Annotated in this window: 49 protein-coding genes and 2 tRNA genes (1 of these 51 running past the window's edge); 16 read left to right on the top strand and 35 right to left on the bottom strand. The window is 60.0% G+C overall.

Annotated features, from left to right (window positions below; all coding sequences use genetic code 11):
• Window positions 1-1,177, bottom strand: the 5' portion of a protein-coding gene (locus tag HY067_06375; protein MBI3527579.1) for a molybdopterin-dependent oxidoreductase. It extends 941 nt beyond the left edge of the window; 1,177 of the gene's 2,118 nt are visible here — the first part of the coding sequence; its start codon is at window positions 1,175-1,177; its stop codon lies beyond the left edge, outside the window.
• Window positions 1,178-1,272: 95 nt separating this feature from the next.
• Here HY067_06375 and HY067_06370 point away from each other — a divergent pair, with 95 nt between their 5' ends.
• Both HY067_06370 and HY067_06365 read left to right on the top strand, forming a co-directional pair.
• On the top strand, window positions 1,273-3,363 hold the full coding sequence (locus tag HY067_06370) for a hypothetical protein (protein ID MBI3527578.1): 2,091 nt from the start codon (window positions 1,273-1,275) through the stop codon (window positions 3,361-3,363).
• A 133-nt stretch (window positions 3,364-3,496) separates the two neighbouring features.
• Window positions 3,497-7,471, top strand: coding sequence for an AsmA family protein (locus HY067_06365; protein ID MBI3527577.1), 3,975 nt, complete (start codon window positions 3,497-3,499; stop codon window positions 7,469-7,471).
• Window positions 7,472-7,574: 103 nt separating this feature from the next.
• On the opposite strand, the gene HY067_06360 is transcribed toward HY067_06365, so the two are convergent.
• From HY067_06360 to HY067_06305, 12 genes are all read right to left on the bottom strand, one after another.
• A complete protein-coding gene (locus tag HY067_06360) occupies window positions 7,575-8,804 on the bottom strand; it encodes a S41 family peptidase (protein MBI3527576.1) in 1,230 nt (409 codons plus the stop codon).
• A 594-nt stretch (window positions 8,805-9,398) separates the two neighbouring features.
• Window positions 9,399-10,286: a M48 family metallopeptidase gene (locus HY067_06355; protein MBI3527575.1), complete on the bottom strand. Its 888-nt coding sequence runs from the start codon at window positions 10,284-10,286 to the stop codon at window positions 9,399-9,401.
• 161 nt (window positions 10,287-10,447) lie between these two features.
• Window positions 10,448-10,987 carry an HNH endonuclease gene (locus HY067_06350; GenBank protein MBI3527574.1) on the bottom strand — a complete coding sequence of 180 codons (540 nt, stop codon included), beginning with the start codon at window positions 10,985-10,987 and terminating at the stop codon, window positions 10,448-10,450.
• A gap of 208 nt (window positions 10,988-11,195) precedes the next feature.
• Window positions 11,196-12,983, bottom strand: coding sequence for an FAD-dependent oxidoreductase (locus HY067_06345; GenBank protein MBI3527573.1), 1,788 nt, complete (start codon window positions 12,981-12,983; stop codon window positions 11,196-11,198).
• A 160-nt stretch (window positions 12,984-13,143) separates the two neighbouring features.
• On the bottom strand, window positions 13,144-13,461 hold the full coding sequence (locus HY067_06340) for a putative addiction module antidote protein (protein MBI3527572.1): 318 nt from the start codon (window positions 13,459-13,461) through the stop codon (window positions 13,144-13,146).
• Between the two features lie 12 nt (window positions 13,462-13,473).
• Entirely contained in the window at window positions 13,474-13,761 is a 288-nt protein-coding gene (locus tag HY067_06335; protein ID MBI3527571.1) for a type II toxin-antitoxin system RelE/ParE family toxin, read from the bottom strand.
• A gap of 261 nt (window positions 13,762-14,022) precedes the next feature.
• A complete protein-coding gene (locus HY067_06330; protein ID MBI3527570.1) occupies window positions 14,023-14,745 on the bottom strand; it encodes a hypothetical protein in 723 nt (240 codons plus the stop codon).
• An 85-nt stretch (window positions 14,746-14,830) separates the two neighbouring features.
• Window positions 14,831-15,463, bottom strand: coding sequence for a hypothetical protein (locus HY067_06325; GenBank protein MBI3527569.1), 633 nt, complete (start codon window positions 15,461-15,463; stop codon window positions 14,831-14,833).
• 197 nt (window positions 15,464-15,660) lie between these two features.
• On the bottom strand, window positions 15,661-17,337 hold the full coding sequence (locus HY067_06320) for a formate--tetrahydrofolate ligase (protein ID MBI3527568.1): 1,677 nt from the start codon (window positions 17,335-17,337) through the stop codon (window positions 15,661-15,663).
• An 81-nt stretch (window positions 17,338-17,418) separates the two neighbouring features.
• Window positions 17,419-17,907, bottom strand: a complete 489-nt coding sequence (locus HY067_06315; GenBank protein MBI3527567.1) for a cupin domain-containing protein — start codon at window positions 17,905-17,907, stop codon at window positions 17,419-17,421.
• Between the two features lie 39 nt (window positions 17,908-17,946).
• Window positions 17,947-19,221, bottom strand: coding sequence for an amidohydrolase (locus tag HY067_06310; GenBank protein ID MBI3527566.1), 1,275 nt, complete (start codon window positions 19,219-19,221; stop codon window positions 17,947-17,949).
• 2 nt (window positions 19,222-19,223) lie between these two features.
• Window positions 19,224-20,042, bottom strand: a complete 819-nt coding sequence (locus tag HY067_06305) for a class I SAM-dependent methyltransferase (protein MBI3527565.1) — start codon at window positions 20,040-20,042, stop codon at window positions 19,224-19,226.
• A gap of 727 nt (window positions 20,043-20,769) precedes the next feature.
• Here HY067_06305 and HY067_06300 point away from each other — a divergent pair.
• Window positions 20,770-21,756 carry a patatin-like phospholipase family protein gene (locus HY067_06300; protein MBI3527564.1) on the top strand — a complete coding sequence of 329 codons (987 nt, stop codon included), beginning with the start codon at window positions 20,770-20,772 and terminating at the stop codon, window positions 21,754-21,756.
• Between the two features lies 1 nt (window position 21,757).
• On the opposite strand, the gene ureG is transcribed toward HY067_06300, so the two are convergent.
• The 12 genes from ureG to urtA form a co-directional block, all read right to left on the bottom strand.
• A complete protein-coding gene (ureG, locus tag HY067_06295; protein ID MBI3527563.1) occupies window positions 21,758-22,390 on the bottom strand; it encodes an urease accessory protein UreG in 633 nt (210 codons plus the stop codon).
• Window positions 22,391-22,631: 241 nt separating this feature from the next.
• Window positions 22,632-23,318 (bottom strand): urease accessory protein UreF, encoded by a 687-nt coding sequence (locus tag HY067_06290; GenBank protein ID MBI3527562.1) that lies wholly within the window; start codon window positions 23,316-23,318, stop codon window positions 22,632-22,634.
• Window positions 23,315-23,806, bottom strand: a complete 492-nt coding sequence (gene ureE / locus HY067_06285; GenBank protein ID MBI3527561.1) for an urease accessory protein UreE — start codon at window positions 23,804-23,806, stop codon at window positions 23,315-23,317. The genes HY067_06290 and ureE overlap by 4 nt, the downstream gene beginning before the upstream one ends.
• A gap of 2 nt (window positions 23,807-23,808) precedes the next feature.
• Window positions 23,809-25,515, bottom strand: a complete 1,707-nt coding sequence (ureC, locus tag HY067_06280) for an urease subunit alpha (GenBank protein ID MBI3527560.1) — start codon at window positions 25,513-25,515, stop codon at window positions 23,809-23,811.
• Complete coding sequence (locus tag HY067_06275; GenBank protein ID MBI3527559.1) at window positions 25,515-25,820, bottom strand: urease subunit beta; 306 nt, start codon at window positions 25,818-25,820, stop codon at window positions 25,515-25,517. The genes ureC and HY067_06275 overlap by 1 nt, the downstream gene beginning before the upstream one ends.
• A gap of 171 nt (window positions 25,821-25,991) precedes the next feature.
• Window positions 25,992-26,294, bottom strand: coding sequence for an urease subunit gamma (locus tag HY067_06270; protein MBI3527558.1), 303 nt, complete (start codon window positions 26,292-26,294; stop codon window positions 25,992-25,994).
• A 98-nt stretch (window positions 26,295-26,392) separates the two neighbouring features.
• Window positions 26,393-27,238, bottom strand: coding sequence for an urease accessory protein UreD (locus HY067_06265; GenBank protein MBI3527557.1), 846 nt, complete (start codon window positions 27,236-27,238; stop codon window positions 26,393-26,395).
• Entirely contained in the window at window positions 27,235-27,933 is a 699-nt protein-coding gene (gene urtE, locus HY067_06260) for an urea ABC transporter ATP-binding subunit UrtE (GenBank protein MBI3527556.1), read from the bottom strand. The genes HY067_06265 and urtE overlap by 4 nt, the downstream gene beginning before the upstream one ends.
• A 1-nt stretch (window position 27,934) precedes the next feature.
• Window positions 27,935-28,756 carry an urea ABC transporter ATP-binding protein UrtD gene (gene urtD, locus HY067_06255; protein ID MBI3527555.1) on the bottom strand — a complete coding sequence of 274 codons (822 nt, stop codon included), beginning with the start codon at window positions 28,754-28,756 and terminating at the stop codon, window positions 27,935-27,937.
• Entirely contained in the window at window positions 28,753-29,850 is a 1,098-nt protein-coding gene (gene urtC, locus HY067_06250; protein MBI3527554.1) for an urea ABC transporter permease subunit UrtC, read from the bottom strand. Before urtC ends, urtD begins: the two co-directional genes overlap by 4 nt.
• Before the next feature lie 10 nt (window positions 29,851-29,860).
• Complete coding sequence (gene urtB, locus HY067_06245) at window positions 29,861-31,465, bottom strand: urea ABC transporter permease subunit UrtB (protein MBI3527553.1); 1,605 nt, start codon at window positions 31,463-31,465, stop codon at window positions 29,861-29,863.
• Window positions 31,466-31,609: 144 nt separating this feature from the next.
• Window positions 31,610-32,851, bottom strand: coding sequence for an urea ABC transporter substrate-binding protein (urtA, locus tag HY067_06240; protein ID MBI3527552.1), 1,242 nt, complete (start codon window positions 32,849-32,851; stop codon window positions 31,610-31,612).
• 439 nt (window positions 32,852-33,290) lie between these two features.
• Here urtA and lexA point away from each other — a divergent pair, with 439 nt between their 5' ends.
• From lexA to HY067_06210, 6 genes are all read left to right on the top strand, one after another.
• Window positions 33,291-33,893, top strand: a complete 603-nt coding sequence (gene lexA / locus HY067_06235) for a transcriptional repressor LexA (GenBank protein MBI3527551.1) — start codon at window positions 33,291-33,293, stop codon at window positions 33,891-33,893.
• A 130-nt stretch (window positions 33,894-34,023) separates the two neighbouring features.
• On the top strand, window positions 34,024-34,428 hold the full coding sequence (locus HY067_06230) for a hypothetical protein (GenBank protein ID MBI3527550.1): 405 nt from the start codon (window positions 34,024-34,026) through the stop codon (window positions 34,426-34,428).
• Between the two features lie 105 nt (window positions 34,429-34,533).
• On the top strand, window positions 34,534-35,196 hold the full coding sequence (gene imuA, locus HY067_06225) for a translesion DNA synthesis-associated protein ImuA (GenBank protein MBI3527549.1): 663 nt from the start codon (window positions 34,534-34,536) through the stop codon (window positions 35,194-35,196).
• Entirely contained in the window at window positions 35,193-36,650 is a 1,458-nt protein-coding gene (locus tag HY067_06220; protein MBI3527548.1) for a DNA polymerase Y family protein, read from the top strand. The genes imuA and HY067_06220 overlap by 4 nt, the downstream gene beginning before the upstream one ends.
• Window positions 36,651-36,665: 15 nt before the next feature.
• On the top strand, window positions 36,666-39,860 hold the full coding sequence (locus HY067_06215; protein ID MBI3527547.1) for an error-prone DNA polymerase: 3,195 nt from the start codon (window positions 36,666-36,668) through the stop codon (window positions 39,858-39,860).
• A 171-nt stretch (window positions 39,861-40,031) separates the two neighbouring features.
• On the top strand, window positions 40,032-41,189 hold the full coding sequence (locus HY067_06210) for a putative C-S lyase (protein ID MBI3527546.1): 1,158 nt from the start codon (window positions 40,032-40,034) through the stop codon (window positions 41,187-41,189).
• A 21-nt stretch (window positions 41,190-41,210) separates the two neighbouring features.
• Here the strand turns inward: HY067_06210 and HY067_06205 are convergent, their stop codons facing one another.
• The 3 genes from HY067_06205 to HY067_06195 all read right to left on the bottom strand — a co-directional run bounded on the left by HY067_06205 (window position 41,211) and on the right by HY067_06195 (window position 44,534).
• Window positions 41,211-41,837, bottom strand: coding sequence for a HupE/UreJ family protein (locus HY067_06205; GenBank protein ID MBI3527545.1), 627 nt, complete (start codon window positions 41,835-41,837; stop codon window positions 41,211-41,213).
• Between the two features lie 11 nt (window positions 41,838-41,848).
• Entirely contained in the window at window positions 41,849-42,457 is a 609-nt protein-coding gene (locus tag HY067_06200) for a HupE/UreJ family protein (protein ID MBI3527544.1), read from the bottom strand.
• Window positions 42,458-42,530: 73 nt separating this feature from the next.
• Complete coding sequence (locus HY067_06195; protein MBI3527543.1) at window positions 42,531-44,534, bottom strand: TonB-dependent receptor; 2,004 nt, start codon at window positions 44,532-44,534, stop codon at window positions 42,531-42,533.
• 312 nt (window positions 44,535-44,846) lie between these two features.
• On the opposite strand from HY067_06195, the gene nikR reads away from it, so the two are divergent.
• From nikR to HY067_06175, 4 genes are all read left to right on the top strand, one after another.
• Complete coding sequence (gene nikR / locus HY067_06190; GenBank protein ID MBI3527542.1) at window positions 44,847-45,305, top strand: nickel-responsive transcriptional regulator NikR; 459 nt, start codon at window positions 44,847-44,849, stop codon at window positions 45,303-45,305.
• Between the two features lie 125 nt (window positions 45,306-45,430).
• A complete protein-coding gene (locus HY067_06185; protein MBI3527541.1) occupies window positions 45,431-46,582 on the top strand; it encodes an NADH:flavin oxidoreductase/NADH oxidase in 1,152 nt (383 codons plus the stop codon).
• A gap of 120 nt (window positions 46,583-46,702) precedes the next feature.
• A complete protein-coding gene (locus tag HY067_06180) occupies window positions 46,703-47,086 on the top strand; it encodes a VOC family protein (protein ID MBI3527540.1) in 384 nt (127 codons plus the stop codon).
• Between the two features lie 144 nt (window positions 47,087-47,230).
• Entirely contained in the window at window positions 47,231-49,966 is a 2,736-nt protein-coding gene (locus tag HY067_06175) for a DUF2339 domain-containing protein (protein MBI3527539.1), read from the top strand.
• On the opposite strand, the gene HY067_06170 is transcribed toward HY067_06175, so the two are convergent.
• Window positions 49,963-50,868 (bottom strand): LysR family transcriptional regulator, encoded by a 906-nt coding sequence (locus HY067_06170; protein ID MBI3527538.1) that lies wholly within the window; start codon window positions 50,866-50,868, stop codon window positions 49,963-49,965. The genes HY067_06175 and HY067_06170 overlap by 4 nt on opposite strands.
• Window positions 50,869-51,001: 133 nt before the next feature.
• Between HY067_06170 and HY067_06165 the strand changes: the two genes are divergently transcribed.
• The gene (locus tag HY067_06165) at window positions 51,002-51,400 is read left to right on the top strand and encodes a hypothetical protein (protein ID MBI3527537.1); all 399 of its coding nucleotides are present in this window, start codon (window positions 51,002-51,004) and stop codon (window positions 51,398-51,400) included.
• Between the two features lie 73 nt (window positions 51,401-51,473).
• Here the strand turns inward: HY067_06165 and HY067_06160 are convergent, their stop codons facing one another.
• Both HY067_06160 and HY067_06155 read right to left on the bottom strand, forming a co-directional pair.
• Window positions 51,474-51,731 (bottom strand): hypothetical protein, encoded by a 258-nt coding sequence (locus HY067_06160; protein ID MBI3527536.1) that lies wholly within the window; start codon window positions 51,729-51,731, stop codon window positions 51,474-51,476.
• Window positions 51,728-52,063: a hypothetical protein gene (locus HY067_06155; GenBank protein MBI3527535.1), complete on the bottom strand. Its 336-nt coding sequence runs from the start codon at window positions 52,061-52,063 to the stop codon at window positions 51,728-51,730. Before HY067_06155 ends, HY067_06160 begins: the two co-directional genes overlap by 4 nt.
• Window positions 52,064-52,237: 174 nt before the next feature.
• On the opposite strand from HY067_06155, the gene HY067_06150 reads away from it, so the two are divergent.
• A complete protein-coding gene (locus HY067_06150; GenBank protein ID MBI3527534.1) occupies window positions 52,238-52,609 on the top strand; it encodes a hypothetical protein in 372 nt (123 codons plus the stop codon).
• A 23-nt stretch (window positions 52,610-52,632) separates the two neighbouring features.
• Here HY067_06150 and pntB read toward each other — a convergent pair whose 3' ends face one another.
• From pntB to HY067_06130, 4 genes are all read right to left on the bottom strand, one after another.
• Window positions 52,633-54,024 carry a Re/Si-specific NAD(P)(+) transhydrogenase subunit beta gene (gene pntB, locus HY067_06145; GenBank protein MBI3527533.1) on the bottom strand — a complete coding sequence of 464 codons (1,392 nt, stop codon included), beginning with the start codon at window positions 54,022-54,024 and terminating at the stop codon, window positions 52,633-52,635.
• Window positions 54,025-54,034: 10 nt separating this feature from the next.
• Window positions 54,035-55,591, bottom strand: a complete 1,557-nt coding sequence (locus tag HY067_06140; protein MBI3527532.1) for a Re/Si-specific NAD(P)(+) transhydrogenase subunit alpha — start codon at window positions 55,589-55,591, stop codon at window positions 54,035-54,037.
• A gap of 35 nt (window positions 55,592-55,626) precedes the next feature.
• On the bottom strand, window positions 55,627-56,838 hold the full coding sequence (locus HY067_06135) for an acyl-CoA dehydrogenase family protein (protein MBI3527531.1): 1,212 nt from the start codon (window positions 56,836-56,838) through the stop codon (window positions 55,627-55,629).
• Between the two features lie 262 nt (window positions 56,839-57,100).
• Window positions 57,101-57,194: transfer RNA gene (locus HY067_06130), tRNA-Ser, on the bottom strand.
• Between the two features lie 267 nt (window positions 57,195-57,461).
• On the opposite strand from HY067_06130, the gene HY067_06125 reads away from it, so the two are divergent.
• Window positions 57,462-57,538: transfer RNA gene (locus HY067_06125), tRNA-Arg, on the top strand.
• Window positions 57,539-57,671: the final 133 nt, after the last annotated feature.

Genomic DNA, 57,671 nt, shown 5'->3' with positions numbered 1-57,671 from the left:
ACAACGCCTTGATTGGCGGATCGAGAGCGGAATCGTTGAGCGCATTGCCGAGCTGGATCATGTTGATAGTACGCGGCGTGCGCCCTTCGAGCAGGTAAGTGCCCTGCAACTTGCGCATATCCACGCGCCGCATTTCTCCTCCGGTCGACATGCACACGCCGCCCTTGCCGCGCATCGCGCCGGTGATCGCCGGCAGCAGCTTGATGGCGCGGGTCATCATGCCGCCGTTGTCATGGCGCTGGATGCCCCAGTTCACCCGTATGAAGGACTGTTTTGTCCCGCCGTAGAGCAATGCCAGTTTTTCGACATCGGCCGCGGGAATGCCGGTGATCGCTTCGACGCGATCCAGCGTGTACTCCGGCAGGCGCTCGTCCAGCAGCTTTTTCCAGCCCAAGGTATGGCGTTCGAGAAAATCCACATCGTGCAGGCCGCGATCGACGATGACTTTCATCATCCCGAGCGCCAGCGCCGCGTCGGTACCGGGGCGCGGCTGAATATGCCAGTCCGCGAACGCAGTGGTCCGCGTCACACGCGGATCGATCGCGATGATCTTTGCGCCGTTGTCGCGCGCCGCATTCACGAACGGCATCGCATGCACCCCGGTGGACACCAGGTTCGTACCCCAGAGGATCACGACCTCCATATCCGGCAAGTCTTCGATGTTGGCGTCGCCCACGCGACCGAAAGTGTGCATTTCGGCTGCGGCCCCGGCTGCAGTGCAGATCGTGCGCTCGAGGCGCGCGGCGCCCATCTTGTTGAAGAAACGTTCGCCCATGCCGAAAAAACCAAGCATGCCGAGCGTGCCGGAATAGGAAAACGGCTGGACGGCCTCGGCGCCGTACTCCGAGATCACCGCCTTGAGTCTTACTGCGATTTCGTTGAGCGCTTCGTCCCAGCCGATACGCTGGAATTTCGCGCCGGCACCTTTCGGTCCGACGCGACGGTGCGGATAAAGCACGCGTTTGTCGTTGTAGACCAGGTCGAGATAATGATTGACCTTGTTGCAGAGATAGCCGCGTGTCACCGGGTGCGTCCGGTCGCCCTCCACCTTGATCGCGCGCCCGGAGGCTGTGTCCACGGTAACCCGCATGGAGCAACCGTCGGGACAGTCATGCGGACAGGCGACGTGCACTATCCGCAGTTTGCTGGAAACGCCCGGTTCGCCGATTACGCCCATCACCGCCTCGCCCGAAACACTATTCTGCGATATTGTAACGCCCCGGCCGTACTTGCCGCACGATTACAACAAATCCGCCATTCGAAGAGGTGTTCATGCAACACATCCGCGCGTTTTCCGCACTCCTGCTTGCCGCCGGCCTCATGTTCGCGGTCGATGTCGAAGCGAAGCTCGTCAAACTCGAAATCGCGAAACGCGAAGTCGTTGCGGACGGGATGTCGTTCGGCGACGCCGGACCCTATGAAAAACTGACCGGACGCGCATGGTTCGAAGTCGATACGACTCTCGAGAGAAACAAAACCGTATTCGATATCGACCGCGCACCTCTGAACGCAAAGGGCAGGGTCGAGTTCTCCGCTGACATGGCGATCCTCAAACCCGTGGATATGGCCCTGGGCGTGAAAACCCTGTTCTTCGAAGTCAACAACCGCGGACGCAAGATCTCCTTCGGCCGCATGCACGACACCGCCTCGGACGCCAACATGAACGATCCGGTTGCCTCGCGCGATTTCGGCAACGGCTTCCTGATGAAACGCGGCTACGTGCTGGCGTGGGTGGGCTGGGGTGCAGACATCGCACCCGGCGACAACCGTTTGACGGTGAATTTCCCGATTGCCCTGGAAAACGGCCGGCCGGTCACGGAACGCATCCTGACCGAGTTCTCCGACCGCAATTTCAACGGCGGCAAACCCTCATCGTTGCCCTTATCCGGCGGCCCGGCATTCAAGTCCTTTCCCGCTGTGTCCGCCGACAAGAAGCAGGCGCAAGCCGAGCTCTACATGTTGTCGAGCGACTCGCCGAAGCCGAGCGCGCCGGACATTCCCCGCGGCGAGGCCGTGCCCGACGACCAGTGGGCATTCGCCGATTGTCCCGATGGCTGGCCAGGCAATCCCAGCACGGGTCACATCTGTCTGAAGGACGGATTCCGCAACGATCGCAACTACCACCTGATCTATCGCGCGACGGATTCCCCGGTGATGGGCCTGGGTTACGTGACGACGCGGGACTTCGTTTCCTTTCTGAGGAACGACGAAAAGGATGCCGCGGGTAACGCCAATCCGGTGTTCGGCATCAAGACCACGCTCTGCCAGGGCATCTCCTCGTCCGGCATGTATCTGCGCGACTACCTTTATCAGGGATTCAACGTCGACGAGCAGGAGCGCCAGGTCTGCGAGGGCATGCATATCCACGTCGCCGGCGTGCAGAAACTGTATCTGAACTACCGGTTCGCACAACCCAATCCCTTCACGCAGCAGCACCGCGAACGTTACGTGCCCGATACCAATTTCCCGCGCCAGTACGCCGTGCGCGTCAATCCTTTCAACCGGCTGCCGGACGGCATTCTCAAGCGGCCGAAGACCGATCCGAAAATCATCCACACGGATACGTCGAACGAATACTGGCAGTTCCGGGCTTCGCTCACCGGCGCCAGCGAAGGCGGCACCATGGACTTCAACGAATCGTCGAAAGCGCGGCGCTATCTGCTGGCCAGCCAGCAGCACGGCGGCTTCAAGCCCGACGCGCCGAACCACGGCATCGCCGACAAGCAATGCGAACAATTGACCAACGCCACACATCCGGGCCCGTTGCTGCGGGCCCTGGTGGTCGCTCTCGATGATTGGGTAAAGAAGAATGTCACGCCACCCGAGACGCGCGTGCCCAAAATCGCCGATCGAACGCTCGTAGCGCCTGACGAACTCAAGCTGCCGAAGATTCCCGGGTTGACTTTCGAAGGCTTGCACAACGGATCCGGGGATCGCGACTTCGGCCCGCGTGTGAAGGGAAATTCGGGCGTCGTCGACCTGCTGATCCCGCAGATCAAGGCGACTCACAAGATTCTGGTGCCGCAAGTCGATGCGATCGGCAATGACATAGCGGGCATTCGCCATCCCTTTGTCGAAGTCCCGGTCGCAACGCTGCTGGGCTGGAACACACGCGCGAAGGAGTTCGGCGGTCCGGACCTGTGCGACCTGCTCGGTTCGACCATTCCGTTGCCGAAGACCCGCGCCGATGCGCAGACGAAAGGCGATCCGCGGCCTTCCCTGGAAGAACTTTACGGTTCCCATGAAGCTTATGTTGCGAAAGTCGCCGAGGCGGCGAAGAAACTGCAAGACGAACGCCTGATGCTGCCGGAAGACGTCGACATGATTGTCAGGGAAGCGGAAGCATCGGACATCCTGCGCTAGCGCGGATCGCCGGTGTCGACTTCGTCCTCCGGCGACTGAAGCCTGAACTTCCCCGTCGGGTACGCGGTCCGACCGCTTATGGCCAACGACCCCGTGCGGCGCGGCCGGCACGCAGTTGGTGGATAATCCGATCATGCTGCCGCACGCCCGCTCCCGCCCGTTGCGCCGGCTCCTGCTCTGGACTGCGTGGACCCTCGTCACGCTGGTTCTGATCCTGGTGCTAGGTTTCCTGTATGTCACGTTTGTCGGCATCACCGTCGATGCCTCGTTCCTGCGCGGAACCATTGCGCAGACCTTCAGCGACAACATCGGCCGTCCGGTACGCTTCGAGGGCCCGATGGAGATGGAGATTTCCGCCAGACCGAAGCTGCGCATCGGCGGGCTGCATATCGCCAACGCGCCGGGATTCGGCGACGACGATTTCGCCAGCCTCGGTGAAGCGCGTCTGGCGGTGGATCTCTGGCCGCTGCTGTTCAAGAGGAGGCTGCACATCGACGAGCTTGCAGGCAGCGATGTACACGCTCGTCTGCAGGTCAAGGCGGATGGCAGTAACAACTGGACATTCCATCGCCCGAAGTCCGCTGCAACCAAAGCGCCCGAGCCCGCTGGCACGTCATCGATCAGCGCGGACCAGGCGTTTGCGCTGCTCGATATCCAGCGGGTCACGCTGGAAAAACTCAACGTGAAGTATATCGGCGCCGACACCAAGAGCCACTACTTTTCCCTGCATGCCCTGACCGCGCAGTCTCCGGCCAATCAACCGTTCAAGCTGAGCCTGAACGGCGCGGTAGAGAAAGAGTTTCCCTACCTGTTGGACTTCACCGGCGGCAAATTATCGGACCTGGCGACCGACAAGCCCTGGCCGATCGCTTTCACGCTGACCTTCCTCAGTTCCACGCTCACGGTCAACGGCAGCGTCAGCGGCGCCAGCGGCGAAGTGACGTTCGGTCTCGGCACCGAAAACCTCCTGGAATTCGAACGCCTGCTGCAAACCAAGCTGCCGGACGTAGGCGCCAGCGGCATCGCCGGGACCGTGATCTTCGCCCCACATCGGGCGGCGATCACGCAACTGACCGGTGCCATGGGCAACACGACACTGGTCGGTGCCCTGAATTTCGACGATACCGGGTCCAAACCGAAGCTCAGCGGCTCCCTGGTCTTGCCGACGCTCGACCTGCGTCCTTTTCTGGGCGAGAAACCCGCGAAGGAAAATATCGAGCCGCCCCGCAGTCTCGCCGAGGTCTACCGCAGCCTGTCCGCCGCCACATTCGATCTCAGGCAACTGAACAGCGCAGACGCCGACATCACCCTGGGCGTCGGGCGATGGCTGAGCCTGCCGGGCGACGTAAAAGACGTCACGCTGCAGATCAAGCTGAAAGACGGGACGCTGCAGGCCCCGGTGAAAGCCTCGATCACGGGCGTCGCGCTATCGGGCAGTGCCGGCGCCGATGCCAATGCGAGTCCGCCAAAATTCAATCTGGCGCTCGGCACGCGCGATTCCGATCTGGGTGGACTGGCCGAACTGCTGCTCAGGGTACGAGGCGTCAAGGGACACCTCGGGCGATTTGATCTCAGGCTCTCGGCACAAGGCGATCAGGGCAAGGAGCTGGTGCAGAGCCTGGACGTCCGGCTCGAAGTCGATCGCGGGCGGTTCAGCTACGGAAATATCGAAGGGGGCCGCCCGGTGGAATTCGGCCTGGACAAACTGGCGGTCACCCTACCCGCGGGCAAGGCATTGAACGGCGAAATGCGCGGCGCACTGCTCGGTCATCCGTTCACTGCGCAATTGCATGCCGGGGCGCTCGAGGCGACCATGCTGCAGGGACGCACGCCGCTGGACTTCATTTTGCGCTCGGGTGACGTGCATGCGCGCGTTCACGGCACGCTCGAAGCGCCCGTGGCCGATCGCGGACCGGATATCGCTTTCGAATTCTCCGCCCCTCACGCCGGCCAACTGGCGAGCTGGTTCGGTTTCAAGCCCGGCGCCGAAGCGCCGGCCGCGCTGTCAGGCAAAGCGAGTCTTCGCGAAAACGAATGGCGATTGCAGGATCTGTTGTTCAAACTCGGCCGCACTACGCTCACCGCGGATCTGGCGCGCACGACCGCTGACCGCAAATCACTCGTAAAAATACGGCTAGGCGCCGAACAGATCGACGTCAGGGAACTGGAATCGCTGATCCCGAAATCGGAAAAGGAAAAAACGGATTCCGAGCGGCCTGTGGTGGACATTCCTCTGCTCCCGCAGGGCATCGACCTCACCGATGCAGACATCGTCGCCCGGATCAAGCGGTTCGCCGGCACGCCCGTCGAAGTGCGCGATGTGTCGTTCGACGGCCGAATCCGCGACGGGTACATGCATCCGTCCCCTTTCGCGGCCCATGTCGCCGACACCGGCTTCAATGGCGCGGTGCTGTTCGATCTGCGCGGCGCGGAGCCGATGGCCGGTTTGTGGCTGTTCGCGACCAACATCGACGTCGGCAAACTGTTGCGCACGCTTGGCGTGGTGCGAAATCTGGAGGCGACATTCAACGAGTTCGCCTTCAACCTCGTCGCCCGCTCGAGCCGGCTCGGCGACATGCTGTCGCGCTCTCAGTTGCTGGGATCGATCGGCGGCGGGCGCATCGTCCTGCGCGATCCGAATACTCACGGCGAAGCGCGCATCACCGTGGACAAGGGCGAGTTGCGCGCCGATCCGGGCATGCCGCTGCGATTGACGCTGAAAGGTGCACTCGACGACGTGCCGGTATCGATCGTGCTGGACACGGCTCGTGCCGACCAGTTGGCGGATCCCAGGCTGCCGCTGTCCTTCAAACTGAATGCGGAAGCCGCCGATTCCCGCGTCATGCTCTCCGGTAACATTGCGCGGCCCATCGGCAGCGAACTGGAACTCGCACTCGATGCGGGTGGCACCCGATTCGACAATCTCAACAAACTCACCCGCGCATCGCTGCCGCCGTGGGGACCATGGTCCGCCATCGGCAAGTTCCGCATGTCGCCGCGCGGCTACGAAGTCAACGATCTGCGACTGCAGGTCGGCGAAAGCCTGCTTAACGGGCAGGGTCGGCTCGACACCGAGGGCGGCCGGCCGCGCATCGGCATCGCACTCGCCGCCCCGATCATCCAGCTTGACGATTTCAAACTTGGCGACTGGTCGCCGTTCGAAAAGAAGCCAGACGACAAACCGACGACGCTTACCGCCGACGAGGTTCGCGACAAGGCCGCTGTGGCCAGCGACCAGGCACAGAAACTGTTGAGTCCTGAAATGCTGCGCCGACAGGATGCAAACCTGAAAATCGAAGTGAACCAGGTGCTGTCCGGCAAGGACAAGCTCGGCAGCGGAAAGCTGGAAGCCAGACTGGAGAACGGTCGCGCGGATATCGGCCCGATCGAACTCGACGTGCCGGGCGGTTCTGCGAAACTGCAACTGGGTTATGAACCGACCGAGCAGGACGTGAAAGTGGATTTGCACATCGACGTTCAGAAGTTCGATTACGGCGTGCTTGCCCGCAGGATCAAACCCGAGAGTGACCTGCGCGGCGCATTCAGCGTCACGATGGACGTCGACTCGCGCGCCCGCTACCTGTCGGAAATACTACGACACGGATCCGGGCGCATCGAATTCTCGGTATGGCCGCAGAGCATGCAGGCGGGCATTTTCGACCTGTGGGCGGTGAACGTGCTGGTCGCGCTCGTCCCCGCGGTGGATCCCGGCAAGGCATCGAAAGTGAACTGCGCGATCGGCCGCTTCGAACTAAGCGACGGCAAGCTGGTCGACCGGACCATCCTGATGGATACCAGCAGGATGCGCGTGACCGGAAGGGGCAAGGCGAATTTCACTGACGAGAATTTCGATCTGCGCATGCGCCCCCAGGCCAAGACCGCTCAGTTCCTGAGCCTGGCGACGCCGATTCAGGTCAGCGGGCCGTTCAACAATTTCAAGATCGGGGTATCGCCCGGCGACATCATCGGAACCGTCGGCAGGCTGGCGACTTCGATCTTCTGGGTGCCGCTGCAGAAAATCGCCGGCAAAAAAATACCGGCCGATGGCAGCGACGTCTGTTTCCCCGTCTTCGGCGATGCTCGCCCGCTGCGGCCCGCATCCCGGTGATCGATGCGCAATGATCCCATTTCTGTCAGCACAAAAAAGGGCGCCTGTGGGTGCCCTTTAGGTTTTGCATGTCGCGAATGACGCTGGCGAATCAACAAGGATGTCAGCTGCGTGCCAGTACGGGAAGGTGGCGCAATAGCTCCATCGCGCGCCCAAGCTGGCAGTCGTCACTGCTGCCGGGAATGGCCAGCAACAGCGCCGCATCCTGCGCATCAAATGGTTCCGGCATCGCGCATGCGGATTCGCTCGCCTTGACGGATTTCGTATCCAGTGCAGCCGGCTTCACGCCGGCAGCCGTATCGATGGCTGGTTGTTCGATGACCTTGTCCGGTGTCACACCTTTGCCCTGAATGCGCCGGCCGTTAGGCGTGAAGTAATACGCTGTCGTCAGTTTCAGCGCGGCGCCGTCAGCGAGCGGCACCAGAACCTGGACCGACCCCTTTCCAAAAGTCTGCGTGCCTACCACGGTCGCGCGCCGATGGTCCTGCAGTGCGCCGGCGACAATTTCCGCAGCCGAAACCGATCCCGAATTCACCAGCACCACGAGCGGCAAAGTCTTCAGATCAGGCAGATGCTTCAGGGCTTCCGCCGTGCTCGCATGCAGATACTGGTCCTCGTTTGTCCGCAAACGCATGCGGGATTCCGCGGCTGCGGCCTCGGTATACACAACCAGCGCGTCTTCCGGCAGGAACACCGACGAAACCGCGACCGCCGATTTAAGCAGACCGCCGGGATTATCGCGCAGGTCGAGAAGAACCCCTTTGAGGCCGCTGCCGCTCTGGCGGACCATTTCCGCGAGTGCCGCCAGCATCGAATCCGCCGTGCGCTGATTGAAATGCGTGATCCTGACGTAGCCGTAGCCTGAACCCAGCAGTGCGGATTTCACGCTGCGGCTGTGGATGATCGCACGCCTGACGGTAACGACGTGTGGCTCGACGTCGCCTTTGCGCAATACCGTAAGCGCAATGCTCGTATCGGGTTCGCCGCGCACCCGCTGGATCGCCTGATCGAGCGTCAATCCCTCGACGCTGACTTCGTTGAGTCTGGTGATGAGGTCGCCCGGCCGCAACCCGGCCTGAAGCGCCGGGGAGTCTTCGAAAGTGGAAACAACCCGGACCGCGCCGGCTTCCATGCCCACTTCCATGCCGAGTCCGCCAAATCTGCCGCCGTTGTCCTGTTTCAGTTCGCGATAGGCTTCCGGTTCGACATAATCCGAATAAGGGTCCAGTCCCTGAAGCATTCCGCGAACAGCATCGGCAATCAATTTCTGGTCATCGATGGACCCGACGTATTTGGCCTTGATCTGTTCGATCACTTCAGCGAGCGCACGCAACGTAGCGTCCCGCGCAGCGTCATCGGCGGAGGCGGGACTTGCGTACGCAATAGCAATGAGCAATGCGCTCAGCAGAGAGTGGAACGCTTGGCGCCAGCGCCGGATGCGCTGAGAAACAGGCGCGCTACGCCCGTGAAGATTCAACCGTCCCGTTACCGCATTCAACTTTTTTCTTTCTCCAACACCCACGCCTGTGATTCTACGGCAACCTCAAAACAAGCTTGATAAAAATATTGCACCGCAATGCATTGCCGGTCGCCAGTTGGAGGACTAGAGTTATTGCCCCGCGGTATCCAAACTCGCTCCGGCTGCCGCAACTCTTCATCGTCCTCCCGCCGTAATCCCGACTCATTTGACGGGTGCGCCCGGGTTAAGCCGAGCCATGCGGATTTCTCCTCAAGGCCTCCCTTGCGTTCAAGCCACCCGGGCGCAGCTTTCACTGCGCAACCGCCATGCCAGCGCAGCGCGCAAGGACACGTCAATCTTATTGAGATCGTGAAAGCCGAAGATTTATCGGGAATTTCCGAAACCGCGGGACAGGTGGTATCCGGATTACCGGAAATCCGACAAGAAAATTGGGGCGCAGAACGTCAATTAGCGACCGGAGCCGGCCGCATTCGAAGCGAGTGCGGGAGAAACAACCTCGCGCATGTTCGAGGACTGCCGCAGTGGGTAGGTCGGGCGCGGCGATTTGTCCTCGTAGTAAGGCATCATCTGCGGCACCAGTGCGGCCAGCGTTTCCATGCGCTTCACTGGCGCCGGGTGGGTAGACAGGAAGTCGGTTCGCGACTTGCCGCCGCCGACCTTGGCCATTTTTTCCCACAGGGTCACAGCGGCATGGGGGTCGTAACCCGCCTTGGCCGCCAGTTCGATGCCGATACGATCGGCTTCCGACTCCGCGGTGCGGCTGTTCGGGAGTTCCAGCGCGACGATTGCAGCAGCCTGCGCGCCGGTCAACGTGAGATTGCCGTATCGGCTGTCGCGCTGGGTAACGGCCAGTGCGCCCAGCCCCACCTGCATGGCCATGGCACGCGACATTTTCTCCGCAGAGTGTTTGGCAAGCGCGTGGGAAATTTCATGCCCCATCACCTGCGCCAGCTCATCATCGGTCGGCTTGATCTGCAGGATCAGCCCGGTATAAATCGCCATCTTGCCACCGGCCATGCACCACGCGTTCACGGTTTTGGGATCGTCGATGACCTTGACGCTCCATTCCCAGTTCTGCGTTTCGGGTCGATACTTGATCGCCTGCGCAATCAGACGACTGGTGATTTCATGCACACGAGTAACCGTCGCCGGATCGGAGTCGATCTTGCCCTCCTTCGCCAGGGGCTGGAGCATGGCGGCGTAGGCCTGCTTGGATTCGCTGATCGCCGTGTTTTCCGACACCAGCATGAGCTGCTGGCGGCCTGTTACCGGATTGGATTGACAGCCTGCCAGCGCCAGGATCGCAAAGGTCAGCGCGATGGAAATTCTCGTCATGTTGGGCTCCTCTCGCAGAGTTGGAGTAACCGAAGTCCGAATTCGTTCAATGCCAACGTAATGCCGCAGACCGATGTCGCCGGCCATGCACAAAAAAAACGGTCGAATAAACGGACAAAAAAGCCGGCAGTCAGCCGGCTTCCATCGGTGTTTCCGACAGCTCAAGCGTACAGTCGGCTGTGCCTCGGCACTTTCGCCATCAGATATTCCATCTGATCCTGGAGAATGCGCCGGTTCTGCAGGATCAGGTGTTCGTAGCGATTCGGCACATAGGGGGTGTAAAGCAGTGGCATTTTCGCTTCTTCCGGCGTGCGCCCGCCCTTGCGGATATTGCAGGACCGGCAGGCGGTAACCACATTCATCCAGCGGTCGCGGCCGTTGAGATACACCGGGATGACGTGATCTCTCGAAAGATCGCGTTCCTTGTACTGGCCGCCGCAATAAGCGCACATGTGCCGGTCGCGGAAAAACAGCGAGGTATTGGACAGATGCGGTTCGGCATGGTGGTCCTTGACGAAATCCACCGCACCCTTGATGGCGATGATGCTGTGCGTGGAAAGTTCCGAACGCCGGCCGGTCACGCGGCAGATTCCGCCGCGGTAGGTCGCGACGGGGTCGCCGAGCGACCACGCCACCATGCGTCGCGCATAGTAGGAAATGGCTTCTTCGACCATCAACCACCGGCTGGGGACACCGGCCATATCGACTGCAAGTACCAGGGCCAACGCCGTTCTCCTGAATCATGCCGAAGCGCGGACAGACGGCGCGCTTCGACTTTTTAGCCGGCCACGGACCCGGAACCGCGTATCGGGCTGCAACACGGCATTTTGTAGAGTATAGCCGCAAGAAACGAGATTTTGGAAGTCACCCAACCGGTTAGGCGGAGGTTTGCGTGCAATTTCGCACTTGTCAGGCATCCAGAGAGACTTTCTGGATGGTAATGGCGTCGACCGGACACACCGATTCGCAACGGCCGCAGCGGATGCACTGGCTCTGGTCGATCCACAGCCGGTTGTAGTACAGCGAGTCGGTCTTCCCCTGTTCGACGCGGGTGTAACCGGTAATGCACCCCTCGTCGTCGCGGACCAGCGAGGCAATCTCGACGATGCAGCCCTCGACCGGTTTCACGTTGAGGCATTCGTCGCAGAGGACACATTTCTCGTCGATGATCTCGAATTTGTAGTGGCAGAGATAACACCGAGAGGCTTCCGCGGACGCGGTATCAGCCGAATAGCCGGTTTCCACTTCTGCGTCGAGTTTTCGTTTGCCGACCGCCAGCGCCGGCATGGGGTGGATCGGGATCAGATTCATCTGCGGCGTCCGGCCGGTGTCGCGACCGCCGGGAAGCTTCGACTGGAATACGGGACCGGCGAACGCGCGTGCAGGCGAGCGCTTCACGCCATTCAGCCAGGCGTTCACCTTGCGCGCGCATTCCCGGGCATGGCCGATCGCCTGGATCAGCGTCGTCGCCCCCAGCGCAAAATCGCCCGCCGCGAACAGGTTGGGTTGGGCCGTCTCCTGGCCGTTGCCGCTCGACAACCAACCGTCTTTCGCCACCAGTTTTCGCGTCAGCCCGGAACCGATCCAGTGAGTGTCCGGGAATTGTCCGGTAGCCAGGATGACAGTATCCGCGCCGATGTCGAGTTCCGACCCCGGAACGTTTACCGGCATACGCCGCCCGTCGTGGCCCGGCTCGCCCTGCCGGGTGCGGATAAATCGCGCACCAATCACCGCTCCGCCAGCGCCCAGGAATTTCACAGGCGAATAGTTCGTCTCAAGGTGCCCGCCTTCTTCGAGCAACGCTTCCAATTCTCCCGGCAGAACCACCATATCCTGGCGCGCCCGGCGATAGACGACACCGACCTGGGCACCCAGCCGCAGTGCCGTCCGGGCGCAGTCCATCGCGGTATAGCCGCCGCCGATCACGAGCACACGTCGGCCAATATCGCGCCGGCCGAATTCATTGACTTGCAGCAAGAAGGACAGGCCGTGCTCGATGCCTTTCAGACCCTTCCCCGGCAGATCGAGCACATTCGGCCGCAGCGTCCCGGCCGCCATCACCGCCGCGTCGAATTCCCCGGCGAGCTGCGAAACCGGCAGGCCACCTCCGACCTCCATGCCGCATCGAATTTCCACGCCCATCGCAACAATTTGCCGGATCTCGCGCGCGATGATCGAGCGCGGCAACCTAAAAGCCGGAATGCCCTGGTTCAGCATGCCCCCGGGCGTCGCGTGTTTTTCGAAAACCGTGACCCGATGGCCGAGCAGCGCCAGGTCGCGCGCCGCCGCTAGACCCGCGACGCCGGAACCGATGACCGCGACTGTCTTTCCGCTGGCCGGACGATCCGACTTCAGAACGGCGGGCGCACCGCTGCCGAAATCGGCCGCCGAGCGCTTGGAAAAACAAATGGCAACCGATTCGCCATTACCCTCCCATCCATGCCGGCAAGCGCTTTCACAGGGTCGCGAACAGACCCTTCCCAGTACCGCTGGAAAAACGTTGTCCCGCAGATTGATTTCATACGCCTCGGCAAAGCGGCCGTGATAGATCGCTTCGAGATAACCGGGAATATCCGTACCCGCCGGACAGGCGGCCTGACAGGGAATATTCTTTTCGAGCCAATGCAAGTCCTGAGCTGCCGTGCTTTCGCCGGCGGCGATCGAAAGGGCGGTGGCGGATTTGAAGTCGTGTCGCAAGGTCGTTACTCGTCAGGTCAAAATCAAAATCTCAACGCAGAGACGCAGAGGACGCAAAGGACGCAGAGGAAAAGCAAATCGGGAAATAAGGAAGAGCCCGGAATGAAGTTGTCACAATGCGGCGATTCTCGCTCCGATGGGAACCTTCCAATTCACGTCTTCAAGCTGCTTCCGCGTGCAGGCGCACGCCTAGCGCACGTGCCACCTTGAGAACGGTGGCGAAGCTCGGGTTGCCGTTCTCGCTGAGAGCTTTGTACAAACTTTCCCGGCTGAGTCCGGCGTCACGCGCGACCTGCGCCATACCCTTCGCGCGGGCTATGTCGCCCAGTGCGCGTGCAATGCCCGCCGCATCGTCAGGTGCCTCGGTCAACCAGGCATCTAGGTAGGCAGCCATCTCCTCGGCAGTGCGCAGTTGTTCTGCCACGTCGTATCGCACGGTCTTTGTCTTCGCAGAAGCTTTTGTTACGGTCTTGGGCATTCTGAATTACTCCTACAGGTTCTTGGCAAGGGCTATGGCCGCCTTGATATCTCGCTGCTGCGTGGCTTTGGCTCCACCGGCCAGGAGCACGATAAGTTCGCCACCTCTCTCGGTGTAGTAGACACGGTAACCCGGACCGAAATCGATCTTCAACTCGGACACGCCGTCAGTGAGATTGCGATACTGACCCGGATTGCCATGAACGAGCCGATCAACTCGCACTTGGATGCGGGCGCGACCCATACGATCTGACAGGGAGTTGATCCAGTCCAGATAGACCTCCGTCATCTGCACCCGCATACGCACAGTGTATCCTATAGGATACGACTGTCAAGCCTGCAAAGCATGGCTTGGATCGAGCCTTCCCAAGCTCATTACTCGTCAGTTCAAAGTAAAAATTTCAACGATGACAAAATAAAGATCTCACCGCAGAGGCACAGAGAACGCAAAGGAAAGCGAATCGGCAAATACGAAAAAATGTCGAGGTATCGGGAATTCGTGGTTGTCCCATATTATGAGACGTCGAGAATTCGTGGTCTGTCCCATATTATTCTTTAGACCTCACAACCCCGCCCTTAGCTGACGCAGCGTGTCGGAGAGGCCAATTAGATCGTACCGCTCACGATAGACGAGTTTGAACACTCCCAAAACGCAGACTCCAACCTGTGAAATCGTCTTGAGCGCATGCTGGAACTGAATCGGCTCATCCCCGGCATATATCACTGTGAAATGGAAGCTCTCGGGATCTTCATTCATCCCGAGCGATCCCATAAGCGCCCGCTCGTTCGGATGAGCACCAAAGTCAATTGTCCGGTCATAGAGAGTTTGCGCGATTTCTCCTTCACGCCGGTCAACGGACTGCAGAAGGCCCAGCATTGTCCCGATCTTGAATTCATCACGGACTCTTTTCTTATGTTCGTCACTGTCATGACGTTCCAGCCAAGTGCGCCGCGAATCAGGATTCTTGCAAAGGTAAAGGCCGTATAGCGCGCTTTCTAAACTGGAGCGCAACACGGCAAAGGACTCAGGAAATTGACCACCCGATGCTAGGTTGACGGCCGCGAGAAAGTTCGAGTGGGCGCGCAAGAGAAAGAATGCGGCGAACCACTCTCTGGTATTGAAGAGATTTTTCTGTAGTGTGCGATACGCGCCGTCTATTGCAATTGGCCTTTGAAACTGCGGCCTCAGCTGCTCATAGGTGGCGAACGAGTTACCTCGCACGCTGTCGAGGAAGCCTGTGACTTCGTCTTGGCCCCAACCTTGGGGAGCGGGCGGCAATGTCATAATCGACGTGAGGTCTAACGTTCGACGTGCGGCGGGGCCAACGGCGGAACGTCGTTGCGCCTCGCCTCGACGGAGGGGTGAGGTTTCACTTTTTGTTGACTCCGAGAAGCAAGTTGTCGACCTGACGCGGGAGGAGGCGAAGCGAATACTCTTTCTCGCAGAGCGTTTGTAGATGGTCGCACTTTTCCGCGAACTTCCGGTATTCGTTGTCTCCAAGGCCTGATGTTCGCGACGCGCGCGGCAGATGGGGTGTGAACTTACGAAGCGCTTCTACAGCACGCGAGTCGTAGATGTAGAACAGCTCTGGCACATGAAAGTGCAAGTACTTCGATGCCATTGAGCGCTTCTCCATGCCGCTGATCTCGCTGAAAAGGGCCGTGGTCATGCCATGAACTTTGACCAGCGTGGCAAGTGCCACTGGCGTTCCGGGCATGACCGATCTTGCTTCGGTGAGCCAGATATCGATCTCGGAGTCTCGTAGAGCGGGTGCCACTTCCTCGACATAGAAACTGTCGTTCTCGTCTTCGTCTTGCTTGGTCGTCCTACGCTCGATGGCTGCTGCATACACGCGACCAATCAACAAGATCTTCGCCAGTATGGCTCCGGTTTCCACATGTGCTGGATGGGCGCTGCATAGGTCATATAAGACCTTGTTGCTAAGGTTCCAAGGGCTGTCTTCCATCGCCCTCAGTACGCGGCTTCGATTGATCGCTGGCATGTGAAACCCGACTAGGTTTAGACGTCATGATAAACATCTCCGATGCCAGAAACACGTTTCTATAGCTATAAATAGGTTTCCAATAGCATAAACATCGGAACGTCTGCTCCCGCGGAACAATTCCTGACGTCCGCCCCCAAGTCTCGTCTTCTCTGCGTTGCTCTGCGTACTCTGCGCCTCTGCGTTGAGATTTTTATTTAGAACAACCCGACAACCTTGCCATCCGGTGCCAGATCGATCTTCGTCGCGGCTGGGACTTTGGGCAATCCGGGCATGGTCATGATGTCACCGCATACCATGACGACGAATTCCGCTCCGGCGGCGAGGCGCACTTCACGGATGTTGATGACGTGTCCCGAAGGAGCGCCGCGGGACGAAGCGTCCGTGGAAAAGGAATACTGCGTCTTGGCGATGCAGACCGGATAGTGGCCATAGCCGCCATCCTGCAGCTTCTGGATCTGCGCCTTCACCTTGGCGTCGGCGGTGATATCCGCCGCGCCGTAAATTTTTGTCGCCACCGCCCGGACCTTGTCCCACAAGGTCGCCGTATCCTCATAGACGAAACGAAATCCTGAAGTTCCCTTGTCGATGATGCCGACGACCGTGTGCGCCAGTTCTTCGGCACCGGCGCCACCCTGCGCCCAGTGCTTAGCCAGTATCACCGGTGTGTCCTGCGTAGCAATCTTCTGCTTCAGCAGGGCGATCTCTGCTTCGGTGTCGTGGGTGAAATGATTGATCGATACCACGCACGGCAGTCCATATTGACTACGCACGTTGTCGACGTGGCGCGCCAGGTTCGCAATCCCTTTTTCCAGAGCTGCGAGATTCTCCCTGTTCAGGTCCTTCAGATCGGCCCCGCCGTGATACTTCAGCGCGCGAACAGTCGCGACGATCACGCAGGCGTCCGGCCGAAGTCCCGACTTGCGGCATTTGATATCGACAAATTTCTCCGCGCCGAGATCGGCGCCGAAGCCGGCCTCGGTCACCACGTAATCGGCGAGCTTGAGTCCCGCCCGCGTAGCAATGACCGAGTTGCAGCCATGCGCGATATTGGCAAACGGACCGCCATGAAGAATCGCGGGCGTGTTCTCCAGGGTCTGCACCAGGTTCGGTTTGAGCGCATCCTTGAGCAGCACGGTCATGGCGCCATGTGCATCGAGATCCCGCGCGCGCACCGGCTGCTGCTCCTTTGTGTAAGCGACCACGATGTTACCCAGCCGCTGCTTCAGATCGACCAATGAAGTGGACAGGCAGAAGATCGCCATGACCTCGGAGGCCACCACGATGTCGAAGCCGTCCTGTCGCGGATAGCCATTGCCGGGGCCACCGAGGGACACGACGATATCGCGCAGCGCGCGATCATTCATATCCAGCACGCGCTTCCAGGCAATCCGGCGCACGTCGATGCCGAGTTCGTTGCCGTGATGAATATGGTTATCCAGCATCGCCGCCAATAGATTATTAGCAAGCTGAATGGCATTGAAGTCGCCGGTGAAGTGCAGATTGATGTCTTCCATCGGCACCACTTGCGCGTAGCCGCCTCCGGCCGCGCCGCCCTTCATGCCGAATACCGGGCCGAGGCTCGGCTCACGCAGCGCGATCAGCGCCTTCTTGCCGATCCGGTTCAAGGCATCGCCAAGTCCGACCGTCGTCGTAGTCTTACCCTCACCGGCCGGTGTCGGGCTGATCGCAGTGACAAGGACCAGCTTGCCGTCAGGCCGATCCCTGAGACTGTCGAGATAAGCCAGCGAGAGCTTGGCCTTGAAGTGACCGTAGGGTTCGAGATGCTCCTCGGCAATGCCGAGACGCTCCCGGGCAAGCACGGTGATGCGTTGCATCCGCGCCTGCTGCGCGATTTCGATGTCGGAAAGCACGGCGGGCCTTTTCTGGTTCTTAGGGTTCAGAAACAAAAAAGCGGCAGAGACTTCTGCCGCTTCCGAAAAAAAGTTCGGTGATTATCTGGACGGACCGGTGTGACCGTCTTCCGGGTGGATCATGGTCGTGCCGCCCGGACCGTACCCGATCAACTGCAGAATGACCTCTTCATCCTTGGCGCCATCGTAGTGATGGCCGCCCGCCGGGTGTTTCATGAAGCCGCCCGCTTTCACCGGCACGGTCGTGTTCGGGTCGAAAGTGTCGCCGGTTCCCGTCCACCAAGTGCCCTTCAGCACCACGGCGTAACGGTCGTCCGGATGAAAATGCGGGCGCGACATGAGTCCGGGAGGAAACTTCACGCGGACGACGTAGACACCGGGTTTGGACGGATCGCCCGCGATCACAGCCATCTTCACGCCGTTGTATCCCGGCGCATCCTTCCACTGGATATCTTCGGGCAGGACACGGATGAAGCCGCTCTCGTCCGTATCGGCACGCAACAGCGTCGCAGGAACGAACACGGCTGCGAGCAACAGGATAAAAGAGGTGAGTCTGCGGATGCTGGTCACGTTGTCCTCCGGACAGGGGGGTTGTCTTATGCGAGGATTTTAACCCGCCTTCGAGTGTGACGCCATGTAGTCCAGCGTCAAATGCGCGAGCGATCGCACGCCAAGGAGCAACGCCGATTCGTCGACGAAGAACCGTGGCGAATGATTCGGCGCCGATTGCTTGAGATCGACGCCGCTTTGATCGATGCGGCGCGGCGTAATGCCGACAAAGAAGAAGAAGCCCGGGACCTTCTGCTGATAGTAGGAAAAATCCTCGTATCCCGTGATCTTCTGGCCGACGAAAACCTTCTCCTTGCCGGCAACCCGTTCGAGCGTCGGCACCATGCGTTCGGTGAGCGGGATGTCGTTCACCGTGACCGGATAAGCATTGTCGAAATGGACTTGAGCGGACGCGCCCGCGCTCTTGGCGATGAGCTCCACCGTGTTGCGGATTCGGTCGTGGATGTCCGAGCGCATTTCCTCGTTGAACGTACGCACGGTGCCGAGCATTTCGACGGCATCGGGAATGATGTTGTCGCGCACACCGCCCTTGATTGCGCCGATGCTCACGACCGCGGGCTCCAGCGTCACATCGACCTGGCGGCTGACGATGGTCTGCAGGCCCAGCACGATCTGCGAGGAAATCACGATCGGATCCACGCCTCTCCACGGCAACGCACCGTGGGTCTGGCGCCCATTTACCGTAATGCGGATGCGATCCGAACTGGCCATCGCAGGGCCGGGGCGATAGGCGATCATGCCCGCCTCGACACCGGCGAACACGTGCAGACCGAAGATCACGTCGGGGCTCGGATTTTCGAGCACACCCTGCTTGATCATCAATGCCGCACCGCCTTCCTCTCCCGGCGGCGGTCCCTCCTCCGCGGGCTGGAAAATGAACTTGATGCGGCCTCGCAGTTGCGTCTTCATGCCTGCCAGCAGCTCGGCAACGCCCATCAGCACGGCAATATGGCAATCGTGCCCGCAGGCATGCATGACGCCGACTTCCTGGCCGTTGAACGTCGTGCGCTCCTTCGACGCGAAGGGCAGATCGACCTGCTCGGCGACCGGCAGTGCATCCATGTCCGCCCGCAACGCAATCACCGGCCCTGGTTTTCCGGAATCCAGCAATCCGACCACGCCGGTATGGGCGACGCCGGTCTGTACTGCCAACCCAAGTGCGCGCAGATGCCCGGCGACGGCGCCTGCGGTGCGAATCTCGCGATTCGATAATTCCGGATGCTGGTGAAAATCGCGCCGCCAGGCGATGACCTTCGACTCGAGCGCCGAAGCCGCCGCGTCGACCTGCGCGCCCATGCGCAATGAATCGTTCATCGTCAGGGCTTCACGAATTTGAGCGTCATGCGGTCCGATTCGCCGATCGCCAGGTATTTGTCGCGATCCTGGTCTCCGTACCGAAGAGTCGGCGGTAACGTCCACACCCCGCCCGGATAGTCTTTGGTGTCCCTGGGATTGGCATTGATCTCGGACTTGTTGACCAGTTTGAACCCTGCTTTCTGGGCCGTCTCGACAACATAGGCTTCCGTCATGTAACCGGTATCGATCTGCTGCTGGAAGGACGCATCGGGTTTGGCGCGGTGCTCGACCACACCGAACGTTCCCCCGGACCTCAGCGCATCGTAGAACGCCTTGAACATGGCCTCGGCGGTTCCGGCCTTGGCCCAGTTGTGAGCGTTGCGGAACGTGAGGACCAGATCCGCACTTCCCGGCGGCGCAACCTGCAGCGAGCCGGGCGAAATCACCGAAAGTTCGACCTTGCCGTACAGCTCCGGCGCCGCCGCCAGCATGCCGCGATAATCTGCGTCGTTCTTCTTCAGCGCATCCGGCGTCTTCTCCATTACGGCGGATACGGCGACGTAGTACCGTCCCCGATCACGCAGTACGGGAGCCAGAATTTCGGTGTACCAGCCACGGCTGGGCGAGATCTCGACCACCGCCATGTCAGGCCGAAGCCCGAAGAACAGTAGCGTTTCCTTGGGATGCCGGTATTTGTCCCGTGCCTGGTTCGCTTCGGCGCGATGATCTCCGACCATCGCCTGGTCGATCAGGCGATCGGCACTCTGCGCCCACACTGCGGCGCACAGCGTCGCCGACACCGCGCCCGCTGCAAGCGCAACACGGACCGTCCTTCCCATCCACATCATTGCCCTCCAAGATTCTGATCTTACTGGCATTGCGGCATCAGCGGCGACCACCTGACCGGTACTCCAGATCGCGACGAAGTATATCTGCTGACAGGTCCCGGGCCTGGCGGTCGCGTTCGAACGATTGCGCGCGCCATTGTGATTCCGGTCCTGCACCGGTGGACGATTGATGAAGCTGCATTTGCTGATCGCCGATCAATTTTCGCCACTGTGAGTCCTCCAATTGCCGCGTTCGAAGGCTCTCGGTGGCACGCAGTCGTTCCATTTCTATGGCCGCCGCGGGTAGAGACGGCGTCCTTGCGGCCTCCGACGAGGAAGCCGGCGATGGCATTACCTGAAACTCTCGCAGCAACCTGGCACGTTCCAACTGGTCAGCCGGTTCGTGAGCCCAGACCGACAAACCGCCGAACAGTGCGGCCAACAGCCATGCGCCATTCAACAACCGCATCACCATCGACGGGGAAGTGTACAAGCGGGTCGTAAGAGCGTCTATCAACTCAAAATGGATCCGAGAATTCGTTTTCAGGACGCGGGACTACGCTTATGAGTATTTCATTAAATATATTTAAGTTCATTATTTTATAATTTAAATTTAATGTTAATTATTAAAAATTGTTTCGCTGCATCAAAATAAATGGATTACCATGCATCTATTCCATAACTTGTACGTCCAATTCGATAGATATTGGATATGACGCATCGCACAACAATTAATCACATGCTACGACAACGTAAAACTCTGAACCTGGCCCTGCAAGGCGGCGGCGCACTCGGCGCGCTGACATGGGGAGTACTCGACCGGTTATTGGAAGAGCCACGCCTGTGCATCGAAGCCATCAGCGGGACCAGTGCAGGCGCCATGAACGCCGCCGCGCTGGCGTCCGGATGGGTCAAGGGCGGCCGGGCTGGCGCACGCGAAACTTTGTCTTCCTTCTGGGAAGCAGTCGGCTCCTGCAACTATCCCCTTACCTCCAGTTCCGGCGCTTCGACCCAGTTGATGATCGATCTTTCGCGGCTGTTTTCGCCCTATCAACTCAACCCTTTCGACATCAATCCGCTGCGAAAGATCATTTCGGAGGTCATCGACTTCGAGGCGCTGCGCGCGCCGCGCGCGATCAGGCTCTTCATCGCCGCCACCAGGCTGAGCACCGGCACGCTCAAGCTTTTCGAAAATGCCGAACTATCCGCCGAAGCGCTGCTGGCTTCCGCCTGCCTGCCGACGCTTAGCCATGCCATCGAGATCGACGGAGAATCCTATTGGGACGGCGCTTACAGCGGCAATCCGGCGATCTATCCCCTACTCTATCAATGCCGCGCACCGGACATCATGGTGGTGAGGCTGCAACCCATGCAGCGCGACGGCTTGCCGACTTCGGCGGACGCGATTCGCGCGCGAATGGTCGATTTCCAGTTCAATGCCGCATTCCTGCGTGAAATGCGCAACCTCGCGCTTGCCAAACGCGAAATCGAGAAGCAGTGGTTGCCGCTGGGAACGCTTGCGCGAAAGCTCAAGCGGCTCAATTTTCACCTGATCGAAGCGGACGATCTGATCGGAAAAATGCGGGTGGAGAAAACGCTGAACGCGGACCTGGACTTCCTGTTGAAGCTCAAGGATGAGGGAAGGGCAAGAGCCGAAACCTGGCTCGAAAGAAGCGCCGGCCTGCTCGGCCGGCGCTCTTCCGTCGACCTGAATGCGTTTGTCTGACTTAGGCCGTAACAGGCACGGATTTCGTCTTCAGCATGCCTTGCGTTTCGATGAATCTGACGATCTCATCGAGGCCCTGCCCGGTTTTCAGATTACTGAACAGAAAAGGCCTTTCACCGCGCATTTTGCGCGCATCGCGATCCATCACTTCGAGGGACGCGCCGACGTAAGGCGCCAGGTCGATCTTGTTGATGATCAGCAGATCCGATTTCATGATCCCCGGTCCGCCCTTGCGCGGAATCTTGTCGCCGGCGGCGACATCGATCACGTAGAGCGTCAGATCGGATAATTCAGGACTGAAGGTCGCGGCAAGGTTGTCGCCACCGCTTTCGACGAACACCACATCGAGATTGTCGAAAGTCCTGGCAAGGCGGGCCACCGCCTCCAGGTTGATGGACGCATCCTCGCGTATCGCAGTATGAGGACAGCCGCCGGTCTCCACGCCGATGATGCGCTCGGGCGGCAGCGCTTCATTGCGCACCAGGAATTGCGCATCTTCCTGCGTGTAGATGTCGTTGGTGACAGCCGCCACTTCATACTTGTCGCGCATCGCCTTGCATAGCGACAGCGTCAGCGCCGTCTTGCCCGAGCCAACAGGCCCGCCGATTCCCACCCTCAAAGGTTGCGTCGTCATTACCATCTCCAATTAACCCAAAACTCTTTCAACACGAAGGTAAGCACAAAGGATCACGAATGAAATCAAGAACATTACAATCCCAATAAAAAAACGCGACAGGATGACTCGCGTGCACGATCCGAAATCCGTTCCTTCACGTCCTGTTCAAGTTTGTCTTTGTGTATCCCTCTTCGTGTTCCTTAGTCTTACCTTCGTGACTCTTCGTGTTCACTGCTTTTCACGCTTGGCGGAGCCAAGCTCAAGAACGAAACAAACGGGTGTACTGGGTTTCGTGGCGGCTGCTGGCAATGGCCAATGCCGGCGAGAAATTGCTCAGCCCGTCTTCCTGCATGCCGAGCGCGTTGTCTGCAATTTCGGGCAGAAGCGCGATCAGCTTCACGAGGATGCGCTGGCCGCTCGACTGGCCGAGCGGCACCAGCTTCATCGCCGCCGAAACCTGGCTTTCTCCCCACGCCCACATGTAGCCGGTCAGGCCTTCGCGCAAAGGCACGCCGAGGCCATACGCGGCGAAACTGAATGCTGTCGGGAATGCGGGCGACTCGATCTGATCCAGCAGGCCGGTATCGATTTCACGAGTCGCATCAAGCACCGCTTTTAATGCGCCGCCCATCTGCAGCGTCTCGGCACGAAACTCCGCCGTCCCGCGAATCGCGATGAAGCGCTCATTCCAATGGCGAGCGGACTCGACGTCGCGCTCCTGCCAGGCCCGATACAGTCGCCGCCATACCGGCGCTTCCAGCGTGCCGACGTTGAAGCGCAGGAGGTCTGCAATCCAGGCCAGCGCACTGTCCTCGTCCCCGATGGTCCTCTCGTCCACCGCCCATTCCATGCCTTGCGAGTAGGCATAGGCTCCGACCGGCAACATCGGACTCGCGAGTCGCAACAACTGCGGCAATGCGGTTCCGGCAATCGGCAACGCGGTCATGAACTCACCGACACATATTGATGAATGATGCCCCGGTGAACCGGTGCATCGGGACCCTGATGATGATGTCCGCCATAAGCTCCGGATTCCGGCTCGAAAGGCGCATCGGTCAACACCAGAACGGCGCCCAGTCCTTCGACCATCTGTCGTAGCACATAATCGTTGGCTATGCGCAGCCAGCCGGTGCCGATCTGCAAGGCGACGTGCCGGTTGCCGAGATGGTAGGCAAGGCGCGCAAGTTGCACCGGGTCCGGACAACCGATCTGCAGGACTTTTTCCGGCTTGGCCGTCACCCTGACGACACGGCCATCCTCCGCTTCCAGAAAATCGCCGTCGCGCAATACGGCACCGCGCGGCAGGAATAATCCGGTTTCTTCACCAGCCGTCGTCTGCGTCCGCAGGCGGCTCTTCTGACGCAGTTCGAACGGCAGCACCAGTTCGGCATCGAACTTTCCCCGCGACGGGCAACGCTTCTGGATGTTCAGCATGATCAGAACAGGAAATAGCGTTGCGCCATCGGCAGGCTTTTCGCGGGCTCGCAGGTCAGTAACTCGCCGTTGGCACGTACTTCGTAAGTTTCCGGATCGACTTCAATGCTCGGCAGATAGCCGTTCAGCGGCAGGTCTGACTTCTTGAGTTTGCGGGTTCCGGATACCGGGACCAGCGGCTTGTTCAATCCGAGCTTGCGCCCGATGTCCCCTTCGAGCGCAGCCTGCGACACGAAGGTGACCGAAGACTGCACGCAGGACTGACCGAATGCACCGAACATCGGCCGGTAGTGCACCGGTTGAGGCGTCGGAATCGAAGCGTTGGGGTCGCCCATGGCGGCGGCGGCAATGACGCCGCTCTTCAGGATCAGGGACGGCTTCACCCCGAAAAACGCCGGCTTCCAGAGCACCAGGTCTGCCAGCTTGCCGACTTCGATCGAGCCGACTTCGTGCGCAATGCCATGCGTGATGGCGGGATTGATCGTGTATTTGGCGATATAGCGCTTGATCCGGAAATTATCGGCGCCGCCTTTGTCCTGCGGCAGACTGCCGCGCTGGGATTTCATCTTGTGCGCGGTTTGCCAGGTGCGCGTAATGACCTCGCCGACCCGCCCCATGGCCTGCGAGTCGGATGAAATCATGCTGAACGCGCCGAGATCGTGAAGGATGTCTTCCGCAGCGATGGTTTCGCGGCGAATACGCGATTCGGCGAACGCAACGTCCTCGGCGATTCCCGCATCGAGATGGTGACAGACCATCAGCATGTCGAGATGCTCGTCGATGGTATTCACCGTGTAAGGCCGCGTTGGATTGGTCGACGACGGCAGCACGTTGGCCTGGCCGCACGCTTTGATGATATCCGGCGCGTGTCCACCGCCCGCACCTTCGGTGTGGTAGGTATGGATGGTGCGGCCCTTGAATGCGGCCAAGGTGGTTTCGACAAATCCCGATTCGTTCAGCGTGTCCGTATGGATCGCAACCTGCACATCCATTTCGTCGGCCACCGCGAGGCAGTTGTCGATCGCGGCCGGCGTGGTGCCCCAGTCCTCGTGCAGCTTCAGACCGATGACCCCGGCAGCCACCTGCTCGCGCAGCGGCAATCGCAGGCTGGCGTTGCCCTTTCCAAGCAACCCGAAATTCATCGGGAACGCATCCAGCGCCTGCAGCATGCGCCCGATATGCCACGGCCCCGGGCTGCAGGTGGTCGCAGCCGTGCCGGTGGCCGGTCCCGTCCCGCCGCCGATCATCGTGGTCACACCCGACATCAGCGCCTCCTCGATCTGCTGCGGGCAGATCAGGTGGATATGGCTGTCGATTCCTCCAGCGGTGACGATCGAACCTTCACCGGCGATGATTTCGGTCGCGGCGCCAATGATGATGTTGACGCTGGGCTGGATGTCCGGATTGCCCGCCTTACCGATGCCGCTGATGCGGCCGTTCTTGATGCCGATATCCGCCTTGACGATACCGAGGTAATCCACAATCAGCGCGTTGGTGATGACGGTGTCGGCCACTTCGTGCGCGCGGCGCTGGCTCTGGCCCATGCCGTCGCGAATGACCTTGCCGCCCCCGAACTTCACCTCCTCGCCGTAGACGGCATGGTCCTTCTCCACCTCGATCCAGAGGTCGGTATCCGCAAGCCGCACGCGGTCGCCCGTGGTCGGGCCGAACATCTCGGCATAAGCCTGTCTTCCGATCGAGCGTGCCATCAGAGTTTCCCCATGACTTTTGCCTGAAAACCGTACACGACTTTTGCGCCGCTCAATTCGACCAGCTCCACCGTGCGCTCCTGACCGGGCTCGAATCGCACCGCAGTGCCGGCCGGAATGTTGAGCCGGAAGCCGCGGGCGGCGGCGCGATCGAACTTCAGCGCCTCATTAGTCTCGAAGAAATGGTAATGGGAACCCACCTGAATCGGCCGGTCGCCGCCGTTAGCCACTTTTACGGTAATCGTCTTGCGACCGACGTTGATCTCAATTTCGCCGGGCATCGTTTTGATTTCACCTGGAATCATCGAAAACCCCTTTTCGCCGCCAAGACGCCAAGAGCGCCAAGAAAAACAAAAAATGAAAACCCGGTCCCGAATAGATAGGCAGCGTTTGCAGTCTTCTCGACAGAATCACGCGTCTCATGTGCTTTGTATCGAATTGGGTGTTCCTTGGCGCTCTTGGCGGCTCATTTGCACTTACACAATCGGATGATGGACTGTGACGAGTTTGGTGCCGTCAGGAAACGTCGCCTCGACCTGGATTTCCGGAATCAATTCCGGGATGCCGTCCATGACATCACCGCGAGACAACAGCGTCGTCCCGTAACTCATCAATTCGGCGACTGTCCGGCCATCGCGGGCGCCTTCCATGATCGCGGCCGAAATAAAGGCAACCGATTCGGGATAGTTGAGCTTCAGTCCCCGTGCCCTGCGCCGCTCCGCCACCAGCGCGGCGGTGAAGATGAGCAACTTGTCTTTTTCTCTTGGTGTTAACTCCATGTCCTTAATTTCCCCCGGCAACAATCTTGTTATTTAACTTAGTCCCGAGTACCCCTCGAGGGGTTTTTGAAAAGAATCCCCAGTCCTCGTAACTGCATTCATGTCGCCCAAATTCGCGGAACGCGCGCCGGCACCCGCGCATACCGCGGCCGCAGATGCTCCCACATCCTCAGGAAGTATTCGCGCGCTGCTTCGGCCGTTCTTGCGAGACAACGTGCGACTACGACCTCGCCCATGGCGCTGACACCCCACTTGCTATCGCCGGTCGGCGCCGTGGCGCGGCAGAAATCCAGCGTATCGCGATCGGTCGCGACGCCTGCCATGATGAAAGTCGCGCATATCGGGTATCCCGCCATTCCGATCGGCGAATCGAGCAACGCACCTCCGCCTTCGACGGTACCCAGTTCCTCGAATAACGACCGCGCGCCGCGCGTCACACGCAGATGCTGGCGTATCTGCCCCGCCTGGAAGCGTTCGCCGCTGGCCGTGCGACCCAGGCACATCACATCCCAGCCGCAGAACACGGCCCCTTCCTGAAGATCGACGGTCAATGCGTTTTTGGCGCGCGCCGACTCGAAGAAAATATTCTCCTGCGGCAACCATTCACAGACCGCGTTCCGCTCAATCGAAATGCCGACGCTTTGCAAGGCTTCGACTCCGGTCGAACGATACCACTTGGTCGCGCCGGGCGTCGTCAGCAGCGCGCGCGCGCCAGTCTCGACCTGGATCGAAATTTCCAACCGGTCACCGCCGGCAATGCCGCCCGGTGGATGCAGAAGAATCGCGTGACAGACAAGCTCGCCTTCGGGATAAAGCGCCTTTTGCACCGCAAGAGGACCGAAGCTCGATCGCCTCGCCAGCACGGAGCGTTCGCCACGGCGCTGAAACGCCAACTGCAGCGCGGCCTCCCAGCCGCGGGGCGCGATGGCTTCCACCGGCTTCATACCGCCATGAAGCTGCGCACGTCATCCGTTTCCATGTCCTCACCCGACCCGCTTTTCACCACTTCCCCACGCTGAAGCACGACGTAATGGTCCGCCAGTTCGCGGGCGAAATCGTAATACTGCTCCACCAGCAGGATCGCCATGTCGCCGCGCTCGGACAGTGTCTTGATGACGCGCTCGATGTCCTTGATGATCGACGGCTGGATACCTTCGGTGGGTTCGTCCAGGATCAGTACCTTGGGCTTCATGGCCAGCGCCCGGCCGATGGCGAGCTGCTGTTGCTGGCCTCCCGACAAGTCGCCGCCGCGCCGCCCCTTCATGGACTTGAGCACCGGAAACATTTCATAGATTTCCGCGGGAATATTTTGCGCCCCGCCGTTCGCTTTGCTCGCGAGCCCCATCATTAGATTCTCTTCCACCGTCAGCCGCGGAAAGATTTCCCGCCCCTGCGGCACATAACCCATTCCCAGGCGCACCCGTGCATAGGGCGGCATCCTGGTGACATCCCGACCGTTGAGCGTGATGCTGCCGCCCGCAACGGGCAGCACACCCATGAGGCATTTTAGCAGCGTCGTCTTGCCCACGCCGTTGCGTCCCAGCAAGGCCGTCACGCCACCGCCCGGCACATCGATGTCGATGTTCCGCAACGTGTGGCTGCCGCCGTAGTACTGATTCAGTTCCCTGACCTGCAGCACATTAACGCCCCAGATAGACTTCGATCACGCGTTCATCGTTCTGGACCATGTCCATGGTGCCTTCCGCGAGCACGCTGCCCTCGTGCAGGACAGTCACGACATTGGCGATCGATTCGATGAATTCCATATCGTGCTCCACCACCACCACCGAACGCTCGCCCGCGAGGGATTTGAACAATTCAGCGGTGCGTTCGGTTTCCTCGTCCGTCATGCCCGCGACCGGCTCGTCGAGCAGCAGCAGCCTGGGTTCCTGCATCAGGAGCATGCCGATCTCCAGCCACTGCTTCTGGCCATGCGATAGCAGCCCGGCCTGGCGGTCCGCTTCGCCATGAAGCTTGATCAGTTCCAGCGTGTCGGCAATGCGGTCGAGTTGTTCCGTGGACAGTCTCGCGCGCACGCTGGCCCATACCGTCTTGTCCGTCTTCATTGCCAGTTCGAGGTTTTCGAATACCGAGTGATTCTCGAACACTGTCGGCTTCTGGAATTTGCGGCCGATTCCCTGATGTGCAATCTGCGGCTCGGTGAGCCGCGTCAGATCGATGGTCTGGCCAAAGAACGCGGTCCCTTCGTCGGGCCGAGTCTTGCCGGTGATGACGTCCATCATGGTAGTTTTGCCTGCGCCGTTCGGGCCGATCACGCAGCGAAGTTCGCCCGCCTCGACGGTGAGCGTCAGCTTGTTCAGCGCCCTGAAGCCGTCGAAGCTCACCGTGATGTCGTCGAGATAGAGGATGGGGCCGTGGCTAAGGTCGACACCCTTGCCCATCACATGGCCGAGCCCGGATACGTCGCCGCTTACGCTGAACCGCTCTTCCGTCCCGCTCATCTGCGCCTCCACTTCGCCAGACTGATCGCGCCGACGATGCCTTTGGGGAGGAACAACGTCACCAGAATGAACAGCAGTCCGAGGAAGAACAGCCAGTATTCGGGAAAGGCCTGCGTGAAGAAACTCTTCGCGCCGTTGACAACACCCGCGCCGAGCAGCGGCCCGATCAGCGTGCCGCGTCCGCCGACCGCGACCCAGACTGCGATCTCGATCGAGTTCGCCGGCGACATTTCGCTCGGGTTGATGATACCGACCTGCGGCACATAGAGCGCGCCGGCTATGCCGCACAGTACCGCCGAAAGCGTCCATACAAAAAGCTTGTAGCCTAGCGGGTTGTAGCCGGAAAACATCAGCCGGCTCTCGGAATCCCGTATTGCGGTCAGCACGCGGCCGATCTTGGAGCGGATCAGGTAGCGCGTCAGGAAAATGGTGCCTACCAGGGCCAGCGCCGTCAGGCCAAAGATTACGGCGCGCGTCGTCGGAACGGTGATTGGATAGTTCAGGACGCGCTTGAAATCCGTAAAGCCGTTGTTGCCGCCGAAGCCGGTGTCGTTGCGGAAGAACAGCAGCATGAACGCGAACGTCATCGCCTGCGTGATGATCGAGAAATACACACCCTTGATGCGTGAACGGAAGGCAAAGAATCCAAACACCAGCGCCAGCAGCGCCGGTACCAGGATCACCAGCGCCACGCACCACAGGAAGCTGTCGGAGTTGGTCCAGTACCAGGGAAATTTCTTCCAGTCGAGAAACACCATGAAGTCCGGCAGATCCGACTGGTACTGGCCTTCGCGCCCGATCTGGCGCATCAGGTACATGCCGAACGCGTAACCGCCGAGCGCGAAGAAGACGCCGTGGCCGAGCGAAAGAATGCCGGTATAGCCCCAGATCAGGTTCATCGCCATCGCCACGATGGCATAGCACATGATCTTGCCGACCAGCGTGACGGTGTACGCCGATACGTGCAGGGGATTGCCTTCCGGTACGAACGCGTAGAGCGACGGCAACAATATCAGCGCAATGAAGGCGAACGCGGCGAGCGCCAGCCAGCCGCCGCGCGTGAAGAAGGGTTCGTTGCGCGGCGCATAGCGCAATGTGGGATTTTCAGGTTTCAAGCGCCCGCCCTTTCAATGCGAACAATCCCTGCGGCCGCTTCTGGATGAAGGCGATGATCAGCACCAGTACCAGAATCTTGGTCAGTACCGCGCCGATGTGCGGTTCGAGGAATTTCGACAGCACACCGAGGCCGAGCGCCGCATAGACGGTGCCGGCGAGCTGGCCGACTCCCCCGGTCACGACGACCATGAAGGAATCGATGATGTAGCCCTGCCCCATGTCGGGACCGACATTGCCGATCTGCGAAAGCGCGACACCGGCCAGCCCCGCGATTCCGGAACCGAGGCCGAATGCCATCAGATCGATACGCGCGGTGGGCACCCCGACGCAGGATGCCATCGCGCGATTCTGCGTGACGCCGCGCACAAACAAGCCAAGCCGCGTGCGGTTGAGGATCACCCACATCAACAGCAGCACGAACATCGAAAATCCGATGATGACGATACGGTTGTAGGGCAACACGAGATTGGGCAGCGCGATGCCGCCGGACATCCACGACGGATTCGAGACCTCGACGTTTTGCGCGCCGAAGATCTGGCGTACCAGCTGGATCAGAAACAGGCTGATGCCCCAGGTCGCCAGCAGCGTTTCCAGCGGCCGCCCGTACAACCAGCGGATCACGCTGCGCTCGAGCGCCATGCCCACCAAACCCGAGGCGGCGAATGCGACGGGAATCGCCGCGACCAGATACCAGTCGAACAAACCCGGCGCATAGGACTTGAACAACTGCTGCGTGATATAGGTCGCATAGGCGCCGATCATCAGCATTTCGCCGTGCGCCATGTTGATGACGCCGAGCAGGCCGTAAGTGATTGCCAGGCCGAGTGCGACCAGCAGCAGGATGCTGCCGAGCGACAATCCGGTGAACAACCTGCCCAGGTAGTCGCTGACGACGAGCCGGCTCTGGATCGCATCGATCGAGCTTTCGGCCGCCGAGCGCACTTTCTCGTCCGGTTCGATAAATTTGCCGGCACCGTCTTTTTCGAGGAATCCCTGCAGCACCGTCTTGAATCTTGCCTGATTGGTTTCGCCGAGCTTTTGCACCGCTGCGAGTCGCACGACAGGATCGGTGCTTTTCAGATTGAGCGACGCCTTGGTCTGTTCCAGCGAACTCTTGATGGTCGGATCGCTTTCCTTGCTGAGCGCCTTTTCGATCAGAGGCAGCACTGCCGCCTGGCTGGTGGATTCGATCGCCCTGGCGGACGCCAGGCGCGTCGCACGGTCCGGCGATAACAGCTTCAGGGCGCCGACAGCCGCATCGAGCGTACCGCGCAGCCGGTTGTTGATGACGATGCCTTCGAATTGATCCGGTGGCGGGGTAATCGGCGCCATCGTCGTCGCGTCGAGTATCTGATCGCCTTTGGCGATCACGACACGCCCTGCCGGGGTTACGCTGGCTTCCCCGGCTTGAACCGATTGCAATAATGCGAGCGCAGCCTCGTCTCCCGACGCAACCAGTGCATTGACGGCCTCGATCTTGGCATTGGCATCGTCGGCTCCAAGCTTGGCAACGGTCTGCGCATCCAGTGCCAGGGCCGCATTCGTGCAAGCCAGCGCAACGACCAATGCAGAGGTAAGTAGTACAGCTTTCAAGCAAATGTCCCTGGTAGGCACACAAAAAAAGGCCTGCGGATGAACTGCGCGACCCGCAGGCCTGCCCTGAATTCGGAATTTCGTCCCGCCGACGGCCGCACGCGCAAAATATACGCGCCTGCGGCCTCGATGGTTCGCTACGAATTACAGATTTTGCTTGCCTTCGTTACCCGCGATGAACGGGCTCCACGGCTGGGCGCGAATCGGACCCTTGGTCTTCCAAACGACATTGAACTGACCGTCGGCCTTGATTTCACCGATCATCACCGGCTTGTGCAGGTGGTGATTGGTCTTGTCCATGGTCAGCGTGAATCCGGATGGTGCCTTGAAAGTCTGGCCGGCCATCGCTATGCGCACCTTGTCGACGTCGGTGGTACCCGCCTTCTTCACCGCTTGTGCCCACATGTAGATGCCGACATACGTGGCTTCCATCGGATCGTTGGTCACCACGGTGTCCAGGTTCGGAAGCTTGTTCTTCTTGGCCCAATCCTTGTACGTCTTGATGAAGGCGGTGTTCTCCGGATTCTTCACCGACATGAAGTAGTTCCATGCAGCCAGGTGGCCGAGCAACGGCTTGGTGTCGATGCCGCGCAGTTCCTCTTCACCCACCGAGAACGCCACGACCGGCACATCGGTTGCCTTCAGTCCGGCATTGCCGAGTTCCTTGTAGAACGGCACATTGGAGTCGCCGTTGATGGTGGAGATTACCGCGGTCTTGCCGCCGGCAGCGAACTTCTTGATGTTGGCAACGATCGTCTGGTAATCGCTATGTCCGAAAGGCGTGTAAACCTCTTCGATATCCTTTTCGTCGACGCCCTTGGACTTCAGGAACGCGCGCAGGATCTTGTTGGTGGTACGCGGATAAACGTAGTCGGTGCCGAGCAGGAACCAGCGCTTGGCCGAACCGCCTTCTTCACCCATCAGATATTCGACTGCGGGAATGGCTTGCTGATTGGGAGCCGCACCCGTGTAGAACACGTTCTGGGAAAGTTCTTCACCTTCGTACTGCACCGGATAGAACAGCAGACTGTTCAATTCCTCGAATACCGGCAATACGGACTTGCGCGAAACCGAGGTCCAGCAGCCGAATACCACCGAGACTTTATCTTGGGTGATCAGTTGGCGGGCCTTCTCGGCGAACAGCGGCCAGTTGGAGGCCGGATCCACGACCACGGGCTCGAGCTTCTTGCCGAGCAGACCACCCTTGGCGTTGATCTCCTCGATCGCCATCAGGGCGGTGTTCTTCAACGCCGTTTCGGAAATTGCCATCGTGCCCGACAACGAATGAAGGATGCCTACCTTGATGGTGTCAGCAGCCGTCGCCGTCGCGGCTATCGCAGAAAACGCGATCCCGACCAACGATTTCAATATATGCCTGCGATTCATAAAAAATCCCCTGTTTAGATGGTGAATTAATGACTGCGAGACAGTGCGCCTCAGGTTATTGCCGCGATCCAGCTCGTCTTTATGACGAACTGGTTAGTCGAATGCGCGCGTCTATTCCGCAACAACCGTGCCGATCGTCAGTCGCGATGGCGAAATTCTTTTCGTTTCATGCTGTTGTAAGGCGATACGAGCGTAAAAAGAGCCTTCCTTGCACCACCTGCAGAACCCCGCCGGAGAGCTCGCGCACCGGCTTTGTGCAATTCGCTCGGAGGATGCACAAAGTTATTGCGAAGTATTGGGAGAATTTGGTTCAAGGCGCTCCGGTTGCGTGCATGCACCTGACGGGAATAGCGTCGGGAATGCCGCGCGAGAAGCTTGCCTGTGGCCAGATACTGTATATAATAACAGCTATCGGAATTTCGCGCCCGGAGCAGCCCAAATGGACGAATTGACCCCACGCCAGGCGGAAGTCTTGCGCCTGATCAATGATTTCGCGCAAAGCACTGGCTTTCCGCCGACCCGCGCCGAGATCGCCCGCATCCTCGGCTTCCGCTCCGCCAATGCCGCCGAGGACCATCTCAAGGCGCTGGCCAGGAAAGGCTTCATAGAATTGCTTGCCGGCGCTTCACGCGGCATCCGGCTGAAGGGGCAGCTCGGCCTGCCGCTGATCGGCCGGGTCGCAGCAGGCAGTCCGATCCTTGCCGAAGCCCATATCCAGGAACGCTATCAACTGGACTCCCAACTATTCAAGCCGCGCGCGGATTACCTGCTGAAGGTACGCGGCATGAGCATGCGCGATGCCGGCATCCTTGATGGCGACCTGCTGGCGGTACACAGCACCCGCGAAGTCCGCTCCGGGCAGGTCGTGGTCGCCCGTCTGAACGACGAAGTCACGGTCAAACGCTTCAAGCGCGAGGGTAGCCAGGTGCAACTGCTGCCGGAGAACCCGGATTTCGCACCTATATATGTGGACCTGAAGAACGACCCATTCACCATTGAGGGCCTCGGCGTCGGGATCATCAGGAATGGAAAGATCGGCTAGCACCGCAAACGGGGCTTCCTGGGCCTGTTGTCGTGCAGGCACAACCAACAAGGCCGGGCAGGAAGAACCTGGCCTGTTTCAGCAACTCCGCACAGTGGACGAATGCATCTCTCAACCATCTGGAGGAACCATGGAAACAGCGAAGACACTGGCAGTTCTCAAGGCCCTGGCCGACGGCATCGATCCCGCCACGGGCGAACAATTTCCCGCCGGCAGCGCTTATCAGCATCCGGATACCGTGCGTGCGCTTTTCTCGGCGATCAGCATGCTGGGTAACGCTGCACCACCCGCTTCGCCGAAGCCCGGTACGACAGGAAAGTCCGCCCCTGAAAATTCAGGACGCCCGTGGTCGGAGGAAGAAGACGGTCGCCTGGGCAAGACTTACGACTCGGGGAAGTCCATCGAGGAGCTCGCCGGAATTCACAAGAGAAGCAAATGGGCGATCGAAGCCAGACTGGCCCGGCTTGGAAAGATTCCCGCGCCGCCATCGCGATTTCCTGCACGCAGTTCATCGGGAAATACCGCAACGGCGTAACAGGGAAAAAGGCTCGGGGTACGAGACCCCAGCACTCGCTTTTTACTCGAACCTCGTACCTCGGCCCTCGAACTTTATATATAAATGTCCTCCGCCCTTCAGTCCATGCTGCAAAATCCTGCCATCTGGCGCGGCGGCGAACAGGCGCGCGTGGCGCTTCCCAGCATTCCGACCGGGTTTTCCGAACTCGATCGTGAACTGCCGGGCGGGGGCTGGCCGCGCGGCGTGGTCAGCGAACTGCTCACCGAGCGCATCGGCATCGGCGAACTGTCGCTGCTGATGCCGGCGCTGGCGCAGCTTTCTCGGCAGGACGGCTGGCTGATGTTGATCGCCCCGCCCTGGATTCCCTACGCGCCGGCACTCGCCGCGCGCGGCATCCGGCTCTCCCGGTTGATCGTGGCGAATACCGTTTCCGACAAGGACACGCTATGGGCCGCGGAGCAGAGCCTGCGCGCCGGCAATTGCTCCGCCGTATTGGCATGGCCCGCTGCGGTCAACGAGCACGGCTTGCGGCGGCTGCAACTTGCCGCCGAAGAAGGCGGCAATTTCGGCGTGGTGTTTGGTGAATCTTCACGCGCGGCGCTTTCTTCTCCGGCACCGTTGCGCCTGCGTCTCGGTGTGCAGCAGGGCCGGCTTGCCGTGAAAATCCTCAAGCGCCGCGGCAGCGGTCTCACGCCCACGCTCTGGCTGGATACGGAAAAACCCTTTACAGCCACCCTACCGTTGCGCGTCCGGGCTCGGCCCGCATTCGCGCAAGTCGTCGCATGAACGCCAGACGCACATCGGACACATTGTGGGCTGCACTGCGCTTGCCCGACCTATCGCTGCAACTGTATTTGCGCGGCGCTGCCGCTTGCGAACCGACAGTCTTGCAGGAAAACGACAATCGCCGACACGTGCTGTCGTGCAATGAGGCCGCGACAAAGGCCGGAATCAAACCCGGGATGCCGGTGTCCGTAGCCCATGCGCTGGTACTGAAGCTGCACATTTGCACCCGTGATCCCGTGAAGGAAGCGAAAGCACTGGCCGGCATCGCAGCTTGGGCAACCCAGTTCACGCCGACGGTGAGTCTCGCCTCATCGGGCGAAGTACTGATCGAAATCAGCGGCTGCCTTCGCCTGTTCGGCGGACTGCGCGCGTTGAGCGGGCGCATCCGCGCCGGACTCGCGGAACTGGGATACGGTGCAATTGTCGCGATGGCCCCTACCCCCACTGCTGCATTGGTACTGGCCCGCGCCGGCATCGACACATCGATCGGCGATCGCCATGAACTGCGGCGGACGCTGGCGCCACGTCGACTGTCATTGCTCGGTCAGCCCGCACAAACTGTTGCCATGCTCGCAGCTCTTGGCGTGCATACCATCGGCGATTGGCTGTCGCTGCCCCGCGATGGTCTCGCGCGCCGCTTCGGGCAGGGTTTCCTCGACGAGATCGACCGTGCGCTCGGTCTGCTGCCGGATCCGCGGCCGCCTTTTTCTCCGCCCGATCATTACTCGACCTCTCTCGAACTGCCTGCGCCCGTGCAGGAAACCGAGCCCCTGTTGTTCGCGGCCAAGCGCCTGATCCTCGAACTGGCCGGCCATCTGGCATTGAGGCAACTCGGCATCACGCGACTGAGGCTGGAGCTCGGGCACGCGCATTACCCCGCCACACTAGTTCTGCTCGGATTATCGGCGCCGAGCCGCGATGCCGGTCACCTGGTCACGTTGTTGCGCGAGAGACTCGCCACGATCGAACTGCCCGAGGCCGTGGAAACCCTTTGTCTTGTCGCCGAGAAAACCCACCCGCTCGGCTCGCAGAACCAGGCATTGTTTGCGGATGGCCGCCCCTCACGGGAAGAACGCTGGCGCATCATCGAACACTTGCGTGCGCGGCTGGGGGCTGAAGCCGTGCACGGACTGGAAATGTTTCCCGACCATCGTCCCGAGCTTGCTTTCCGCAAATCGCTGCCGGGCCGGGCTGGCGACGGCCATTGCGAACTGTATCGCCCGCTTTGGCTGCTGCCCCGCCCGCGGCCGATGCGCGCGGACGGCCTGCTGCCGAAAGCGGATGCGCCGCTCACGCTGCTCGACGGACCGGAGCGCGTCGAAACCGGCTGGTGGGACGATTTCGATGTGCAGCGCGATTACTTCGTCACCCGCGACGGATCGGGTGCGAAACTCTGGCTCTTCAGGGAGAGGTCCGACCGCAAGGACTGGTTCCTGCACGGCATCTTTGCATGAAGGCCGGGCATCTCGATGGATTATGCCGAACTTCATTGTCTTACCAATTTCACTTTTCTGCGCGGCGCATCCCACGCGCAGGAACTGGTCGATACCGCCGCGAAGCTCGGCTACAAAGCACTGGCGATCACCGACGAGTGCTCGCTGGCCGGCGTCGTGCGCGCATACACGGCAGCCAAAAACCATAAGGACGGATTCAAGCTGATCATCGGCGCCGAGTTCAAACTCGACGACGGCCTGCGTTTCGTGCTGCTCGCGCAGAATCGCGAAGGTTACGGCAACCTCTCCGCCCTCATCACGCATGGCAGAAGAAACGCAAAGAAAGGCGAATATCGCCTCTCGCGCGGCGACCTCGAAGCGGGCGCGGCACATTGCCTCGCGCTATGGTTGCCCTCTGCGCAGCCACAGGTCGAAGACGCACTATGGCTCGCACGGCGGTTTCCCGGCCGTCTCTGGATTGCGGTCGAACTGCTCGCCCGCAGCGGCGACTGGGACCAGCTTGCAGCCTTGCAGGAAATCGGCAAACGCACCGGCCTGCCCTGCGTGGCCTGTGGCGACGTGCACATGCATGCACGCGGCCGTCGCGCACTGCAGGACGCGCTTACCGCGATCCGCTGCGGCGTGCCGGTTGCGCAGACCGGGCTTGCCTTGCAGGCAAGCGGAGAGCGTCATCTGCGTCCGCGCGAGACGCTGAAGCGCATCTATCCGCAATCGCTGCTCGACGAAACTGTCCGCATTGCGAGAATGTGCGATTTTTCCCTCGACGAACTGAAATACGAATATCCCGAAGAAATAGTTCCCGACGGCAGGACGCCGTCGCAATACCTGGCGGAGCTGACCGAGGATGGGCTGAATCGTCGCTATTCCCGCGGTGTGCCTCAAGTCGTGCGCGAAAACGCAGACAAGGAACTCGAACTGATCGCGGAACTGCACTACGAAGCTTTTTTTCTCACCGTTTACGACATAGTCAACTATGCAAAGGGGCAAAAAATCCTCTGCCAGGGACGAGGGTCGGCCGCCAATTCGGTGGTCTGCTATGCACTCGGCGTCACTGAAGTGGATCCAAGCCGAACCCGACTGCTGTTCGGACGATTTCTTTCCAAGGAACGCAACGAGCCGCCGGACATCGACGTCGATTTCGAACACGAGCGCCGCGAGGAAGTCATTCAGTACATCTACCGAAAGTACGGACGGCATCGCACCGCGCTGACCGCAACGGTGATCTGCTATCGCACGCGCAGCGCCTTCCGCGACATCGGCAAAGCGCTCGGTCTCGACGCCGTGCAGTTGGATCGCATCTCCAGCAGTTTTGTGTGGTGGGATCGTCCCGACGAAAGGGCAGTGAGGTTGCGCGAAGCGGGTTTCGATCCGCAGTCTTCCGTAATCCGCAAGCTGACCGCCCTGACCAATACCCTTTCAGGCTTCCCCCGCCATCTCTCGCAGCATGTCGGCGGCTTCGTCATTTCGCGCGGGCCGCTGCCGCAACTGGTGCCGATCGAGAATGCGGCAATGCCCGGAGATCCGTCCCGATATACCGACGACGGGATCGTGGAAATAACAGCGGATGCCGCAACCTCGACATCCTTACTCTCCCCGGATCCGTTGCGCACCAATATCCAATGGGACAAGGACGACCTTGATGCGCTCGGCCTGCTGAAAGTCGATGTGCTGGCGTTGGGCATGCTCACCGCGATCCGTCTCGCGCTCGACATGGTGAACCGGCGTCACGGTAGTTCCCTGTCCATGGCCGACATCCTCGCCAAAGAAAATGGCGATGAAGGCAAGCCGGTGTACGCCATGCTCTGCAAGGCAGACAGCATCGGCGTGTTCCAGGTCGAATCTCGCGCGCAGATGTCGATGCTGCCCCGCCTCCGGCCCAGGAATTATTACGACCTGGTGGTCGAAGTGGCGATCGTGCGTCCCGGTCCGATCCAGGGTGGCATGGTGCATCCTTATCTGACAAACCGGAAAAAGAAACGCGACAAAATCAAGTACCCACCGAGGCTAAAAGAGGTACTGGAACGCACGCTGGGCGTGCCAATCTTCCAGGAACAAGTGATGGAGATCGCCATGGTTGCCGCCGGCTTTTCGGCCGGCAAAGCCGATCAGTTGCGCCGCGCCATGGCCGCATGGAAAAGGAAAGGCGGCCTCGAGCCTTTCAAGGAAGATCTCGTCAGCGGCATGCTTGAAAATGGCTATGACGAAAAATTCGCGCTGCAGATCTTCGAGCAGATCAAGGGATTCGGCGAGTACGGCTTTCCGGAATCACACTCGGCGAGTTTCGCACTGCTGGTTTACGTTTCCGCCTGGCTCAAGCATTACGAGCCGGCCGCATTCACCTGCGCATTGCTCAACAGCCAGCCCATGGGCTTCTACTCTCCCCCGGAACTCGTTCAGGATGTTCTGCGCCATGGCGTCGAAGTCCGGCCGGCGGATGTGATGAAGAGCGAATGGGAATGCACATTGGAGACAGGGCCGAGGGCCGCTCACGGCCCTGAAATACAACCGGCACTTCGTCTGGGCTTGCGCATGATCAAAGGTTTGTCGGAATCCGGCGCAAAGAGATTGATCGAAACACGCGCACCGAGGCAGTTCGAATCGGTCGAGGAATTGCTCCTTGCTGCGAATCTTTCGCGCAAGGACATGAATGCCCTCGCCGCAGCCGGCTCTTTGGAATCGCTGGCCGGACATCGCCGCAATGCTGCCTGGCTGGTTGCCGGAATCGAGAAGCGTCCGCCCGTGCTGGCTTCGGCGCCGATCATCGAATCTGCAATTGCATTCACCGCACCGACGGAAGCTCAGGACATCCTCGCCGATTACGCCAGCACCGGATTGACGCTGCGGCGCCATCCGCTCGCGTTGTTGCGCCCAAGGCTGGAAAGGCATTCTTTCAGCACCGCGGAGCAGTTGAAGAACATGCCGACGAACACGCCAGTTCGTGTCGCCGGCCTGGTCACCTGCCGCCAGCATCCCGGCACCGCCAAAGGCGTGATTTTCGTCACGCTCGATGACGAGACCGGCCAGATCAATGTCGTGGTCTGGGAAAAATTATCGCGAAAGCAACGACGCCCGCTATTGGAAGCGCGGTTGTTGCATGTAGAAGGCATGCTGGAACGGGCAGGCGAAGTGATCCACGTCATCGCGGAGAATCTCGAGGATCGCTCCGTGCTGATCGGAAACCTGGACATCCGCTCGCGGGATTTTCACTAACTACGAAAGTTCAACCCATTTTCCACAGAGAACACAGAGGAAAAACAAAAAGCCGCAACAGTATTGGCGTGCCATCTGCTTCCATGCCGGATTTTTCGTTCCCTTCCTGCGGCATCCAATACGGTTAGAATTGAACTCAATGACTCCCTTTCGCTTTTCTCTGTGACCCCTGTGGCTACAACGCTTTTCGATTTCGACACCTCAATCGACCGCAGCGGCACCGCAAGCGTCAAGTGGAACAAGTACGGCGGTCGCGACATCATTCCGATGTGGGTCGCGGATATGGATTTCGCCTGCGCGCCCGCCATTGTCGAAGCACTGCATCGGCGCATCGACCATGGCATCTTCGGCTACAGCGATCTACCGGCCGGCCTCGCCGACGCCACCATTGCCCATCTGGAGAGCGAATACGGTTGGAAGGTCGAGCCCGATTGGATCGTCTGGCTGCCGGGCTTGGTCGTCGGCCTCAACGTGGTCTGCCGCGCCTTTGGTCGCGAAGGCGCCGACGTGCTGACCGCGGTGCCGATCTATCCGCCTTTCCTGTCCGCTCCGGTCAATGGCGCGCGCAATGCGGTGCGGGTACAGATGATCGAATCCAATGGCATCTGGCGCTGGGACATGCCCGCTCTCGAACGCGCGATCACGCCCAGTTCGCGCCTGCTGTTGCTGTGCAACCCGCACAATCCCGTCGGCCGCGTGTTTTCGCGCAATGAATTGCAGGCGCTCGCCGACGTATGCGTGCGTCACAACCTGGTTCTCTGCTCCGACGAGATCCACAATGGCCTGATCCTCGACGCGGACAAGCGCCATATCCCGGTTGCAACCCTCGGTGAAGAAATCGCGCAGCGTACGGTGACCCTGATGTCGGCCAGCAAAGCCTTCAACCTGCCGGCACTCGGCTGTGCCTATGCCATTTCCGCCAATCCGGAACTGCGCAACAAGCTCAGGAAGGCGATGGCGGGAATCGTGCATCACGTCGGGTTGATGGGTTATATCGCGACGCAAGCCGCCTATCGCGACGGCAAACCGTGGCAATCGGCGCTGCTCGATTATCTGCGTGGCAATCGCGACCTGGTCGAACGCTCGATCGGAGCGATGCCGGGCATGCGCATCTGGCATGCGGAGGCCACTTATCTGTCGTGGATAGACGCGCGCGCGTTGAACACGAATGACGCGGTGAAGTTGTTCACCGATGCAGGGGTCGGTCTGTACGACGGCACGCTATTCGGCGCTCCGGGTTTCCTGCGGCTGAACTTTGCGTGTCCGCGGCCGCTGTTGGAAAAGGCGTTGGCGCGCATGGCCCGCGCGGTGCATGCGCTGCACAAGTAATGCGGCAGCGGATACTCGTACCTACGATGCCAGCATCGTTCTGCCGGTCGTAGCCAGCACGAGAACGCCGATCGCTGCGATCCAACTGCCCGCCACGCGCACGGCGATCGGAATCCATCCCGCCTTGCGCCTCAGCAGGAAATCGACCATGAGCATGCCGTACGCCAGTATCGCCAGTCCGGCGAGGCCGATTCCCAGGATGAACAGGTAAGCCTTGATGCTTCCTGAAATGGCTTCGCCGTTGGCGAACCCGTGACTGATGCCGAACAGGACAACGAGTCCGTAAAACGCCGCTCTCGGCAATGGCCATGCGGCGGCGACGAGGCCGCCGAGCAGAATTGCGGAAGCCACATTGAAGAATGCCAGTCCGGGCACTGGCGGCACCCATAGGACAGCGGCCGCCCCGATCATCAATGCAACGGGGAACACGAGCAGAACGGCTTCCGCCTGGGCCTTCATTCCGCGTTGCCCGGCAAGCAGGCTCAATGCGATGAATGGCAGGACATGCTCGAGTGCCGTCAATACGTGAAGCAGCCCGGCATAGAGATCGCCCACGCCTTTCACTGTGGAATGCGCATCCGCGCTTCCGGCGAGCGACACCAGCCAGATGACGAAGACGATCCTGCCGACCGATTCGAATTTACGCATCGAAGCCGGGTTCAGCCGCCGATGAAGTGGGAAACCAGGAAATAGACGCCGCAAAGCGCGATCAGGGCACCGCCGGCACGCAGGCATTTTTCCCCTACCCGCCACTTGTTGATCACCCCTATCAGTATCCCCAGGACATGCAGGCTGCCGGTGGCAATCACGAATCCCATGGCATAGGAAATCGCATTGGCCGCTTCCGGAAGCTCGGCGCCGTGCGCGTAGCCGTGAAAAATAGCGAACACGCCGACGATAACGCCAGCAATCCATAGTGATGGACGCGCGGCGAATGCCACCATCGCACCCAGAACGATCGCCGACACGGCGATGCCGATTTCGATTCCGGGAATCGGCACGCCAAGCCCGCCAAGGATGCCGCCGAAAGACATGACCAGCGGGAAAGTGACGGGTAGCACCCAGATCGCGGGCGCCCGCAGTTGCGCGCCCCAGATGCCGACGGCAACCATGGCGACTACGTGATCAAGCCCGAAAATCGGGTGCTCCAGACCCGCCACGAAGCCTCCGGAGATATCGCCCTGGCCCACGTGGGCGAGCCCGACACTTGGCTCAAGCAGGCAGCCGGCAGCAACTGACATCAAAAGAAATTCAAGCTTGATCGACATGCGCGCCCTTCGATTTTTCTAAATGGAGTACTCGCCAGTTCGAATCAGTCAGGACGAGGATCAACACTTGGTTCTAGAAGTAGCCAGTCAGCGTCAGCCGTGCCATGCGCGGTTCGATCGGATGAAAGTGAATGTCAGCCACGCCGCCGGCCGGTTCCGCGGGCAAGCGGGACATGTAGAAGTAGTCGACGTTGCTTCCCTCGCGGTCAAACAGATTAATGACGTCGAGACTTAGCTTGATGTTCTTGTCCAGGCGGTAGCCGGCACGAAGGTCCGTCAGGATCGCCGATTGTGATCGAACGCTGTTATCTTCGACCAGCGGACGCGGACCGAAATAGCGTGTCTGCCAGGTAAACGACCATCCCCTGATTTGATCCACGGTGGCACCAAACGAGGCGACCCGCTCGATGGAGCCCGGAATCTGGTCACCCACCGGATCGGGATCGGTAAAGCGCGAGCGTGACAGGCTCAAGTCAAGGTCGAATAGCAACCAGTCCGTGGCACGATAATGGTTGGTCCATTCCACGCCTTCGCGATAGCTCGGGCGACTCGCCTCGGTGGTGCCGGCATCTCCCGTAAATAACAATTCCGATGCCTGTTTAAGCACCCAGAACGCAACTGAGCTTTGCAGTTTCGGGACGATTTCCGTGCGTACACCGACTTCGGCGCCTTTGGTGCGTACCAGCGGGGTCACCTGATCCGCCGGAGTCAGCGTCTTCGGATCCACCGTGATCGTGGTGCCGCGGGCATCGTTACTGTGGAAACCGTAGCCGGCGTTGAAAAAGTATTCGGTCTTGGACCACGGCCCGAACACGAGGCTCAGCTTCGGTGACGTAATATGATCGCTGCGATTGCCTGAGTTAACGGAGAGATCGCTGTTGACCTTGAACTGGTAAAAATCGGTGCGCATGCCGACCGTGGAGCGGAACCAGTCGTTCCACTGCACAAAGTCTTCCGCGTAAAACCCGACACTGGTTTCCTTCACGCTATCGTCGCGGGTGGTCGACAGGACATCGCGCGCCTTGGTGCTATACAACGCGACTTTGCCGATGTCGTCGCGCCGCGCCTGCATGCCGAATTGCAGTGCCGCACTAGCGTCACCCAGTTTGTGCGACAGAATCATTCGCGGATTCAAGCCGACAACGTTGCGACGATCGACCTGCAAAAATTGGTCGCCGTTGACCGGGTCTTCCAGGAAGTAAGTAAAGTTGTTCCACAAATTAAGGTTGTAGCGGAAGGCGTAGGCATCGACGAGGTATTGCAGATCACCCTCGGTTTGCCGTCCCTGGAACGACAGGTTGTAGCGCGAGGTTTCGCCGCCGTCCGTGGGATCGAGTGATCCAAAGCGCGAGATCAGCCCCTGGTCGATGGCCCGTTTCGCCGCCTGGTCGGTCGAATTCCACTTGCTGTCATACGCGAGGCCGGTGATCGCGAATCCGTTTTCGCGACTACCTTGGCTGTAGCGCACGACGCCGTTGAATCGGTGGTAGTTGTCCGGATTCACCCAGGGTCCGTCATAACCCACAGCTTCGATTGCGTACAACAAGTGGCCGTCACCCAGACTCGGCGAATTAGCGAACAATGCCCGCTCATAGCCGTAACTTCCCAGCGTGGTGCTGACAATTCCCTTGGGCAAAGTGTCGGCGTAATCGATATGCACAGACCCCGCAGTCGAGAAATCGCCTTCTTCGGCATAGTAAGGGCCCTTGCGAAAGTTGACACGCTGAACCAGTTCCGGAATCAGAAAATTAATGTCGGCGTATCCCTGGCCATGTGCGTGTGTCGGGAGATTGATCGGCACCCCAGCGATGGAAATGGCGATGTCCGTGCCGTGGTCCAGGTTGTAGCCGCGCAGGTAATACTGGTTGGCTTTCCCCTCGCCACTATGCTGGGTGATGATCACGCCGGGGACAAACTCAAGCACTTCACCGGGACGGGTGACCGGGCGCGTTTCCACGCGTCTTGATGTCACCACGCCTTCGCTGGCTGCTTCCGACGAACCGATTCCGGTCTCGTAGTTGCCGATGACCTCCACTTCGGGGGCGGTTAGATCCGCCTCCGCCGCATTGACCGTGATTTGAAGTACCGCCGAACCGATTACCGACCAGCCGACGACCCCTGCGACGCGCACCAAGACCTCCCCTTTTTTTTTGCTTTTCTTGATATCTCCACCATGCCACCCGGATAGGAAGATTAAATCTTTTAATGGAAAGACTTTCTACATCACTGTTCTATAAATATTTATGAAGTAGGATATATTAATAGTTTTTCATAATATAAAGTGGTAGAACGCCGCTGTAAACCCCCTTTTTGAATCCGCCACGCCATCCGTCTTGATTCCTACGTTTTTCGGTAACATCTCACCTCATATCAATAAGAGGACACTCAGATGGATCGCTTCACCATTTCGCTGAACGAGGATCTCGCCAGGCAGTTCGATGAATTGATCGGCCAGAAGGGCTATCAGAATCGATCCGAGGCAGTGCGCGACATGCTCCGCAATGAGCTCGAGTCGGCGCGGTTGGATCGACAGGAAGCGCCTTATTGCGTCGCTTCCCTTTCGTACGTCTACAACCACCACGCCCGCGACCTGACCGAACGCCTCACCGATCTTCAGCACCAGCATCACCATCTGGTGCTGTCATCGATGCATGTCCATCTCGACCACGACAACTGCATGGAGACGGTCATTCTTCGCGGCGCGACCGGAGAAGTGAGCAAATTCGCGAACGAATTGATGGCCGTGCGCGAGGTACGACACGGTCGGGTCAATGTCGTACCGGTGGAAATGGACGACCACGCCCATCGGACCCACCAGTATCACGTGCACACGCGGCCACGCACTTGATGCGGACATCGAATAGGCCTTATGCCGCCGAGGCCCTGGACACGATTGCGCGCAATCTCTAGATTCCCCTTTCCGAATTTCTCCGTTCTGATCGTTTCGCGATTCATCCCGCCAAGAGGATTTCAATGCCATCGCAACCGCTTCTTTTTTCGCCGATCACACTGCGCGGCATCACCCTGAAGAACCGCGTCGTCATTTCCCCGATGTGCCAATACTCCGCACATGACGGGATGGCCAACGACTGGCATTTCGTCCACCTCGGAAAAATGGCCGTCGGCGGCGCCGGATTGATTTTTACCGAAGCCGCCGCGGTCGAACCCGAGGGCCGCATCACTTACGGCGACCTAGGCATCTGGTCGGATGCGCACGTTCCGCCGTTGAAACGCATTGCCGATTTCATCAAAGCCAACGGCTCGGTACCGGCGATTCAGCTCGCGCATGCCGGCCGCAAGGCCTCGATGCAAAGGCCCTGGCACGGCAACGGTCCGATCAACGACAGTGATCGCGCACGCGGAGAAGACGCGTGGAGAGTCGTGGCACCGAGCGCGATCCCGATGGACACCGGCTGGCTGGTGCCGCACGAACTCAGTGTGGGCGACATCCGTGCAATACAGGCACGCTGGCGCGACGCCGCGCTGCGCTCGCTTGCTGCCGGCTTTGAAGTCATGGAAATGCATTCCGCCCACGGTTATCTCGGTCACGAATTCCTCTCGCCGCTTTCCAACAAACGGACTGACCAGTACGGTGGCAACCTCAAGGGGCGCATGCGCTATACACTCGAACTCGCCGAAGTCCTGCGCGCCGCGTGGCCACGGGACAAACCGCTGTTCGTGCGGATTTCCTCGGTCGACGGCATCGAAGGCGGCTGGACGCTGGATGACACGGTAACGCTGGCGAAGGAGCTGGCGGCTCGCGGGATGGATGTGGTCGACTGCTCCTCCGGCGGGTTGCTCGGTTCCGCAACGGCCGCACGCATCAAGCGCAATCCCGGATTTCAGGTGCCGTTCGCCGAGCGCGTAAAAAAGGAAGCCGGCATCAAGTCCATGGCGGTCGGCTTGATTCTCGATGCTCATCAGGCAGAACAGATTTTGCAGGATGGCCAGGCGGATCTGATCGCGATCGGCCGCCAGTCTCTCTACAACCCGAATTGGGCCCTGCATGCGGAAGTCGTTCTCGGTGCTCAGGGAGAATATGGCTCCTGGCCGGTGCAATACGGCTGGTGGCTGGACAAGCGGCAACACATCCTTGCGGACGAGGTGAAGCGGAAGATCGCGTGACTACCGTGACTGTCGTAGAATCCAGACTCTTCAGGATTCTCCTCGAAATTATCATAAGGATATTCGATACTATCTGACTACATTTGCCTACTGCAGGTCACGACAGTCACGGAGTTTTAAATGGCCATTGATGGAATGAATCACTTCACCGTGCTGACCAAGGATCTCGACGCCACACGGAATTTCTACGTCGGTATCCTCGGTCTGAAGGAAGGCTATCGCCCGCCGCTGGGCTTTCCCGGCACCTGGCTGTATGCCGGCGCGCAACCTGTATTGCATGTCGTGGCCGGTCGGCCTCTGCCGGAACCGCCTGCCGGCGTACTCGATCACATGGCATTTTCTGCATCGGATTTGCCCGCCATCACGGCCAAGCTGAAGTCGAGCGGCATCAAATACGATTTGCGCAAACAGCCTGACTCTGGCGTCTGGCAATTGTTCTGCTTCGATCCGAGCGGTGCGAGAGTCGAGCTGGATTTTTCTCCGAACGAAACAGCCCCCGCCTGACCGCTCCCGGATCCTGAATACGACACCCCGCCCGGCCCGGCATCGCACGATCACTGCGCGGGCACGCCGGTCTTTCCCGACCCGAGCGGTCCGCCGATTCCACCGGCATAATGATGTCTTTCCCGCACGCTGGAGAATTTATCCATGTGGTTCGTCGGATTGATTGCCGGTGCCATGATCGGTTCGCTGCTGCCCGGCGGAGGCATGGCCCTCGCGGGCGCGGCGGTAGGACTGATCGCCGGAGCGGTATATGGCGCGCGCAATAGCCAACAGCGCGATGCCTCGAAAAAACTCGATCCCGAATTGAGCGCGCGGTTCGCGGAGTTGTCTGCGCGGCTCACGATCATCGAGCATCACCTGGGTATCGATGCGCAGTCGACGGCACCCGCACAGACACCACCTGCAACAGACGACGCGGTCGTCTCTCCGGTTGCGGCCGAAAGGATTCCACAGCAGCCCTCTCCGCTATCGTTGCCGCTATCGGCCGCAACTCCGAAAACTCCTACCGCAATACCGCCCGAATCCGGCACCCCGCGCCGAACCGAACCGATTGCCGACGCACCCACCGGGGTCGACGATTTTTCGCGTCTCTGGCGCTGGCTGATCGGCGGCAACATCCTCGCCAAGATCGGCGTCGTACTGCTGTTCTTCGGCGTGGCATCCGGCCTGCGTCTCGCCGCGCAATACGGATTCATGCCGGTTCCTGTCAGGCTGACGTTGGGCGCGATCGCGGCAGTGGCGATGATCTGGTTCGGCCGCAACCGCGCCGCCAAAGGCATGCATGAGACGTTCGGTCATGCGCTGCAGGGCGGCGGCTTCGCCATCCTTTACCTGATCGTCTATTTCATGCTGGCGCGCTACCAGATGATCGGCGCCGCGCTTGCCTTCCTGACATTTGCGGCCATCGGCACCGTTTGCGTGCTCACGGCTGCCCGCCAAAATGCCCAGTCACTCGCCGGACTGGGCATCTCCGGCGCCTTTCTCGCACCGATTCTCGCCTCGACCGGCAACGGCGACTACGTCGTGCTGTTCGGTTACTACCTGCTGCTCAACGCCTTCGTCGTCACGGTGAACTGGTTCAAGGGCTGGCGCTATCTTAATCTCGCCGCCTTCGCATTCACTTTCCTGGTCGGTTTCGCCTGGGGCAGCCGTTCCTACCGTCCGGAATATTTCGCCACCATCGAAGCTTTCTTGATCGTTTTCTTCCTAATCTTTTCGGCGCTGCCGGTCTTGATGATCGTGTGCAATGCGCCGGGGAAACGCAGCGTTGCGGATGGACTGTTGCTTTTCGGCACGCCGATAGCGGCCGCAGGCTTTCAGCAGGCAATCCTGGACGACCGTATGGCAATCGCGTGGAGCGCAACGATTGCCGGCCTTTACTATCTCGCGCTTTGGAGGCTGTTGTTCGTTCGACACGATCCATCGATCGAAGTGGTCGAACGTTCCCAGTTGGGAATTGGCGCCGCATTCCTCACGATGGCCGTACCGCTCGCCTTCGGCGCACAGGCCACGACCGTGCTGTGGGCGCTGGAAGGATCAGTGCTCCTCTGGTACGGACTTCGGCTCAGACGCTCGCTTGCATGTGCTGCCGGCATGTTGTTGCAATTCGTGGCCGGAATGTATTTCATCGTGCATATCGGCGGCGTCGGTCATGCACGGCCTTTCTTCAACAGCGTCGTCGTTGGCGCGATCGTGATCGCGTTGGCCGCGCTGTTCGGCGCCCGTCTGCTGGAACGCGCAGGCAAGGATCCCAACTGGAGCGGTGCCACTGCAAGAATATTGCTGGCGTGGGCTCTTGCGTGGATTGCGTATGCGGCGTGGCGCGATATCGATGTCTTCGTTGAAATGCAGAACCAGCCTGCCGCTGTGCTCGCGGTCGGCGCGATTCTGGCTTTTCTGTTCGACTCGGTCGGCAGCGCGATCGGCAGCCGCCTGCTGCGAACGCCCGCGTGGCTGCTGACACTGGGCATTCCACTGACCTTAATTCTTCATCTCGCGGACAACGCGCGCTTGCTGGCAGGCGTATTCGCTTTCGCCCTGCCCGCGGCATTCGCCGTTCAATACCGGATCAACTTCCGTTTCGATCGCGACAACTTCGAATTCGGCAAACGCACGCGTCACTTTCTCGCCTTCTGGACACTTGGCGGCGCCGTCGGCGTCGAACTTGCCTGGTGGACAGGAGAAATGCCGGCCGCCGTGGCGCAGGGTTTCTGGAAATTGGCGGCATGGATGGCCACGGGTGTGGCGATGATCGCCGCGGTCATCAAGGGCGTGCAAGCACAGCGCTGGCCGTTCTCGGGCGAATCGGATGCTTACCTGACCATCGCCTGCGCGCCTGTGTTGGTGCTGCTGGGATTGGCCGTCGTTTTTAGCGGCCACTACTCTGCCGGCTGGGGTATGCCTTATGTCCCTCCGCTGAATCCGCTGGAAATTGTCTGCATTGCCGCGATCGCCTCCATCATCTGGTGGGGCGACTGCGCCAGACAGCAACTCGCGTTCACGCAAGCCGCGGCGTTCGCGACCAGGATCGGGTATTTGCTCGGTTTCGTGTTGCTGAATTTCATCCTGGCGCGCGTTGCCCATCACTGGTTCGGCGTTGCCTATCAGGAACACGCGCTGTATCGATCAGCGTTGTTCCAGGGACTGCTGTCTTTTGTCTGGACCTGCCTCGCCATCGGCTTGATGATTCACGCAAGCCGCGAACTCCTTCGCGCAAACTGGTTCATCGGTTTCGGACTACTGGCGATCGTTGGTGCCAAACTACTGCTGGTGGATGCCGCCCATGCCGGTACGGTAATCTGGACCGGAACGCTGATCGGCGTCGCCCTGCTGGTCATTGCCGCGAGCTATTTTGCGCCGCGGCCGCCCGCGGAGAATTAGCGCACGCGCAGCGCCGGGATCTTCTCGAATTCGGTCTTCAGAAATTCCGTAAAGGCGCGGACCTTGGCAGACACATGCCGCGCCGACGGATAGACGGCATTGATTTCCCCGGGCGGGGGAGCGAAGTCGCGAAGGATTTCCTGCACTTTGCCTTCCTTCAGGTCGTCCTGGATCAGCCATGCCGGGCTCGCGGCAATGCCGAGATCGGCCATGACCGCCTGCTTGATCGCTTCGCCGTTGTTCGCGCGCAGGGTGCCTGAGACTTTTACGCGGATCTCGCCATCCCTGCCGTGAAATACCCATTCGTTACCGGTGGACAGATACGCATAGAGAATGCAGTTGTGGCCTACCAGGTCTTGCGGCGTCTGCGGCGTTCCATTTTTTTTCAGATAGGCTGGTGTCGCGATGAGGCAGCGCTCCGAAGTGCCGATGCGCCGCGCCGCGAGGCTTGAATCCATCAGCCGGCCAATGCGGATGGCCACATCGACCCCCTCTTCCACCAGATCCACGAAGCGGTCCGAGTAGGCGAGATCGATCATCAAACCCGGATGCATCGACTGGAATTTCAGCACCAGCGGGCCCAAGTACATCTGACCCAGTCCGATGGAAGAATTGATACGCAGCACCCCGCTGAGTTGCGTCTGCAGCACACCTAGGTTGGCCTCCGCTTCATTCACGGTGTCGAGAATGCGCTTCGAACTCTCGAAATAAGCAGAGCCCGCTTCGGTGAGCGACAACTGCCGGGTGCTGCGATTGAGCAGCCGGGTTTTCAACTGTAGTTCCAGTGCCGTCAGTTGTTTGCTGACGGTCGGCTGGGTCATGTTCATCTCGCGTGCGACCGCCGAAAAGCTTCCGGTCTCGACGATGCGTACGAACAACCCCATTGCGGTGAATCGGTCCATTGTTCCCTCAATCATGCCTAACTGGAATGAATGATATGCGACTTGCCGGACTTCATGTTTCGGTTGTGGAAGCCTACATTTGCTGCCATGCAACAATTTCTGTTGCCGATTGGATGGATTGAAAGGAAATGACATGAAAACAGCAAGATGGATTATGGCTGCGCTGTTATTGCTGGCGACGACGGCATTTGCCGAAGAGTGGAGCCTGGTGGCCCACGACAGCAACGAAATCGTGTTCGTGGATCGAACCAGCATTTACGAGGTCGGCGATCTGAAGAAGGCGCGTGTGCTGCGCAGCTTCAGCAAAGTGCAGACGATCGGCGACGAGGCCTTTCCGCACAAGTCGGAGATCCTGTTGTATGCGGTGCGCTGCGAGGACCGCAGCCTCGCCTTCGAACAGTGGACGATGACCGCCGGCGAAATTGGCACCGGTGCTACCGTGTGGGCGGGTCAGATCGAGAAACCCTCGCTCTACAAGGATCCGAACGACCCGGCGTTCGTCAGCATGATCGCTTCGGTCTGTAACGGCTGAACCGCTCACGGCCCGGTTTCTCCCTTTTCCGGGCCGCGGACATTCCGGAGGTGCGCCAAGCGCACCTCTCTTTTCATTTGCGTTCGGTTTTTTCCCGCTGTGACGCGCCGGACTCGGTTCGCTCTACGGGCGCGGCTCGATCGACGGGTGCAGCCGGATTGATGGGAGCGACCGTACGCTCCTGCGGGGATGTGGCGGCGGGCTTGCGCTGCTCGGCCTTGTAGTACTCGATCCAGTGATCGATGCCACCCTCCTGCGCTTTCTCTGCAGCACCTTTCTGCGCCAGGGCGCCACTCGCAAAACCCAGCGCGGCGATTGCCGCCGCGATCACGATTCTATTTTGCTCATGCACGCCTGATACACCATGTCCCCGAAAGACTGCGCCGGCAGCAATGCGTTGCTGCTGCCCTTCCAGCCAGTCAGCCACGTGTAGGCGTCGGCAACGGTCTTGTTCACGAAGTCGATTTCATTCTGCGTTTCATCGCCGTGCCACTTGATGCTGACTTCCTCGCGCGGCTTGCCTTGCTCGAAGAAGTAATAGGCAGCCACCTGCAATTGGGCGGTATAGGTGCACAACTCGGTCTGGTTCATCTGGGAGATGCGATCGGCATGCGCCGCCGGGGATACGAACAACGCACACGCCAGGAAGAACCTTTTTTTCATTGCGGCCCTCTAACAATGGGAAAGAAGCTGCGGCGCAACGCGAAAGCAGTGTAGCAGAACAAAGAACACCGATTACAATTCGCACAGGCAGGCCCGCGCGAACCAGCCGGGCGAGTGATAGTGAGGGCACCCCGCTCAAGACCTGCAGTCGGCGCGCTGTAAATGGAGACCACGATGAACCGAAGTCTGGCTTCCGCAATCGGCCTTTTCGTCCTGGGCAATATGTGGGCCGTTCAAGTCATGGCTCATGCGCTCACTCTGGCCGAGTGTACCGAGGGTGGTGAGTTCATCCGCAATGCGGCCCTCGCACGCGACAACGGCATCACCCGTGAATTTTTCGTCAACAAGCTCGTCGAAGACCTGGCCATGATCCAGTCCTTTCCGCCTCAACTACGGTGGTTCGTCCAGGATTCCAGCGACGAAAAGCTGCTCAGCGAAGCGGTATTCAAGGTATTCGACGAGCCGATGAAGGCGGAGCAGCACGAGTCCTCTTTCATCAGTGCCTGCATACAGACAGCTGGGTCTGTCGACGGCAAGAAAATCTGAATCGGAATGCCGTGTTCGATCCTCTAAGGCGCCAGATGCTGGAGGATGCCGTCGAGCATCTTCTTGGCATCCCCGAACAACATGCGCGTGTTCTCCTTGTAGAAAAGCGGATTGTCCACGCCGGCATACCCTGTCGCCATGCTGCGCTTGAACACCACCACGGTCTTGGCTTTCCACACTTCGAGCACCGGCATGCCGGCGATCGGGCTGTTGGGATCCTCGAGCGCCCCGGGATTGACGATGTCGTTGGCGCCGATAACGAGAACGGCGTCGGCGTGCGGCAAATCGTCGTTGATCTCGTCCATCTCGAGGACGATGTCGTAAGGCACCTTGGCCTCCGCCAGGAGCACGTTCATGTGTCCCGGCAGCCGTCCGGCGACGGGATGGATACCGAAGCGGACATTGATCTTCTTCGCGCGCAGCCGCTTGGTGATTTCGCTGACCACGCCTTGCGCCTGCGACACCGCCATGCCGTAACCTGGCACGACGACCACTTCCTTGGAATCACTGAGAAGGCTGGCCACCTCTTCCGAGCTTGTGGCAATCACCTCTCCCTGCGGAACCGCTGCGACGGCGCCGCCCGCCGTTCCGAATCCGCCCATGATGACGGCAACGAAGTTCCGGTTCATTGCGCGGCACATGATGTAGGAAAGGATTGCGCCGCTCGAACCGACCAGCGCGCCGGTCACGATCAGCAAGTCGTTCGACAGCATGAAGCCGGTCGCCGCCGCAGCCCATCCAGAGTAACTGTTCAGCATCGACACCACCACCGGCATGTCCGCGCCGCCGATGGCGGCGACCAGATGCACGCCGAGGAACAGCGCGATCACCGTCATCACCAGCAGCGGCACCAGACCTTCCTGAGTCGATGGCGCGGACAGGAAAACATAGCCCAGCCAGAGCGAAGCGAGGATGGCGAAGAGATTCAGCCAGTGCCGGCCCGGCAGCATCAGGGGTTTGCCGGAAATCGTGCCCTGCAATTTTCCGAACGCGACGATCGAACCGGTGAACGTGATCGCACCGATGAACACGCCCAGGAAAATCTCCACCTCATGGATGGTCTTTTCCGAACCTTCGAAATGCGCCCCCGGGTCCAGGAAACTGGCGACGCCCACCAGCACCGCGGCGAGCCCGACGAAGCTGTGCAGCATGGCAACGAGCTGCGGCATCTGCGTCATTTCGACCCGGGATGCCACGAACACGCCGATGAGCGCGCCGACGATCATGGCCGGGAACAGCACGGCATAGCCGCTCGTTTGAATGCCGACGATCGTGGCGACGATGGCGATCACCATGCCGATGACGCCGAAGATATTCCCGCGGCGCGCGGTTTCCTGCTGGCTCAAGCCGCCCAGACTCAGGATGAAAAGTATCGTTGCGCCGATGTAGGAAACAGTGATGAATCCCGCTGCCATGTTTTTCCTCTTAGTCTCTTCTGAACATCTTGAGCATGCGCTGGGTGACCCAGAAGCCGCCGGAGATGTTGATAGTGGCGATCAAAACCGAAATCCCCGCGAGAACCAGCACGATCCAGGACGGATTGCCGATCTGCAGCAGCGCGCCGATGACGATGATGCCGCTGATCGCATTGGTGACGCTCATCAGCGGCGTGTGCAGCGCGGGCGCCACGTTCCAGATCACGTGGAAACCGATGAAGCACGCCAGCACGAAGACCGTGAGGTGCTGCATGAAACCAGGCGGCGCATACAGTCCAACCAGGGCCAGCGCAGCAGCGCCGAGCGCCATCGCGATCAGCGAGCCGTAGCCTTTCGAGGGTTTTGTCTCCTTTGCCGCTTTGGGCGCTGCAGCGGCAGCCGGCGCCGCTGCAATCGCCGGCACCTTCAGCGGCGGTGGCGGCCATGTGATGCTTCCCTGGTTGATGACCGTGGCGCCGCGGATGACGTCATCCTCCATGTTGACGACGATGTTGCCGTCTTTCTTCGGCGTGAGGTCGGTCAGGAAATGGCGGAGATTGGTGCCATAGAGCTGGCTCGATTGCGTCGCCAGGCGGCTTGGCAAATCGGTATAGCCGATGATCGTCACGCCGTTGCGGACAGTGACTTCGCCCGGTCGGGTGTAGTCGCAGTTGCCGCCCTGCTCCGCCGCCAGGTCCACGACGACGCTCCCCTGGCGCATGGAATCCACCATCTCGGCGGTGATCAGCTTGGGCGCGGGCTTGCCCGGAATCAGCGCCGTGGTGATGATGATGTCGACGTCCTTCGCCTGCGCCGCGAACAGATCCATTTCCGCCTTGATGAACTCCGGGCTCATCTGCTTCGCGTAACCGCCGCCGCCGGAGCCTTCTTCCTTGAAATCGAGTTCGAGGAACTCCGCGCCCATGCTCTCGATCTGCTGTTTGACCTCCGGGCGCACATCGAACGCCCTGACGATCGCGCCGAGGCTGCGCGCCGTGCCGATAGCGGCCAGTCCCGCCACGCCGGCGCCGATGACCATGACTTTGGCGGGCGGCACTTTTCCCGCCGCCGTGATCTGGCCAGTGAAAAAGCGTCCGAAATGTTGAGCCGCTTCGATCACCGCGCGATACCCGGCGATGTTCGCCATCGAACTCAGTGCATCAAGTTTCTGGGCGCGCGAAATGCGCGGTACCGCGTCCATTGCAATGACCGTCGCGCGACGCGCCTTGAGCCTTTCCATCAGTTCGGGATTCTGCGCCGGCCAGATGAAGCTCAGCAGCGTGCCGCCTTCGCGCAACAGCTCCGATTCGTGCACGCCAAGTCTGGGATGCGGCTCGGGCGCGCGCACTTTCAGCACGATGTCGGACTTGGCCCAGAGCGCGCGTGGTTCCGTCACGATCTCGGCGCCGGCCGCGCGGTAAGCATCGTCGGCGAACTGCGCGCCTTCGCCCGCGCCCGCTTCGATCGCCACCGCATAGCCCAGCTTGGCAAGCTGTCCGACTGTCTCAGGCGTGGCGGCGACGCGCTTCTCGCCCGCGTGGACTTCCTTGGGAATGCCGATTTTCATTTCGTTGCGCTCTCCATTCGTAATCTTTCCGTGAATCATCGATGCTTGTATTTGGCCAGTTCGAGCTTGCCGATCTGGTTGCGATGCACTTCGTCCGGCCCGTCCGCAATGCGCAGCAGGCGCGCGAGGGCATAGGCCACGCCGATGCCGTGGTCGTTGCTGAGCCCGGCGGCGCCGAAGGCCTGGATTGCCCAGTCCACGACCTTGCACGCCATGTTCGGCACGGCAACCTTGATCATGGCAATTTCCGCCTTGGCGCCCTTGTTGCCCACCGTGTCCATCATGTAAGCGGCATGGAGCGTGAGGAAGCGGTTCTGGGCAATGGCAATGCGCGACTCGGCGATGCGCTCGAGCGTCACGGTCTGCTCGGCGACCGGCTTGCCGAAAGTTACCCGATTCAGCGTGCGTTTGCACATCGCTTCCAGCGTGCGCTCCGCGAGTCCGATCAGGCGCATGCAGTGATGGATGCGTCCCGGTCCGAGCCGTCCTTGCGCAATCTCGAAGCCGCGCCCCTCGCCCAGCAACATGTTGGATGCGGGCACGCGCACGTTTTTGAACAGCACTTCGCCCGTCCTGTCCGGCATGCCGTAGTAGCCGAATACGGGCAGCGCACGCTGCACGTCCACTCCGGGCGTATCGCGAGGCACGAGAATCATCGACTGCTGCTTGTGTCGGTCCGGATTGTTCGGATCGGTCTTGCCCATGAAGATGAAGATTTTGCAGCGCGGATCGACCGAACCGGTGGCATACCACTTGCGACCGTTGATCACATAGTCATTGCCATCGCGAACGATAGAAGATTCGATGTTGGTCGCATCGCTGGACGCCACCGCCGGTTCCGTCATGGCAAAGCACGAGCGGATTTCCCCGTCGAGCAAAGGCGCCAGCCATTTTTTCTTGTGCTCTTCCGTGCCGTAACGGGCCAGCACTTCCATGTTGCCCGTATCGGGCGCCGCGCAATTGAAGGCTTCGGGCGCGAGTAGGGAACGGCCCATGATTTCGCACAGCGGCGCATATTCGAGGTTGGTCAGTCCGGCGCCGTGCTCCGAATGGGGCAGGAACAGGTTCCAGAGTCCCGCGGCCTTGCCCTTGACCTTCACCTCTTCGAGAACCGGCGCCACTTTCCAGGGCCCGACTTCCTCGGCCTCGCGGAAAAAGCGCTCCTCGTTCGGATAAATATGCTCATCCATGAAGGAGAGCAGGCGCTTCTGAAGATCTTTTACTTTTTGCGAGTGTTCGAAATCCATGGTTCGTCCCCTTTAGATCGCTTTGTCTTGGGCTTGCGCAATCGTCAATAAAAAAGGACCCTTCGGGGGTCCGCCCTTTGTGAGAGGGAGGGATTGTGCCGGTCTCGCCTTAGGGCGATCCCGTCATCCCTCGCAGGAGGCGAGGGACCGCAGCCGCGCGTCTGCGTCCCACGAAGCAGTGCTTCGTGGTCGAACCAGAGGGTTTGAATGAGCCCTCCACACTTCGCCAATCAAAAAAGACCCGCACGGGGTCTTTTTTGATTGGCGGAGAGGGAGGGATTCGAACCCTCGATACGGGTTTAAGCCCATATAACGCCTTAGCAGGGCGCCACCTTCGGCCACTCGGTCACCTCTCCGCATTGATCGGTCCTGCAAGTTCTACGTGAATCCATCAGCTACCCGTGTCACCCGTGGCCGCAGGTGGCGCCAAGCCAGCCGATTATTTTTATGCGCCAGAGGCGCATATGACCACTCGGTCACCCCTGCCCGTTCATGCGTCGTAACAGTATTACCGCAGGAGGCCCAAACCGAGAGCGCGAAGGATACCACCTCATCCCTCCCCGTGTCAGCCCGGGCCCTCGTCTCAACCCGCTGTCTTTGCTATAATTCGTCCCGCTTTAAATGCGCCCGTAGCTCAGTTGGATAGAGTACTTGGCTACGAACCAAGGGGTCGTGGGTTCAAATCCTGCCGGGCGCGCCAGTACATCAAACGGTTAGATGCGAAAGCGTCTAGCCGTTTTTCATTTGCGTGGGGACTTTATGGGGACTTGTCTCCCCGCGAGCTTCCCTTGCAATCATTGCCAGGCTTCGATTCGTCCGACTGCGCTCATCGG

The organism is Betaproteobacteria bacterium, assembly GCA_016194905.1.
Lineage (GTDB): Bacteria > Pseudomonadota > Gammaproteobacteria > Burkholderiales > JACQAP01 > JACQAP01.
This window is presented reverse-complemented; position numbering and strand designations above follow the sequence as displayed.

What these genes read in the sequence shown, in the direction of transcription:
- HY067_06270 (MBI3527558.1), bottom strand. Translation starts at nt 26,294, where the DNA reads ATGGAGTTAACACCAAGAGAAAAAGACAAGTTGCTCATCTTCACCGCC.
- HY067_06165 (MBI3527537.1), top strand. Translation starts at nt 51,002, where the DNA reads ATGAAAACAGCAAGATGGATTATGGCTGCGCTGTTATTGCTGGCGACG.
- HY067_06155 (MBI3527535.1), bottom strand. Translation starts at nt 52,063, where the DNA reads ATGAAAAAAAGGTTCTTCCTGGCGTGTGCGTTGTTCGTATCCCCGGCG.
- HY067_06215 (MBI3527547.1), top strand. Translation starts at nt 36,666, where the DNA reads ATGGATTATGCCGAACTTCATTGTCTTACCAATTTCACTTTTCTGCGC.
- HY067_06305 (MBI3527565.1), bottom strand. Translation starts at nt 20,042, where the DNA reads ATGGGAAGGACGGTCCGTGTTGCGCTTGCAGCGGGCGCGGTGTCGGCG.
- HY067_06275 (MBI3527559.1), bottom strand. Translation starts at nt 25,820, where the DNA reads ATGATTCCAGGTGAAATCAAAACGATGCCCGGCGAAATTGAGATCAAC.
- ureG (MBI3527563.1), bottom strand. Translation starts at nt 22,390, where the DNA reads ATGACGACGCAACCTTTGAGGGTGGGAATCGGCGGGCCTGTTGGCTCG.
- HY067_06170 (MBI3527538.1), bottom strand. Translation starts at nt 50,868, where the DNA reads ATGGACCGATTCACCGCAATGGGGTTGTTCGTACGCATCGTCGAGACC.
- HY067_06150 (MBI3527534.1), top strand. Translation starts at nt 52,238, where the DNA reads ATGAACCGAAGTCTGGCTTCCGCAATCGGCCTTTTCGTCCTGGGCAAT.
- urtA (MBI3527552.1), bottom strand. Translation starts at nt 32,851, where the DNA reads ATGAATCGCAGGCATATATTGAAATCGTTGGTCGGGATCGCGTTTTCT.
- HY067_06310 (MBI3527566.1), bottom strand. Translation starts at nt 19,221, where the DNA reads ATGAACGATTCATTGCGCATGGGCGCGCAGGTCGACGCGGCGGCTTCG.
- HY067_06200 (MBI3527544.1), bottom strand. Translation starts at nt 42,457, where the DNA reads ATGTCGATCAAGCTTGAATTTCTTTTGATGTCAGTTGCTGCCGGCTGC.
- HY067_06265 (MBI3527557.1), bottom strand. Translation starts at nt 27,238, where the DNA reads ATGAAGCCGGTGGAAGCCATCGCGCCCCGCGGCTGGGAGGCCGCGCTG.
- ureC (MBI3527560.1), bottom strand. Translation starts at nt 25,515, where the DNA reads ATGGCACGCTCGATCGGAAGACAGGCTTATGCCGAGATGTTCGGCCCG.
- lexA (MBI3527551.1), top strand. Translation starts at nt 33,291, where the DNA reads ATGGACGAATTGACCCCACGCCAGGCGGAAGTCTTGCGCCTGATCAAT.
- HY067_06135 (MBI3527531.1), bottom strand. Translation starts at nt 56,838, where the DNA reads ATGGATTTCGAACACTCGCAAAAAGTAAAAGATCTTCAGAAGCGCCTG.
- nikR (MBI3527542.1), top strand. Translation starts at nt 44,847, where the DNA reads ATGGATCGCTTCACCATTTCGCTGAACGAGGATCTCGCCAGGCAGTTC.
- HY067_06205 (MBI3527545.1), bottom strand. Translation starts at nt 41,837, where the DNA reads ATGCGTAAATTCGAATCGGTCGGCAGGATCGTCTTCGTCATCTGGCTG.
- HY067_06350 (MBI3527574.1), bottom strand. Translation starts at nt 10,987, where the DNA reads ATGGCCGGTGTCCCCAGCCGGTGGTTGATGGTCGAAGAAGCCATTTCC.
- HY067_06180 (MBI3527540.1), top strand. Translation starts at nt 46,703, where the DNA reads ATGGCCATTGATGGAATGAATCACTTCACCGTGCTGACCAAGGATCTC.
- HY067_06175 (MBI3527539.1), top strand. Translation starts at nt 47,231, where the DNA reads ATGTGGTTCGTCGGATTGATTGCCGGTGCCATGATCGGTTCGCTGCTG.
- HY067_06365 (MBI3527577.1), top strand. Translation starts at nt 3,497, where the DNA reads ATGCTGCCGCACGCCCGCTCCCGCCCGTTGCGCCGGCTCCTGCTCTGG.
- ureE (MBI3527561.1), bottom strand. Translation starts at nt 23,806, where the DNA reads ATGCTGAACATCCAGAAGCGTTGCCCGTCGCGGGGAAAGTTCGATGCC.
- pntB (MBI3527533.1), bottom strand. Translation starts at nt 54,024, where the DNA reads ATGGCAGCGGGATTCATCACTGTTTCCTACATCGGCGCAACGATACTT.
- imuA (MBI3527549.1), top strand. Translation starts at nt 34,534, where the DNA reads ATGCTGCAAAATCCTGCCATCTGGCGCGGCGGCGAACAGGCGCGCGTG.
- HY067_06325 (MBI3527569.1), bottom strand. Translation starts at nt 15,463, where the DNA reads ATGCCAGCGATCAATCGAAGCCGCGTACTGAGGGCGATGGAAGACAGC.
- HY067_06220 (MBI3527548.1), top strand. Translation starts at nt 35,193, where the DNA reads ATGAACGCCAGACGCACATCGGACACATTGTGGGCTGCACTGCGCTTG.
- HY067_06230 (MBI3527550.1), top strand. Translation starts at nt 34,024, where the DNA reads ATGGAAACAGCGAAGACACTGGCAGTTCTCAAGGCCCTGGCCGACGGC.
- HY067_06355 (MBI3527575.1), bottom strand. Translation starts at nt 10,286, where the DNA reads ATGACGAGAATTTCCATCGCGCTGACCTTTGCGATCCTGGCGCTGGCA.
- HY067_06300 (MBI3527564.1), top strand. Translation starts at nt 20,770, where the DNA reads ATGCTACGACAACGTAAAACTCTGAACCTGGCCCTGCAAGGCGGCGGC.
- HY067_06370 (MBI3527578.1), top strand. Translation starts at nt 1,273, where the DNA reads ATGCAACACATCCGCGCGTTTTCCGCACTCCTGCTTGCCGCCGGCCTC.
- urtD (MBI3527555.1), bottom strand. Translation starts at nt 28,756, where the DNA reads ATGAGCGGGACGGAAGAGCGGTTCAGCGTAAGCGGCGACGTATCCGGG.
- HY067_06340 (MBI3527572.1), bottom strand. Translation starts at nt 13,461, where the DNA reads ATGCCCAAGACCGTAACAAAAGCTTCTGCGAAGACAAAGACCGTGCGA.
- HY067_06330 (MBI3527570.1), bottom strand. Translation starts at nt 14,745, where the DNA reads ATGACATTGCCGCCCGCTCCCCAAGGTTGGGGCCAAGACGAAGTCACA.
- HY067_06335 (MBI3527571.1), bottom strand. Translation starts at nt 13,761, where the DNA reads ATGCGGGTGCAGATGACGGAGGTCTATCTGGACTGGATCAACTCCCTG.
- HY067_06185 (MBI3527541.1), top strand. Translation starts at nt 45,431, where the DNA reads ATGCCATCGCAACCGCTTCTTTTTTCGCCGATCACACTGCGCGGCATC.
- HY067_06290 (MBI3527562.1), bottom strand. Translation starts at nt 23,318, where the DNA reads ATGACCGCGTTGCCGATTGCCGGAACCGCATTGCCGCAGTTGTTGCGA.
- HY067_06140 (MBI3527532.1), bottom strand. Translation starts at nt 55,591, where the DNA reads ATGAAAATCGGCATTCCCAAGGAAGTCCACGCGGGCGAGAAGCGCGTC.